The following is a 56,808-nucleotide window of genomic DNA, read 5'->3' as shown; positions in this document are numbered from 1 at the left end:
AGCAGAGCGACCGACTGGCTCGGCACGCCGAGAACGCGGTTCACGTTATGTTCGAAACGCGGCACGCGGCTGCTGCTTCCTTCGATGACGAGGCTCAGGCGCTTAAGGCCATCGATGGTCGTCAGCACTTCGTCCTCGCTCACGTTCATTACGGGCGAGCGGGCCGTCTTCTGATTGCATCCCGAGGTTAGGGAATTCAACGAAAGAGGATAAGTGTCCGGCACGGTATGCTGTTTCTCGACGAGCACGCCCAACACGCGTGCTTCGAGTGGGGTGAGTTCGCGCAAAGCGGGACGGGGTGCGGCTTCGGAGGGCGTGTTCATAGGCGTGAATGACTTGCGGTGAGACGCCTATGATACCGGCGCCGCCGCCGATTCCAGTCATCCACGCACCGTCATGCAGCATGAATTTCATCCGCCGGCTGTGCAACGCGTAGTGGCAATGCGCTGTTTTGGTGCGGACGACGCGAAACGTCAGCGCGAAACAGGCTTTAAACAAGGAGGCGAATCGCTTAGATCATTGGCATTGAAGTTGCTTTTTCTCTAATGGCACTGGGCTGCCCGCGCAATCGATGCTCCACACGAAAATGGTGTGACAGACGAAAGAGCATCGCGCTTCGAGGTCGCCTATCGGCGTATCCATGTTGTCGGATATGTCGCGTCTTTCGGGCTCTTCAAGCGTTTGCGAGTGCAACCAGGAATACGAGCGAAGGGGAATCGCCACCCCCGGCATGCACTTCATTTGGAAGACCGGCTATGACGCAAGCATTCTTCAACGAGATGTTCGAGCGCAACGATCTGGAGGCGCGCGGCGTGTCGGCGGTGGCATTTCGCGGCGTGGGCGTTCCACGCACGCACTACCGCGATTTCATGACCTGGCTTTCGGCGCAGAGCGAGCAGCAGATCGACATCAAGCGCGCGGAAGCGGACCTTAACTTCAGGCGCGTCGGCATCACTTTCGCGGTCTATGGAACGAGCGATCTGCCCGGCATCATTCCCGAGCGCACGATTCCCTTCGACGTCATTCCGCGCATTTTTCCGGCTGAAGAATGGCGCGCACTGGAGCGCGGGTTGCGGCAGCGCGTGAACGCGCTCAATCGCTTTATCCACGATATCTATCACAAGCAGGACATCATTCGCGCGGGCATCATTCCCGAGGCGCAGATACTCGGCAACGCGCAGTATCGGCCGGAGATGCGCGGCGTCGATGTCGCCCGCGATATCTATGCGCATATCGCGGGCATCGATATCGTGCGGGCGGGACAGGGCGAGTTCTATGTGCTGGAAGATAACCTGCGTGTTCCGTCGGGCGTTTCGTACATGCTCGAAAACCGCAAGATGATGATGCGGCTTTTTCCGGATCTCTTTGCGCGCAATCGCGTGGCGCCGGTGGCGCATTATCCGGACTTGCTGCTCGATACCTTGCGCGCGGCCGCGCCCGCGGCCGTCGAGAATCCGACCATCGTCGTCATGACACCGGGCATGTATAACTCCGCCTATTTCGAGCACGCGTTTCTCGCGCAGCAAATGGGCGTCGAACTCGTCGAAGGGCAGGATCTTTTCGTCGAGAACGATTATCTGTATATGCGCACGACGCAAGGGCCGCAACGCGTCGATGTGATTTATCGCCGTGTAGACGACGACTTTCTCGATCCGCTGGTGTTCCGCCCGGATTCCGCGCTCGGTGTGCCCGGATTGATCGCCGCTTATCGCGCGGGCAATGTCTCCTTGTGCAATGCGGTCGGCACCGGCATCGCGGACGATAAGTCGATCTATCCGTATGTGCCGGACATGGTGCGCTTCTATCTCGGCGAAGAGCCGATTCTCAACAACGTGCCGACGTGGATGTGCCGCAAGCCCGACGATCTCAAGTACGTGCTCGATCATTTGCCCGAACTCGTCGTGAAAGAGACACATGGCGCGGGCGGTTACGGCATGCTGGTCGGCCCGGCTTCTACCGCGGCACAAATTGCGGAGTTTCGCGCGGTGCTCGAAGCCCATCCGGAGAAATACATCGCGCAACCGACGCTCGCGCTGTCGACCTGTCCGACCTATGTCGAAGCGGGCATCGCGCCGCGTCACATCGACTTGCGTCCGTTCGTGTTGTCTGGCACTGAAGTGCGCATGGTGCCGGGCGGTCTGACGCGGGTGGCGCTGCGCGAAGGGTCGCTTGTCGTGAATTCGTCGCAAGGCGGCGGCACAAAGGATACGTGGGTATTGGAACGCTAGGGATCGCGAAGCCGAAGTCCTGAAGAAAGCGCTGCGTCACCAAAGACAACGACAAACAAACCGGGAACACCCATGCTGAGCCGTACCGCGGATCATCTCTTCTGGATGGCGCGCTATACCGAACGCGCCGAAAACACCGCCCGGATGCTCGATGCGAACTATCAGCTCTCGCTGTTGCCGCAATCCGATGAATATGCGGAGCTGGGCTGGCGCGCGATGCTGTCGATATCCGAATTGAGCGGCATCTATTCCGCCGCGCATCACGGCATGAAAAGCCGCGATGTGATCGACTTCATGGCGCGTGATTTGTCGAATCCGTCGTCTATCGTCAGTTGTTTGCGCGCCGCTCGCGAGAACGCGCGCGCCGTGCGCAGCTCGACCAATAGCGAGTTATGGGAATCGCTCAACACGACATGGCTCGACTGCCAACGCATGCTCGCCGACGGCATTCTCGAGCGAGAGCCCTATACGTTCTTCGAATGGGTGAAGTTTCGCTCGCATCTTTCGCGTGGCGTGCAGCTCGGCACGCTCGTCAAGGACGATGCGTTTTATTTCATGCGCCTCGGCACGTTCATCGAACGCGCGGACAATACAGCGCGCATTCTCGACGTCAAGTTCGAAATGATGGAGCAGCGCGCGGATACATCCGCACAACCGTTCGATTATCACCATTGGGTCGCGGTGCTTGGATCGGTGTCGGGCTTTGAGGTGTATCGGCGGGTTTATCGCGATGTCATTACGCCGGAACGCGTGGCGGGTCTGCTCATCCTTTATGGCGACTGGCCGCGTTCGCTCGCGGCGAGCATCGCCGAGGTGGAGCAGTTGATCGGGCAGGTGACGAAAGCACGCGACACGGAAGCGGCGCGGCTCGCGGCGCAATTGAGTTCGGAACTGAAGAACGGGCGCATCGTCGACATCCTGAGAGGCGGGCTGCACGCTTATCTCGTGGATTTCCTTGCGCGCGTGAACGATCTTGCGGGCCGCGTAAGCCGCGATTTTTTATTGCCGATTGCCCCGGAGCCGCCGATACAAACGCAATCGCAGTCTCAATCGCAAAGCAAAGGCTGAACGCGTGCTTTCAGCGCTTGGCGGCCGCCGCGACGACGCGATGCACGAAGCGAAGCTTGTCGACGACAGGCGGCGCAAGCGTGAACGGATAACCGTCCGGCATGCCGAGACTGCGATTCAAACTATTCAGAACGTAAGTGAGCGGAAACCAGCGTTTCATCAGGTTATCGAACGTGGTTTCTTCCACCGGCGTCTGGTCGGTAAGTGTCGGCTCATGCGGACTATCGGGCACGAGCACGAGGCCGCACGAAACGGCGGTGTCGAGTGTATCGACGATATGCAGGTAATGCGCCCAGGTCTCCGCCCAGTCTTCCCACGGATGCATCGTGGCATAGGCGCTGACGAAGTTGTCTTCCCATCGAGGGGGCGGGCCTTCCTGGTAATGGCGATCGAGCGCGGCGGCGTAATCGGCTTGTTCGTCGCCGAATGCGGTGCGAAATGGAGCGATGCGAGCGGTATCGGCGATCAGGCGATCGAAGAAATAGTGCCCGGATTCATGGCGAAAATGACCGAGCAACGTTCGATACGGCTCGTGCAGCGAAGAGCGTGTTTTCTCGCGATGAGCGTCGTCCGCTTCGGCGATGTTGAGCGTGATGATGCCGTTGTTATGACCCGTCATGACGCCGTGACCCTGTGCATCGGCTTCGAGAAACTGAAATTCGAGGCCGCGCTCGGGATCTTCCTGTCGCGACTTCACGGGCAGGCCCAGTTCCGCAAACGTGTACAGCAGCCGGCGCTTTGCAGCCTCGATGCGATACCAGTAGAGGCGGTTTTCCGGATTCGAGAGGTTGGGAATGGTGCTCGTCAACTGGCAAGAGCAGCAGAGCGCGTCGGATGTATTGACGTCGGGCGCGGGGACGACCCAGTTGCAGACGTTCTCGACCACGTAGTTATGGCACGGCCTGTAGAGAAGGTCTTTCGCGAGCGGATGCAGGCTGCGCCAGCGGCCATCTTCGGTGTCCTCGAAGGCGCTGACCTGATTGATGTCGGGCACGTAGCCGAGCCGCGCACCACAGTTTTCGCAATGCGTGTTTTCGAAGAACACGAGCTGGTTGCAGCGGTTGCAGTGAAAAGTCTTCATCGTGTGTGGTCGGCGGAAATGGAGTGGCGCGATGTTCCCGTGTGCGCGCTGTCGGCGATGCAGTCGCAAACATCGTGCCGTAAGCGAGCCGCCTTTTCCATGACAAACAGAAAACGCGTTGCAGCGCGTATTGCGTGCGCGGCGTCAATTGAGCAAAGGAGTCCGGTGTGTCCATCCGTGTCGCGTTGAACCATGTCACGCATTATCGTTATGACCGCCTCGTTGGTCTGTCGCCGCAAGTCGTCCGCTTGCGGCCGGCACCGCATTGCCGCACACCCATCGTGTCGTATTCGATGCGCGTCGAGCCCGAGGATCATTTCATCAACTGGCAGCAGGACGCGTTCGCGAACTATCAGGCACGGCTAGTTTTCCCCGAGAAAACGCGCGAATTCAAGGTGACGGTCGATCTTGTCGCTGAAATGGCCGTCTATAACCCGTTCGATTTTTTTCTCGAACCGGCCGCCGAAAAATTCCCATTCGCGTATGCGCCCGAGTTGCTGCACGATCTCGCGCCTTACATGGTCAAGCGCGAACTCACGCCGCGATTTGCCGCATTCGTCGAAAGTATCGATCGCTCGCCGAGTGCCACGATCGATTTTCTCGTCGCGCTCAATCAGAGGCTCTCACAAGAGATTCGCTATCTGATCCGTATGGAGCCGGGCGTGCAGACGCCGGAGGAAACGCTCGAAAGCGCGGCGGGCTCGTGCCGCGATTCGGGCTGGCTGCTCGTCGAGACGCTGCGTCATCTGGGACTCGCGGCGCGTTTCGTTTCGGGTTACCTGTTGCAGCTCGCACCGGATACGAAGTCGCTCGACGGCCCGAGCGGCACCGAAGTCGACTTTACCGATCTGCATGCCTGGTGCGAAGTGTTTCTGCCGGGCGCGGGCTGGATCGGATTCGACCCGACATCCGGCTTGCTCGCTGGCGAGGGACATATCCCCGTCGCCTGCACGCCGGAACCGGACAGCGCCGCGCCGGTTTCGGGTGCGGTGGACAAATCCGAGGTCGAATTCGCCCATACGATGTCGATCGAGCGCGTGCTCGAAACGCCGCGCGTGACGAAGCCCTACAGCGAAGAAGACTGGAGCGCGGTGCTGCGCATGGGCGAACGGGTGGACGCACAGTTAAGCGCATCGGATGTGAGGCTCACCATGGGCGGCGAGCCGACTTACGTCTCGGTTCGCGATCGCGACGAGCCGGAATGGAACACCGACGCGCTCGGTCCGACGAAGCGCGCCTACGCGGTTTCGTTGATGGACAAGCTGCGCGCACAGTACAGCGCGAGCGGCTTCCTTCACATCGGACAGGGCAAGTGGTATCCCGGCGAGCAATTGCCGCGCTGGGCGCTGTCGCTGTTCTGGCGCGCGGACGGCGAACCGTGCTGGCACGATCCGTCGCTCTTTGCGGACGAGCGTCAGACTGCGTCGTACACGGCGGATGATGCCGCGCGTTTCATTCGGCATCTCGCGGGCAAGCTGTCTTTGGATTCAAAATACATTCAACCCGCATACGAGGACACGTGGTATTACCTGTGGCGCGAACGCCGTTTGCCGGTGAACGTCGATCCGTTCGATTCGCGCCTCGACGATGAACTCGAACGCGCGCGCCTTCGCCGCGTGTTCGATGCGGGCCTCCCGTCGATCACGGGTTACGCGCTCCCGATCGCGCGCGAGGACGGTCCCGCGATGCAGCCGGGTCACTGGACGAGCGGTCCGTGGTTCTTCCGCGACGAGCGCATGTACCTGATCCCAGGCGATTCGCCGATGGGCTACCGCCTGCCGCTCGACTCGCTGCCGTGGGTGTCCGAAAACGATTATCCGTGGCAGCACGCGCACGACCCGTTCGCGCCGTCCATCCCGTTGCGCACGGCGACTGAATTACGCATGCAATATACGGATTTGGATAATGAATCACGCATGCAAAATGCCGGCGCGGTCGGAAATCGGTATGCCCCGGCGTCCGGCGACGGGCGCGAGCGTGAGCGCGTTCCTCAGCGGGGCGAGTCGGCGGGTTGGATCGCACGCACTGCGGTCTGCGTGGAAGCGCGCGACCCCTCGCGCGCCGCCGGGCCGAAAGCGGAAGCCGAAGCCCTCGAAAAGCTCGGCAACGGCAACAAGCTGATGCATGTCTTCATGCCGCCGCTTACCGCGCTCGACGACTATCTCGACCTCCTTGCGGCCATCGAAGCGACCGCCGCCGATCTGAAGATTCCCGTGATCGTCGAAGGCTATCCGCCGCCACGCGATGCGCGTCTGAAGATGCTGCAGGTGACGCCCGATCCCGGCGTGATCGAAGTGAACATTCATCCGGCCGCGAACTGGAACGATCTCGTCGAGCACACCGAGTTTCTCTACAACGCGGCGCACGAATCGTACTTAAGCCCGGAGAAATTCATGCTTGACGGCCGGCATACCGGCACGGGCGGCGGCAATCACTTCGTGCTCGGCGGCGCGACACCCGCCGACAGTCCTTTCCTGCGACGTCCGGATCTGCTCGCGAGCCTCATCGCGTATTGGCATAACCATCCGTCCCTGTCGATGCTGTTTTCAGGGCTCTTCATTGGTCCCACGAGTCAGGCTCCGCGCGTCGATGAAGCGCGCAACGATCAGGTCTATGAACTCGAGATCGCGTTCGCCGAGCTGCAACGTCAACTCGATCTGCTCGGCGGACGCGGCAATGCAACCGTGCCGCCGTGGCTCATCGACCGCATCTTGCGCAACATCCTCATCGATGTGACGGGTAACACGCACCGCGCGGAGTTTTGCATCGACAAGCTGTATTCGCCCGACGGGCCCACCGGCCGGCTCGGTCTGCTCGAACTGCGCGGCTTTGAAATGCCGCCGCATGCGCGCATGAGTCTTGTGCAGCAACTGCTGTTGCGCGCGCTCGTCGCGCGCTTCTGGGAGACGCCCTATACGGCCCGTCTCACGCGTTGGGGCACCGAACTGCATGACCGCTTCATGCTCGGCACTTTCGTGCAGATGGACTTCGACGACGTACTCACCGATCTGCGCGATGCGGGCTTCGCATTCGAGCGAAGCTGGTTCGCGCCGCACTTCGAGTTCCGGTTTCCGCTCGTCGGCGCATACGATACGAACGGCATCGCGCTCACGATTCGCAACGCGCTCGAACCGTGGCACGTGATGGGCGAGGAGGGCGCGATCGGCGGGACGGTGCGTTTTGTCGACTCGTCCGTCGAACGTCTCGAAGTGCGCGCGCTCGGGTTGAACGGTAATCGGCATATCGTGACCGTGAACGGCGAGACGCTGCCGCTGCAACCGACAGGACGCGTGAGCGAATACGTCGCGGGCGTGCGCTTTCGTGCGTGGGGTCAGGCTGCGTCGCTGCATCCGACCATCGACGTGCACGCGCCGCTCACATTCGACATCGTCGATACATGGACGGGACGCGCGATCGGCGGCTGTCAGTATCACGTCGCGCATCCGGGCGGGCGCAACTATCAGACGTTCCCGGTCAATGCGTATGAAGCGGAAAGCCGCAGGCGTGCGCGATTTTTCGCGACGGGTCACACGCCAGGCGCGATGCAAGTCGAAGCCCGTGAACGCAGCCTCGAATTTCCGTTCACGCTCGACCTGCGTTATCGTTGACTTGCAATCATCATTCGAATAAAGCACAGAGACGACATTGGCCTATCAATCGACCTTGCCCTTCGACATCGGCGCGGCACGCATCGATGCGCTCGCGCTGCTGCGCACGCTGCCCGCGCGCGAAGGGCATTGGGACGAACTGCGCGACGAAGCGGGACAGTTGCGCGAGCCGTGGCGGCAGTTCTTCGAGTTGCTCGACGAGCCCGGCATTGCGCGCCTCGACGATGGCGTGGCCGCCGTCGCGCAGCAAGTGCGCGACAACGACATCACGTATAACGTCTACGCCGATAACGGCAAGCCGCGCGCGTGGTCGCTCGATCTCTTGCCGCTCATCATCGACGAAGAGGAATGGGCGGTGATCGAACGCGGCGTTGCACAGCGCGCGCGTCTGATGGAAGCGATCGTCGCCGATGTGTACGGCCCGCAGACCTTGCTGCATCGGGGGCTGCTGCCGGGCGCGCTGGTGTTCGGGCATCCCGGCTATTTGCGAGCGGTGAAGGGCTTTATGCCGCCGTTAGGCCGTTTTCTGCAAATCGTTGCTGTCGATCTCGCGCGTGCGCCATCGGGCGCGTGGACGGTCGTCGCGCATCGCACCGAAGTGCCTTCGGGGCTCGGCTACGCGCTCGAAAACAGACTGATCGTCTCGAGCCTGTTCGCCGATCCATTTCGCGCGATGCGTGTGAGCCGTCTCGCCGCGACCTATTCGCAACTCATCGCGACGATCGCGCAAGCGGCGCGTGCCACGATGCGCGATGACGAAGACGGCCGCAGCGATGCATCGAACGATGCGCCGCATATCGCGTTACTGAGTCCGGGCCCGTTCAGCGAGACTTACTTCGAGCATGTGTTTCTCGCGCGTTATCTCGGCGTGACGCTCGTCGAAGGCAAGGACCTCACCGTGCGGCACGACAAGCTCTATCTGAAGACGCTGGCCGGACTCTCGCGCGTGCATGCGGTATTGCGGCGGCTCGACGATGCGTTCTGCGATCCCGTCGAGTTGCGCGCGGACTCGACCATCGGCGTGCCGGGCCTCTTGCAGGTGATGCGCGCGGGCAACGTGATGGTGTCGAACGTGCCGGGTGCGGGCTTCACGGAATCGCCTGCGCTCAATGCATTTCTGCCGGGCATTGCGGAAGCGTTACTCGATGAAACGCTCGAATTGCCGACCGTGCCGACATGGTGGTGCGGCGAGGAAGCAGCGCGTCGCGAAGTCTTCGAGCGCATCGACAGCGCGCTCATTGCGCCGACATGGCCCGGTCCGCAAGCCGATCACGCACCGGGCATCGATGCGGGCGTGCAGGAGCTAGCCGCATGGCGCGAGCGTATCGAACGTGCGCCAGATGTATTCACGGTGCAGGAGAATCTGCCTTTTTCCACAGCGCCGCGCTTTCATGATGGCGCGCTCGGCTCGCGTCCCTGCGTGTTGCGCGCGTATGCGATCGCCAACATCGACGGAACCTGGAGCGTGATGCCCGGCGGCTTCACTCGACTCGCGGCCGACAAGCGCGCGACCGTGTCGATGCAGTTCGGCGGCAGCAGCGTCGATACATGGGTGATGTCGAGTCAGCCAGGCGGCGCAGTCTCGCTGGGCCCTACGCCGATGAAGCCGGGCGAGTTGCGCAAGAATCGCATCGTGTCGAGCCGCGCTGCGGAGAACCTCTTCTGGGCAGGGCGTTACGGTGAGCGCGCGGAAAACAACGTGCGCTTATGCCGGCTTTTGCTCGGCATGCTCGATGGCAACGACGCGGAAGAACTCTTTCCGACGCTCGTGGAACTCGCATCGCAATGCGGACTGATTCCATCGGTCGATACGCTCGCACGCAGCACGCCGCAGGCGTTCGAACGCGTGCTGGTCGCCGGGCTGCCTGAATCGAGCCGAGCGACGAGCATCGGCAGCAATCTCGCGGATCAGGCGCGTGCATGCGGTGAGATACGCGACCGGCTTTCGACGGATCACTGGCGCACGATTCTCGCGTCGCGCAACGACTTTCGCGATGCACTCGCGCGTCTCGTGGAGAGCGATACCGCCGATGATGACACGGTGCGCATCGGCCGCGATTACGATCGACTGATGCTTGCGGGCGCGCTCGAACAGCTCGCGACGCAACTGTCCGCGATCAGCGGCGCGCAAGGCGATCGCATGACGCGCGACGAAGCGTGGCGGCTTTTGTTCATCGGACGGCACATCGAACGCGTCTCGACGATGGCCACGATCCTGCACGTGGTCGCCGAGCGCGGCACGCTTGCATCGCCGGCGGGTTTCGATCTGCTGTTGCAGCTCTTCGACAGCACGCTCACGTATCGTTCGCTGTATCCGGGAAGGCTCGAAGTGCCGGCGCTGATCGATCTGATCGTCGTCGATCAAACCAACCCGCGCGGACTCTATGGCGTGTATGCGCGGCTGCGCACGAAGCTCGATGAGATCGCGGCCGCTGCGGGCGGCGCGCGCTGGGCACACGCAACGCGTTTCGCGGATCTTCTCGTTCACGCGGATACATTGCCGGATCTCACCGCACTATGCGAAACGCGTGAGGACGGCCGTCATGATGCGTTGATGGCGTTATGCGACAAACTCGTTGCTTCGGTCGGCGCGGCATCGAACGAAGTCAGCGCGCGTTATTTCAGTCACGCGAATACGCTTGCGCAGGTGTCGACATGAGTCTGAGCCTGAACGACACCGTGCTCGCGGTCACGCATCGCACGACCTATCGTTATTCGACGCCCGTCGAGATCGCGCAGCATCTCGCGACAATTCGTCCGCTGCATTGCCCGTGGCAGCAAGTGATCTCGCATACGGAACGCATCGAACCGGTGCCGTCTTACGTGCATAGCCGCGTCGATGCATTCGGCAACGACGTGCTGTACTTTTCGCTCGATGCACCGCACGAACGTCTTTCGATGACGAGTGAAACCACGGTGCGACTCACCCCGCGCTGGAGCACACTCGATGCCGATGCCACACCGCCTTGGGAAGAGGTCGCGCGAAGGCTGCGCTATTGCGCGAGTGGCTCGTTCTATCCGGAAAGCGAGTTCTGTTATGCGTCGCCCAATATCTCGCTCGATCATGAATTGCGCGCCTATGCGCAAGCGAGCTTCGATAAGGGCACGCCGCTCGTTGCGGGCGCCATCGACCTGATGCATCGCATTCACGCGGACTTCGACTACAAGCCGTCCGCGACCGCGTTCGATACGCCCGCATTGCTTGCGTTCGAACTGCGTCATGGCGTGTGTCAGGACTTCTCGCAAGTGATGATCGGCTGCCTGCGCGCGCTCGGGCTGCCGGCGCGTTATGTGAGCGGCTATTTGCGCAACGATCCGCCGCCGGGTCATCCGCGATTGATCGGCGCGGATGCTTCGCATGCGTGGGTGTCCGTGCATTGTCCGCAAAGCGGATGGATCGATCTCGATCCGACCAACGATGTGCTCGCGGATCTCGATCACGTCACGCTTGCGACCGGGCGCGATTACAGCGACGTGTCGCTATTGCGCGGCATGATTCTCGGCGGCGGCGCGCATCATGTGGATGTGGCGGTGAATGTGCTGGCCTTGTGAGGCACGGCATGCATCGAGCCGAAGAATAGCGGCTCTCTCGAAGCGATAAAAGCACGCCTTCTCAGACTGCGCTAATGTCTAGGGTCTCGTCGCCATGCGCAAGCTACAGCGCGTGCCTTTCGCTTTGCAAGGAGATTCGCACGATGGAATACGTGAAACTGGGCTCTACCGGTCTCGATGTGTCGCGCCTCTGTCTGGGTTGCATGACTTACGGCGCGCCGGATCGCGGCACGCATCCCTGGACGCTCGACGAAGAAAAGAGCCGTCCTCTCATCAAGGAAGCACTGGAAGCAGGAATCAATTTCTTCGACACAGCCAATACCTATTCGGATGGCACGTCGGAAGAAATCGTCGGACGCGCGCTGCGTGATTTCACGAAACGCGACGACATCGTAATCGCAACGAAGGTCTTCAATCGCATGCGTCCCGGTCCGAATGGCGCGGGGCTGTCGCGCAAGGCAATCTTCAACGAGATCGACAATAGCCTGAAGCGGCTAGGCACCGATTATGTCGATCTCTATCAGATTCATCGATGGGACTACACGACGCCGATCGAAGAAACGCTCGAAGCGCTGCATGATGTGGTGAAGGCGGGCGATGTAGTCGAGCTCGACGACGAGCGCGCGCCGCTCGTCTTCACTGGTGACGCGCATCGCGCCGCGTTCCACCGCGATCAATGCACCGTAATAGCGATAGATGCGCGAGCGCACGCGCCAGCGATACAAGGCGGGCACGAGCCGCAGCGCAGGAAAGATCAGCACCGCGACGGGCAGCAACAGCAGAAGCGCGCGATCCGCGATATTCGCAATCCAGAACGGCAGCGTGCGATACAGGAAGCTCTTGCCCGAGCGGTAATAACGGCTCGCGTCTTCGCTGATCGGAAACTCATGCGCGACGGGCGTCGGGAATTGACCCGCATGCTGCAGCAAACCGGCCGTGCCATGCACTTCCTGCGCGGCCTCGATGAGCAGATCCGATAGCGCCGGATGCAGGCTCGTCCGCGCGACCAGTTCGACCGTCGGGCTGATCAGATGCACGGTCTCAGGCGGAATGCGCCGGCCGAGATCGAGCACGCCCGGCGGCAACTCGATTTCGTCGAGATACGGAAATAGACGTGTGTAGGCGCTTGCTTCCTTGAAGTCCATCGCCGAGATGCCGGGCACGCGCAAGAGGCGCAGCATCAGGCCGCGCGTCGCGGAGTCGCCAGAGAGAAAGACCGCATCGGCTTCATTGCTGACGAGCTGTGTCGCGGCTTGCAGGCCGTCGGTCGGCAAGAGCTGCGTGTCGCCGCCGGGATAGATGCCGTTCGCTTCGAGCAGCTTCAGCGACAGCATGCGCGTACCGCTCCCTTCGCGGCCTATTGCAATGCGCTTGCCTTCGAGTTGCGATAGCAGCGTGAGCCCTTTGCCTCGATAGAACACGACGAGCGGCACATAAGACACGCTTCCGAGCGACATCAGTTGCGATGCCTGTTCCTTAGTCGCAACGCCGCCTTGCACGAGCGCGAGATCGACGTGCTGCTTCGGATCGAGCAGGCGTTGGAGATTCTGCACGGAGCCGTCCGACGGCAACACCTTCAGCGTGATGCCGCTGCGCGCGAGCAGCTTCGCGTATTCCTGCGAGATGATATAGAACGAGCTGTCGGGCTGACCCGCGCTCATCGTGATGGTTTTGGGCGGCGCGGGATCGACGAGCCAATAGACGAGTGCGACGACGATCGCAATGACCAGCACGACGGGACCGGCCGTCCACGTAATGTCGTGCAGGACGCTCCGTCCATGATCGCGAGGCAGATGCGGACGCTTCATGCGATGCCTCGTCATGAGCGTGCGTGCTTGACTGCTTGCGTGCCGGGAAAGACATGGAGCATGTCGTGCCTGTGTCGGAAGCGGCGTTGCTTTGCAGTGTAACGCGGGACGTACGCAAAACGACAACGCCGGCGTGCTTGCCGCCGGCGTTCCGTTTTTTTTCGATGCCCGCTTATGCCCAGTGCGCGGGAATCCAGAACCGGCCGACCCAGTGGCCCGGGATATACACCGCGCGGTGCGGGACCACATACACCGTCTTCGCGGGCGGCGGGGGCGCTGCGACGTACACCGTCTTGACCGGAGCCGGGGCCGGCGCGACATACACCGCCTTGGCGGGCGGCGGCGGGGGCGGCGTGACCACGACCGTCGACGGAGGCGGAACCGGAACCGGAACGGGCGCCGGAGCGACGACCACGGTCGTCGAAGGCGGCGGGGGCGGCGGCACGACCACGGGCGCGGCGACGATCGTCGTTCCGGTGACGACGGGCGCCCCGGCGACTACCGTCGTGCTCGACGTCACGGTGCCGCCACCGACGACCGTCGTGCTGTGCGAGCCGTTCGTGACCGTCGCGCTGCCGGATGTCGTGACCACGCCCGGTGCGACGCTCGTCGCGCTGCCCGAATGCGTGACGGTGCCGCCGTTCGCGGTGTTGACCGTGCCCGAGCGGTTGCAGGTGTAGCCCGCGCAGTTCGTCGATGCCGAGTGCGTCGACGTGTTGCCGTTCGGACCCGTCACCGAACCCGTCGACGAGTATTGGCCCGGCGCCGTGCGCGTCACGGTATCGCTGCCGGTCGCCGTCTTGCCGTTCGGGCCGGTCGCGCTGCCGGTATGCGAGCAACTGCCGCCAGCGCAGCTCGTGTCGCCCGCATGTTGCACGGAGCGGCCGTTCGGGCCGTAGGCAGTGCCCGAGTTGGAGAACTGGCCGGGCGCGGTGCGCGTCACGGTGCCGGAGTTGGTGCCGACGCGGCCCCACGGATTTTCGACGGCGCCCGCATGCGAGCAGCTGCCGCCGCCGCAGGAGCCGACGTGCGCGCCCTGATATTCGCCGCGGCCCGTGTAGGCCGTGCCGCCGCGCGCCCAGCCGGCGAAGGCCGAGCTGCTCGCGAGGGTAAGGGCGGCGGCTGCCGCGACAACGAGCAACTGGCGCACGCGGCGTTTGCCTGAAGCCGCGCCGGAAGCGGACGCAACGCGGGCGTTTGAAGCGAAAGTCGATCTGTTTTTCACGGGATGTCCTTCTCGGTTCTGTAGGCCACGTTGCGTTTCGTGTGGCGACGGAAGTGACTATAGAGAAGCGGTCCTGCGAAGTCCCGCCGTAACTTATTTCACGCCATGTCATGCGCGGTGAGTTCACCCCGAGCCTTATGGAACGGGTCTCCGGCGGATGGCACGCATGATTTTTTCGTGAATGTGACAGCTCGAAAAAAAAACGGAATTCATTCAACTGATTTTTTTCTCTGGATTCCGCTGAACTTTTCATGCGAAAGTAATTCGTAAGAAACTCGCTGCACTGCAACGTAGATGCGGCCCTTTTTCGATGACTTGCGTCGGCATTTCAGGCGCGCCCGTTCTGGAGAGAAGTGCATGAATCGACCGAAACGAATGCTGCTGGAAAACATTGCGTGGGCACGTGAGACCGCGCATGCCGATGCGCATTTCTTTGCGCGTCTCGCAGAAGGACAAAGCCCGAAAGTGTTGTGGATCGGCTGCGCGGATAGCCGCGTGCCGGCCGAGACGGTGACGAACGCCAACCCCGGCGATCTCTTCGTTCATCGCAACATCGCGAACCTGTTCTCTCCGTCCGATGACAACACGATGAGCGTGCTGGAATACGCGGTGCGCGTGCTGAAAGTCGATCACGTGATCGTATGCGGCCACTACGGATGCGGCGGCGTGCGCGCTTCGCTCCTGCCGCAATCGAGCGATTTGCCGCACGTGAATCGCCGGATCGCGCCGCTCTGCGCATTGGGAGAGCGGCATCGGCACGAGCTCGATGCATTTCCCGAACTCGATGCGCGCGTGAATCGCCTCGCTGAACTGAGCGTACTCGAACAAGTGCGCCTCTTGCGACAACACAGCATCGTGTGCGATCGCGCCGAGCCGCCGCTCGTGCATGGCTGGATCTTCGGCCTGCATGACGGCCTCATCAACGTGCTCGCTTCCGGTTATGTCGAAGCGAGCGAAACGCAAGACACTGCGGGCGCGCAGGTCACGTCGCTTCGGGCCGCTTAAGCCCGCTCTTTTCCGTCGATCGCCTGCTCATGCGAGGTCGCTTTCGCGACGTTCGCAGGCCTCAACTCGTTCCAAAAAAATCATGAACTCAAGTAACCGTCTAGCCACCTTTCCGCGAGACATGTTCGCGGGCACAGTCGTGTTTCTGGTTGCGATGCCCTTGTGCCTCGGCATTGCCAATGCGTCCGGCGTCGAGCCGTTCGCGGGGCTGTTGTCCGGCATCATCGGCGGACTCGTCGTCGCGCTGTTGAGCGGCTCGCAACTGAGCGTGAGCGGCCCGGCCGCGGGGCTGATCGTGATCGTCGTCGATGGCATCGCGGGGCTCGGCAGCTTCTCCGCATTTCTGCTCGCGGTGCTGCTCTCAGGGGCGATCCAGTTCGGCTTCGGCATGCTGAAAGCGGGACGCTTCGCGGCCTATGTGCCGTCATCGGTGATCAAGGGCATGCTCGCCGCGATCGGCCTTCTGCTCGTCATCAAGCAGATTCCGCTCGCCGCAGGTTTCGCCAACCAAGGCGCATCCGCCGCGAGCGGCCCCGGCATGCTCGGCACGCCGTTCGGTCCAATATCGATGGCCGCGTGCCTGGTCGCCATCGTCTCGCTCGCGATGCTCGCAGGCTGGGAAACGCGCGCGATGCGCCGCTTCGCATTCGTGCGTGCGGTGCCCGCGCCGCTCGCGGTGGTCGCGTTCGGCATCGGCGTGACGCTGTTGCTCGATCTGTTTGCGCCCGGCTTTGCACCGCCCGCGCAACATCGCGTTGCGTTGCCGTCGCTCGAGTCGTTCGCCGCATTCACGAATGCGCTCGCATTGCCGAACTTCTCGCAGTTCGCGAATCCCGACGTGTGGCGGCTTGCGTTGACGCTCGCCATCGTCGCGAGTCTCGAAACATTGTTGAGCCTCGAGGCCGTCGAACAACTCGATCCGAAGAAGCGCGCCGCGCATCCCGATCGTGAATTGAAGGCGCAGGGCATCGGCAACATGATGGCCGGTGCGATCGGCGCGCTGCCGATCACGTCCGTGATCGTGCGCAGCTCCGCGAATGTGCATGCGGGCGCGCAGAGTCGCTGGTCGTCGTTCGTGCATGGCGTGCTGCTGCTGGTGAGCGTGTTCGCGCTCACGAGCGTGATCAACCTGATTCCGCTCGCCTGTCTCGCGGCGATCCTGATCTTCACGGGCCTCAAGCTCGCGAAGCCTTCGCTGTTCGCGGCCATCGCGAGACAGGGCATCGAACGTTTTGCGCCGTTCATCGTGACGATTGCCGGCGTGTTGCTGACAGACCTTTTGATGGGCATCGTGCTCGGCATCGCGTGCAGTCTCCTGCTTGCCATGCGCGCGAATCTCAAGCGCCCCATCACGATCGCTCAGCACGACGATCACTATCTGGTGTCGTTCCGCAAGGACGTTTCGTTTCTCGGCAAGGTCGCGTTGAAGCATCATCTGCGTGCGATACCTGACGGCGCGACCGTGATCTTCGACGCTTCGCGAGCGGACCATATCGATGCCGACGTACGCGAGGAAATCGACAAGTTCGTGGCCGCGGCCCCGTCTCGCGATATGCATGTCGAATGCAGGAAGATGCCTCCTCCTCACACGGAATCGGGCATGCCCGCGTTGCGCGTCAGATGGCTCGGCTTGAGCCGACGAGAGATGTCGTCCGAGTAAGCGGATCGTGAAAAGCCGGGCGCGCAGATCGGTGCCCGCTTTGAACCTGTGCGTGTGCGAAAAACCCGCTCGATTCGGAACGCTCCGCGATGATTTTTTCCGGAACGCCGTTCAGGAAACTATCGAAATCGAAAATCCGTCCCAGCCTTTGCTGCCGACCGTCTGAATCGCCGTCGACGAAACGTGCGTATCCGCTGCGAGCATGTCGAAGAACGTGCGCACACCGATCACGTCCAGATCGTCGCTATCGACTTCCGCGACGCGGCCCCCGCGAATCACGTTGTCCGCGACGATCACGGTGCCGGGCCGGCTCAGCCGCAGCACGAGGCGCAGGTAGTCGGGATAGCTTTTCTTGTCGGCGTCGAGAAAGATGAAATCGAAAGGCGGAATGCCGTCGCGCACGAAGGCCTTGAGGGTATCGACCGCGTCGCCGACGATCACCGACACCACGCTCGACAAGCCCGCGCGTTCGATATTCCTGCGCGCGACGTCCGCATGATGGTCCACGGCCTCGAGCGTGAGCAGCGTGCCATCGGCGGGCAGGGCGCGCGCGAGCCAGATCGTGCTATAGCCGCCGAGCGTGCCGAGTTCGAGAATGCGGCGCGCACCGCGCAGCTGCGCAAGCATCTGCAGCAGCTTGCCCTGGTTCGGTGCAACGTTGATCGCGGGCAAGCCCGCGTCCGTGCTGGACTTCAGCGCCGCTTCGAGCGTTTCATCCGGAACTTGCGTTCGATCGCACAGGTACTCGTCCATCGCAATCCATGGCTGTTCGTTCATTGCATCTCCTCGGCGGTTGCGGAAATAGCACTTACGACAAGATACAACACGAGTCCCGGTCGGCACAAAACGCGCGAGCGCGATAAATAATTTAGATGCCTCCGAAAACGATTCGCAATCAGCGTGACACACTTGCGCTCATACACTGTCCTGTTCTGCACCTCAGACGACAGTCTTGACGATCGCCGGCGAGTCGCGCCGCAACTCATGTCCGAGCTGATCGACGGTCAGCCGGATCGCATCGATCAATGCACGCGCGGCCGGCGATGGCGTGCCGCCCGCGCGCATCGTGAGTCCGATGTCACGTCGCGTGTTCTGCAGAGGAATGTCCATGACGACGAGCTGACCCGATGCGCATTCGTAGTGCAACTGTTGCGCGGATACGGCGGCGAGCATGTCCGTATCCATCAGAAGGCCGCGAATGACCGCGAGGTCGGCGGTTTCGACGGTCGGCATCGGCGGCTTCAGCTTCGAGCGCTTGAACTGCGTTTCGAACATTCCGCGCGCGGGTGCCTGACTGCGCGGAAGGATCCATTGCGCGTCGATCAGATCCTTGAGCGTCAATCCGCTTCGAGCCGCGAGCGGATGGCCACGGCGCGAAATCACGACGATATCCTCCGACATGAGACGCTCGTTGACGAGACCGCTCGACGCATCGTTCTGACGCAGCGCGCCGAGCACGAAGTCGATATCGCCCGCACGCAGTCCAGCGACGAGCGTTTCATACGCGCTCTCGTCGGTCACGATGCGCACGCCCGGATATTGCGCGGCCACCTTCGCTATCGCGCCTGGCAGGATCAGCGTGCGTCCGAGCGGCAGCGCGCCGACCGTGACATAGCCTTGAATCGTGCCGCGCAACGCGGCGAGATCATCGGGAATATGCCGGAGTTCGTTGAGCGCGCGCCGCACGTGCAAAACAAAGGTTTCGCCTTCGCTCGTGAGCAGCAGTCCGCGGGGGCTGCGATAGAACAACTGCATGCCGGCGCCCGTTTCCATGATGCGGATCGCGCTGCTTACCGCCGGCTGACTCAGCCCCAATGTTTGCGCCGCGCTCGGCATGTGACGATGACGCGCGAGCGCGGAGAACAATTGCAGCCGACGCGTGTTCAGCAGAAACGCAGGAAGCGTGCCGGCCGTCGCGGTGCGGCGGCGCGATTGACGGGTCGCGCACCATTGCGCCAGTTCTTCGAGTTCCGCGAAGATGCGCTGGCAGCGCAATAGCACGGCACGTCCGGCAGGCGTCGGCAACATGCCCGACGGACGACGCTCCAGCAAGGTCTCGCCCACGGCTGCTTCGAGTTCCTGCAGCGAGCGAGTGACCGCCGATTGCGCGCGAAACAGCGCGGCCGCGGCGCGCGTGGCGCTTCCAGTCTGCGCAACGAGCCGGAATGCGCGCAGATACGCGAGGTTGAGCAGTTCGCGATTGTCCATGTGAGGGAGTGCGTGGAGGCCATCAGTTTGATTTATCGCATCGTACAGGCTCTGGCGGCGCCCGCTCACTTTCCGCTAATTCTCAGCGCCGATCATCGCATCATGCATTGAACGCGGACGCCCGGACACGGGGCCGTCCTATGATCGGAGGGTTGCGCCATGTACCAGCATATTCTCGTCGCCGTGGGCCCGAGTTTCAGCGAGACCGCGTTGTCGACTGCCATTGAACGGGCGTGCGATAGCAAAGCGCGTCTGACGGTGCTTCATGTGATCGAATCGTCGCCGTGGTGGGCGGGCTGGCAGATGGAATGCCTTTGCGACACGCGCGCGCTCGTGCATCAGCTTGCGCTCGTGATTCGCCGCAATAGTGAAAAGATGCTTGCGCGCGCGGGTATCGATGCACACTGGCAAACGCGCACGCTGCCGCGCGATGGACGCAGCATCGGCCGCGTGATCGCGAATGAAGCCGATCGCATCGACGCCGATCTCGTCATACTCGGCGCGAAAAAGCGCGGCGTCTTCGGCTTCGGTGTGAGTCCCGTTCGCAATGCCGTGTGCCGGCATACGAATCGCGAAGTGTTGATCGCGACCGCGTGCGTTGCGCAATCTGCGGACGTGATGGCATTGCACGCTGCGACTAGCTGCGCGGTATCACGCCCCGCATCTGCGTCGCGCGCAGAAAATCGAAATCGACGCCTTTGTCCGCTTGCGTCACCGTGTCATAGAAGAGCTTGCGATAACCTCGATCCGCGCTGGGCACGGTGACCGGCGCGTCCTTTGCGCGCTCGGCGAGTTCTTCATCGCGGATGAGCAGGCTGATCTCGCGTTTCGATACGCTCAGTCGAATGCGGTCGCCGGTTCGAACATGCGCGAGCGGACCGCCGACCGCCGCTTCCGGCGTCACATGCAACACGATGGTGCCGAAGGCCGTGCCGCTCATGCGTCCATCGGAGATGCGTACGATATCCTTCACGCCCTTTACCGCCAGCTTGCGCGGAATCGGGATATAACCGGCTTCCGGCATGCCCGGCGCACCTTTCGGTCCGATGTTCTTCAGTACGAGAATATCGTCGGCGGTGACATCGAGATCATCGGAATCGATGCGCGCCGCGAGATCCGCGCCGTTCTCGAACACGACCGCGCGTCCTTCGTGCTCCATCAGCTTCGCATCAGCCGCCGATTGCTTGATGATTGCACCGCCCGGCGCGAGATTGCCTTCCAGCACCGCGATGCCGCCTTGCGGATAAATCGGTTTGTCGAAGGGGCGCACGACGTCCTGCTCGAACGCGGGACCTGCCGCCTCGATCTCTTCGCCGAGCGTGCGGCCTGTCACCGTCAGCGTATCCAGATTCAGGAGCGGCTTCAGTGCGCGCAACAGCGTATGCATGCCGCCGGCCTTGTGGAAGTCTTCCATGTAATGCGATCCGGATGGCTTCAGATCGACGAGCACCGGCGTTTCACGTCCGATGCGATCGAGCGCCTTCATATCGACGTCGTAACCCATACGGCCCGCAATCGCGGTGAGATGCACGATGCCGTTTGTCGAGCCGCCGATCGCGAGCAGCACACGCATCGCGTTTTCGAAGGCTTCCGCCGTGAGGATCTTGTCGATGGTGAGATCATCGCGGGCCATCCGCACGGCCTGCGTGCCGGTGATCTCCGCGATGCGCATGCGATCCGATGTCACCGCGGGCGGCGACGCGCCGCCCGGCACCGTCATGCCGAGCGCTTCGGCGATGCATGCCATCGTGCTCGCCGTGCCCATCACCGAACAGGTGCCTACGCTCGCGACGAGCTGATTGTTCACGGCCGCGATTTCCGCTTCGTCGATTTCCTCCGCGCGAAAGCGGCCCCAGTACCGCCTGCAATCCGTGCAGGCGCCGACGCGCTCGCCGCGATGCGCGCCCGTGAGCATCGAGCCCGTGATCAGTTGGATCGCGGGAATGCCCGCCGATGCCGCGCCCATCAATTGCGCGGGTACGGTCTTGTCGCATCCGCCGATCAGCACGACCGCGTCCATGGGTTGCGCGCGGATCATCTCTTCGGTGTCGATCGACATCAGATTGCGCAGATACATGCTCGTCGGTTGCGAGAACGATTCGGCGATGGATATCGTCGGAAAGTCCATCGGCAGGCCGCCCGCGAGCATCACGCCGCGCTTCACGGCTTCGATGAGTTGCGGCGCATTGCCGTGACAAGGGTTATATGCGCTGCCCGTATCGACGATGCCGATCACCGGGCGATCGAGCGCGCTGTCCGTATAGCCCGCACCTTTGATGAAGGCCTTGCGCAGAAAAAGCGAAAAGCCACTGTCTCCATAGCTCGTCAGCGATTTACGCAGGCCGCCCGATTGCGCGGGCTTTTTCTTGAATGTATCGGTCATGGGTGCATTACCGGTCGATGAGTTTTGAGCGCTCGAAGAAGCCAAGGATACTTCCTCTTGCGCTCGTGCGTCATCGACATCGACCCCGTGACCTGCACGATGAATCAACCGTCGATAGTCTCGTGAACACCTTGTTCGCCGCGTTTCCAGTAAGCCGACGCGCGAATGCGCTTCTTGTCGATGCCGCGTTCATCGCATAACAGCGTGCGCACCGCGCGCATGAGCGTGGCTTCGCCCGCGGCCCACACGTAGCCTTCGCCTTCGGGCACATAGGTCTCGCGCAGCGCGAGCAACAACGCGCCGCCGGGATGCTCGCTTTCGTTGCGATAACGCCATTGCGCGTAAAGATCGGCGCGTGTGTCGAATTCGATGCGCGCCGACGGATCGGCCACTTCGATGAGCGTCGCGACGCGCGTGCCCTCGGGCAACTCTTCCAGACGGCGCGCGATGGCGGGCAGCGCGGTTTCATCCCCGATCAGGAGATGCCAGTCGAACTGCGTCGGAATGACGAATGACCCGCGCGGTCCGCCGACGCCGAGATATTGCCCTGGCGCGGCTTGCGCGGCCCATGCCGTCGCGGGACCGGCTTCGTGCAGCGCGAATTCGATATCGAGCTCGCGCGCTTCACGATCGAAACGGCGCGGCGTGAAATCGCGCGCAACGGGACGCGGCTTCGATGGATCGAATTCGGGACCATTGGGGCCCGCTTGCGGCAGCGCGGGCATCGTCTCGCCGGGCGCGGGGAAAAACAGCTTGATGTGATCGTCGAACGATGCGCTGACGAAATCTTCGAGCGAGTCGCCGGTGAAGGTCACGCGCACGAATTGCGGATTGAGCGCCTGCACGCGCGTGACTTGCACCAGGCGAAATGTGAGCGCGTGACGCACACGCGTGACTTCGAGATCGGGCCGGTCTTGCAGGATGGAATCGGTCATCGTCTATGGCTCCTTCTTTACGCCTGCTTCGGCGCCGGGTTTTGTTCGATTTCGGCCGTCGCGCGCGCAAGGATCGCGGCGATGCGGCGCTGCTCGTCCTGCGATGCATCGGTGCGCAAGAGCAGCGCCTTCTTCAACGCACGGCGCGCGGCGATCAGTTCGGGCGCCCAGCCGCTGTCGGCGGCGTTATCGTCGGGTTCCTCGCCCATGTACGCGCGGCGCACGAGATCCATCTTGCGCGCGAAGTGCGTGAGCTTCGCGAGCATGATGTCCACGCGTTCGCGATTCGACGCGAGGTAGTCGCGGCCCGCATCGGAAAGTGCATAGCGCTTGCGATTGCCTTCCAGCTCGACGGTCGTATACCCGAGCTCTTCCAGATACGTGAGCGCCGGATAGACCATGCCGGGGCTCGGGGCGTAGAAGCCGTTGGAGCGGTCTTCCAGCGCCTTGATGAGTTCATAACCATGACGCGGCGCTTCGGCGAGCATCGCGAGCAGCAGCAGTTGCAGGTCGTCGGATGAGAATTTGCGGCCGCGCGGCATGCCGTCTTCGCCGCCGAATCCGCCCATTCCACCCATGCCGCCCATTCCACCGGGACCGCCGCCACCGTGGCGATGACGGCCGATCATGCCCCAGCGTTCGAGAGCGAATCGTTCGGCCCACTCGGGCGCCTCGAACGGAGAATCAAAACCGAAGGCGCGAAAGCCGGCTTCACGCGCGCGTTGAAAGCAACGGGATTTCATATGAGCACTCCAGATATGTCGTAAAACATATCTAAAGATATATATCGTAAGAGTGTCTGTCAAGGCGATTTTTGGCTCATGACGCGCGCGAAGGGGCCGGAGACGAGAAATCGCCGGCAACGAGCTAGACTGCGGGCTGGGCGGCACGGCCGCGACGAATTCGATAGCCCTGAAAAGATGCAAGGAAAGGAAAGAACCCTGATGTCGATTCCGGGGCGAGCAAGACCCGCTTCATTCGTCGATTCTGTCTGGCGCGTGATGCTTCGCATCGGATTCCAGTTCGCTCGCGTGTGGTGGCATATCCGGCGGCCCCACCATGAAGGCGCGCTCGTCGCGATCTACGTCGGGCCGATGCTGTTGCTGGTGAAGTCGTCGTATCGGCGCGAGTGGAACTTGCCCGGCGGCAGTATCGACCCCGGTGAGACGCCTTACGCAGCGGCGTTGCGCGAAATCGAAGAGGAGATCGGGCTCTCATCGCACTCCCTGATTCCCGCCGGCGGCGCTCGCGGTGTCTGGGACGGACGAAGCGACACCGTCCATTTCTTCGAACTGCACCTCGATTCCATGCCGGAGTTGCGGCTCGATAACCGCGAGATCGTCGACGCGCGGCTGGCATCGCCGGAAGAACTGCGCAGCATCGCCCTGACAGAAGCGGCCGCTGCCTATTGCCACCGTGCGTGAGGCGCTGCGTCACGAAACCCGCTCGTCACCCTGAAAACGTTTCGACGATAGGAACATCGCTGCCGGACAGCCGCGGACGTTTCAATCGCCGGCTTAGCTGAATTTTGTCTTTTGCATGCATAAAACCATGAGCCACTTTCGCCCCGTCAAGCTGGAGCACGCCAGCCGTCTCATCAACCACGGTCCGACCGTTCTCGTCACGAGCGCGCACGGCGGACGCCGTAACGTGATGGCCGCCGCCTGGTCCATGCCGGTGGAATTCACGCCGCCGCGCGTCGCCGTCGTGATCGACAAGCACACCTTCACGCGCGAACTCGCCGCCGCGAGCGGCACGTTCGGCATCGTCGTGCCGGGCGCGGCGATGATCGATCTCACGTACGCGGTCGGCACCACGAGCGGGCGCGAGATCGACAAGTTCGAGGCCTTCGGCATCGATGCCGTGCAAGGGCCGGTGCTCGGTCTGCCGCTCATCGAGACGAACTGCGCGGCGTGGCTCGAGTGCAGGCTCATCGACGAGAAGCACACGGAGGACGCCTACGACACCTGCTTCGCCGAGGTCGTCGCGGCGGCCGCCGATGCACGCGTGTTCGTCGACGGCCACTGGATCATCGACGAATCGAATCAGCCGCTGCACACGATTCACCATCTGGGCGCGGGCAGGTTCGTGCGCGCGTCATCGATGGAGCAGGCGAAACCGCTGGCACGCTGAACCATTTGGTGTGCTTCCTCTAGCCCGCCGCAGATGGGCTAAAGATTCCCCGTTTCCCCGTCGATAAACAGACGTCGACCGCCAAGGACCGAAAGTCCATTCGCGGCGGCGCTCATGAGCGCGCGATCCGTCATTCGAATTCGGACGCGGGCGATAGATGGGCGAGGACAGTTCTCATTAGGTCTCCATTCGTGCGGGATCGTGATGACGAACGCTCGCACCGTCAGGGGAAAGGGGTGCGGTAATGAAACAGCGTTTTTCGGTTGTGCGGTTTCTGGTTTATCTCGTCGGCTTCACGAGTCTCCTGCTGCTAAGGCTCGTCGTGTCGCCGGACGGGCAGGGCGGCATTGCCGCGTTTGTTGCATGCGTGGCGGCGATCGCGGCGGGCTACATGGTGTATTACGCATCGTCGGAAGGCTATTCGCGCAATCTGATGAGCGGCGTCCTGGTCTATCTGGCGCTCGCCGCCGTCGTGGCCGCGTGTCCGCCGTTCGTGCTCGTGTTGGCGTTCCTGTCGATCACCGGCCTCGTCAAACGGCGGCGCGCGCTGCTCGTTCAGGCGATGTCGAGCATCGCGCTCTTCGTTCTGATTTTTCCGATGCCGCTCGCGCACAGTATCGGCATGCCCGAACTGGCGGGCGCGCCCGCGGGCATCGCCTACATCGGACTCGCGCTCGGATGGTCCGCATGGGCATCGCGCAGCCCGTTGAAGCTCGGCCTCTTCAAGTTCGCGACGATGCTGCTCGCGGTGCCGCTGACCGCGTCGTTCGTCGCATTGGTCGGCGGCGGCATGTTCAGCCGCCCGGAGCGCCGCGTCCGCAACTCGATGACGCGTGCGCGCAAAGCCTTGACGCTCGCGTTGCCGGCGCCGGCGCCCGAAGTCGCGGTGCCGGTGCCGAGAGCAGTCGTCGCGGGAACGGCGGCCGAGATGCTCGCGGCGTTGCCCGAGTAACAAAGCTTGCCTGCTCGGCAGGAACGACATCGAATTATGGTATTAAGCACGTTGCATCCAAAATTCAAAATCGTTCCATGCATTCAAGTTCACAGGCGATGCTGCTGCTGCTCGGCATCGTCATCATTCTGATTACGCCCGGACCGACCAATACGCTGCTCGCGACCGCGGGTCTGCGCAGCGGCATCAGGCGCGCCGCGCCGCTCATGGCCGCCGAACTCGCCGGCTATTGCATCGCGATTTCCGTCTGGGGCTATCTCGTCACGCACGCGGCCGGTTTCCTCACCTGGCTGCCGACCTTCGTGCGCATCGCGTGCAGCGTCTATATCGCGTATCTCGCGATCACGATGTGGCGCACGGCCGTCGCCTTGCCGACGTCCGCGCAAAAAACGGTCGGCATGCGCGCGCTCTTCGTCACCACGTTGCTCAATCCCAAAGCGATGCTGTTCGCGAGCGCGATTTTTCCCTCCAGCGCCTTCGGCGATCCCGTCGCCTATCTCCAGACGATGTCGATCTTCGCCGCCGCGCTGATTCCGATCGGCTTTCTGTGGATCACCTTCGGCGCGGCGCTCGGCACCGGACGCCTCGCGTGGCTGAGTCCCGAGCGCGTGCAGCGCGGGGCATCGATCGTGCTGGCGACGTTCTCCATCGCGCTCGCATGGACGACGCTTCATTGAGCGATACAAGCGCTCAGCGAACGAAACAGGAGACTGAATGACCTCTGACCGGCGCAGCGATATCGACGATAAAGCCCCGCACGAGCCGCTCACCGCCTACTACGCCGACGAATCGAAACGGCGCGTATGGCTGCGCGGCATGTTCGACCGCACCGCATCCGATTACGACGCGATCGAGCGCGCGATGGCTCTCGGCTCCGGCACGTGGTATCGCAATCGCGCGCTGCGAGCCGCGGGACTCGCGCGCGGCATGCGTGTGCTCGATGTCGGCATGGGAACGGGGCTCGTCACGAAGGAAGCGGTCTCGATCACGGGCGACGCGTCGCTCGTCACGGGCGTCGATCCGAGTCCGGGCATGGTCGGCGAGGCGCATCTGCCGATCGGCGTCGAGACGCGCATCGGCACGGCGGAAGATCTGCCGTGCGACAGCGCTGCCTACGATTTTCTGAGCATGGGTTTCGCGCTGCGCCACGTGAGCGATCTCGCGAAGGCCTTCGACGAATACTTTCGCGTGCTCGCGCCCGGCGGACGGCTCTGTGTGCTCGAAATCACGCGGCCCGAGCACGGCGTGGGCGTCGCGGCGCTGAAGTTCTATATGCGCGGCGTGGTGCCGGTGATCGCGCGCATCGTCGGCAAGAAAGGGGAAAGCGTCGAGCTGATGCGCTACTACTGGGACACGATCGAGGCTTGCGTGCCGCCGCAGAAGGTGATCGCGGCGATCGAGCGCGCGGGCTTCGTCGACGTGCGCCGCGATGTCGAACTCGGCATCTTTTCCGCTTATTGCGCGACGAAACCGGCGGTCTGAGCGGCGTCGAGGATCACGGCGGCCCGGCCGCTCAGCAGCAACCGGCCGGCGCAGTGCACGGCGAAGCGGTAGAGCACCGTGTTGTCGTCGCCACCCATGCGTTCGGCTTCGATATCGAGCGGACCGTCGAGCGTATCGAGCCGGTCGATGTAGGTCTGCACGCCCCGCACGCTCGTCAGCATGCCCACACGCGGCTTCGCTTCGTTCGAGGCGACGAGCGCGCCATGCGCCGCCATCGCCTGCGCCGCGTATTCGATGCCGCACACCGGCGCGAGGCGGCCTTTCGAGCGCAATGGGTTATCGGGCGAAACATGGCTCGTCGCCGTGCAGCGGATGCGCGCAGCATCCCACGCGACGACGCCATCCAGCAGACACATCGAGCCGCTATGCGGAATGTGCGCGGCGATCCACGCGCGGTCGACCATCATGACGGCTCGACCACTACGGCGAGCCGCGTGCCGTCGAGATAATCCAGCACGACATTCGATGCAACGCCGCGCGCCAGCGCTTCGAGCACAGGCAGCGCGCGCGCCGCGGGGTTCGAGAGGCGCAGCGCTTCGAGATCGGCGTCGGCGAAAATGGAGGCGTGCGCATCGGAAAGACGCGCTTCGATGCACGCGAGCGAGCGCCCGCTCTTTTGCGGCGCCAACACCAGCGCGACGCCGAACGCATCGGCGATCGGGCGCACCTGGCGCAACGGCTCGGGATAATCCGTGTCGTAGGCGACGAGCAACGTCGCGACGCCATCGACGCTCACTTGCGCGAGACTCTCCAGCAAGCCCGCCGCGAAGCTGCCGTCGTAGGCGCACAGCACGTTCGATGCGGCCATCGCGCGCGTCGCGATGCTCCAGTAACCGGCGGGCGCGTTGTGGACGGAGTTGTGAAAACGCGTCGGCGAGAGTTGGGGTTCGTCGCTCGCGAGCGTTTCGCAGATCGCGTGGAAATTGCCGCCATCGCCGCCGGATGCCGCGAACACGGCGGCCAGCGTCGCGGGATCGCGGCCGCTGTGCGCGACCGCTTCGTGCGCCGCCGCGAGCGCCGCGCGCACGACGGGTCCGGTGCGGCGGCGTTCGGCGGAGGGCAGGCCGGCGGGCGCGGGCAACACGGTTTTCGCGGCTTCGCGCGCGGTGCGTTGCGCCAGCACGTCGGCACTGTGAGGCCAGTCCGCGAGCCCCGGCCCGATCACGCCGATACCTTCGATATATGCACGCAATGGAATCATGCCGATGCCGCTCCCTTGCGTCCGAACACGAGACTGCAATTCGTCCCGCCGAAGCCGAACGAGTTCGACAACACCGCGCGCAACGGCGCCGCGCGTGTCGTCAGCACATAGTCGAGGCCGAGTGCGGGGTCCGGCTCGCTCGTATGGGCGCCTGCGGGAATCATCTGGTGCCGCAACGCGAGCGCGGCGACCACCGCTTCGAGCGCGCCGGCCGCGCCGAGCGTGTGACCCGTCGCGCCTTTCGTCGAGCTGCACGGCACGCCGTCGAACAGGCTCGTGAGCGCGCGGCTTTCGGCAGCGTCGTTGCTGGGTGTCGCGGTGCCGTGCAGGTTCACATAGCCGATATCGCCCGCATCGAGACCGGCGCTCGCCAGTGCCTGTTCCATCGCGATGCGCGCGCCGAGTCCATCGGGATGCGGCGACGACATGTGATACGCATCGCTCGATTCGCCGATGCCGAGCAGACGGATCGCGTCGTCATCGGCGTGGCTGGCCGAGTCGCGTTCGAGCAGCGCGAACGCCGCCGCTTCGCCGATGGAAATGCCGTCGCGGTTCACATCGAACGGCCTGCACGGTCCCGGCGCGAGCAGTTCCAGCGAATTGAAGCCGTAGAGCGTCGTGAGGCAAAGCGTATCGACGCCGCCGACGACGGCTGCATCGATCAGGCGGGTTTCGAGCATGCGCCGCGCCGAGCCGAACACCTTCGCGCCCGATGAACACGCCGACGACACCGACGCCGCCGGCCCGCGCAGCCCGAAATACGCGCGCACGAAAGCAGCGAGCGAGTAGGGGTTGTGCGTGTTGGCGTAGTTGAAGTCGGCGGGCAGCGCGCCGGTTTGCGCGTCGCGGCGCTGATAGGCCAGCTCCGTTTCGAGAATCCCCGCCGTGCTCGTGCCCATGAACACGCCGACGCGTTCCGCGCCGTAACGTGCGATCGCTTCGCGGACGCGTTCGTCGAAGCCGTCCTGCGCCATCGCCATTTGGGCGAGGCGGTTGTTGCGGCAATCGAATGCGGCGAGCTCCGCGCGCACCGGGGCGTCCTCGATGCCCGCGACGCGGCCCGTGTACGTGCCGAGCGCGGCGCCTTCGAAGTCGCAAGGCGCGAGTCCGCTGCGTGCGTCGGAGAGTGCGGCGAACGTCGCGTCGAGACCGCGGCCCGCGCAACTCGTCGCGGTGAAATGCGTAAGCAGAAGAGGATTCACTACGGGCTCGTTTCCCTTGAAACCGGTGGCATTCGATGCGATGAATTGTAACAAACCGGGTCTTTCGGACGTGACGGGACTCAGCGCGCGGGCCGCGCAATCAGCAGACGATTGGCGCGGTGCGGGCCAGTGCCCATCGGAAGGATCGATACGTCGAAACGCAGCGCGTCGAGCAGGGCGAGCCATTGCGCTTCGCTGCGAACCGTCAGGGCATTCGCACGCGCCGAACGCGCGATCTGCATGCCGAAATCGACCGCGCGATCGAGACGCGCGCGCCAGCCCGCGGCGGCATCGCTGACGCGCAGCAGGAGCACGCCGTCAGCAGCGAGGCTCGCGCGGGCGCGGCGAAGGATCGACTCCTGCGCGTTTGCATCGACGTAATGGAGCACATCGCACGCGACGATGACATCGGCCTCGGGAAACGGCGCGACGCGAATGTCGTCGCACACGAAGCGCACGCGCGCCTCATGCGCCTTCAAAGCGATGCGCGCCCGGCCCACATCGCGCGGCGTCAGTTCGATGCCGTGAATCGAGCGCGGCGCGGGCGGCGCGGGCCAGCGCGCGGGCCACGCGTGTCCCGCATCATGCCGATGCCACGCATGCGCACCGACGAGCCACGCGGCGAGCAAGCCCTGGCCGCTGCCGAGATCGAGAATGCGCGCGCCATCCGGAATCAGACCGTGCGCGAGGATATGGGCGAAGAACGGATCGCGCCGCAGCTTCGCCGATGCGAAATGCCACGCGAAGCGGCCCGCCGCGCGGTAAGGAAGACTGGCGGTTTCGATGAGCGCGGTCGGCACCATGCGGGCGAAGGTTGAGCGGACGGGCCCGTGCAGTCTAGCCGACAATCGCCTCGCGCAAAGTCACGGTGGCCAGCCCGCGATCCGCCGCCGCGCGCAACACCGTGTCGAGCGCGGCGAGCACGACGGGCGCGCCTTCGCGATCCTTCGCGGCGTGGCCATCGTGGACGAGCAGAATGTCGCGGGCCGCGAATCCGTGCAGCAAACGTCGCGCGACGAGCGATGCATCGCCGGTGCGCGTGTCGAAGCCGCGCCGCGTCCAGCTCGCGAGATGCAGGCCGAGCGCGCACAGCACCGGCTCCAGAAACGGATTGCGCAGGCCCGCCGGCGCGCGAAAGAAGAGCGGCGCGACGCCCGCGATATCGCCGAGCGTCGTTTGCGCCGCGTCGATTTCGCGCCGCATCGCGCCCGGTCCCATCAACGAAAAATTATGCCGATGCCGCTGGCTATGATTCTCGACGGCATGCCCGCGCGCGACGATCGCCTCGACGATGCGCGGATATGCCCGCGCCCGCTCGCCGATGCAGAAGAACGTCGCCCGGGCGCGATGCGCATCGAGCAGATCGAGCACGCGCGGCGTAACATCGGGATCGGGACCGTCGTCGATCGTAATCGCGATGCGCGCGCCCGCCGCTTCCGGCAGCGTCGTCCAGTTGTGGCCGAGCAGCGCGCTTCGCGGCCAGAGCCCCGCCGCTGTCAGCGCGAGATGCGACGCGATCACGCCGCCCGCCGCCCACGGCCACGTCGCGGGCGCGGCGAGCAGCGACGCGAGCGCGCCGGCATGCACGGCCGCGGCGCCGCCGATCAAGGGCGTCGGGGTCCATCGGCGCGGTGTGCCGGGCGCGTTCATCGCGAAACGTCCGGGCGCGGCGCGAGAATCGCCGAGAACACGAGCGCCAGAATCGCGCCGGGGCCGACCGTCAGCCCGAACGTCTTGAGCATCGGCACGTTGGAGAGCGCGAGCAGCCCGAAGCCGAGCACGGTCGCGAGATTCGCGATCACGAGCGACACGAGCGTCTGCGGCGAAATCGCGTTGTCCGAAGCGTGCGCGCGATAGTTGAAGAAGAGCGCGTAGTTCGACCCGACCGCGACGATCAGCAGCATGCCGATCAGATGCAGGATCGTCAGCGACTTGCCCGCGACCGCCAGTCCCGCGATCACGACGATCACCGCTGCGACGAGCGGCGCCAGCGTGCGCGCGGCGCGCACCGGCGAGCGCAGCGCGAGCACGAGCAGCACGACGATCGCGGCGAATCCGCCGAGCGACAGGCGAATGTCCTCGTGCACGTAGTTCTGGTAGAGATGATCGGCTTCGGCTTTCATATCGACGAAAAGCGCATCCGGCACATGCGATGCCGCCACCGCCGCGCGAATCTTCTGCACCTGCACGTCCGATCCTTGCGACGCGCGCAGCGGCAGCATCGCGGTCCAGCGGCCGTCGCGTTCGGTGAGGAGCGAATCGACGGCGAGCGCCATCGACGTGCCTTGCAGATCGGCGCGGCGCAGAAGCGGCTCGGCGCGCGCGGCTTCGATATCGGCGATGAACGGCTCGAAAACCTCGGGCTTCACGCGGATCGTCTGATCGCGCAGGGCAATGGCGAGACGCGAACGCAAGGTGTCGGCGGCGGGCAGGCTCGCGATCCGCGCACGCTGCGCGGCATCGCTCGGCAGATAGCGCGCGGGGCTTTCGTAGCCGGCGATCACGTTTGCATCGACGAGCGGCTGCAATTGCCGCGCGACGGCTTCCGCGCGTTCGAGCGCCGTTTGCTCACTCGCCGCCGACACCACGACGAGATAGCGCACGTCCGGCGCGGCGACATCCGCGCGCAGGCGTTCGTCGAGATCCTGGCTGGCTTTCGGCACCGGACTGAGCGCGGACAATTCCTGGCTCCACAAGCCGTGCCGCTGCGTGAGCAGCGCGGCGACCGCCGCGAACAGCAGCACCGCGAGCGCGAGCCGCAAGCGCGACGCCTGCGCCGCGAATCGCGCGAGCAGAGTGCCGAGGCGCGAGACATCGCGGATGGCGAAGCCTTGCGGCAACAGATGCGGCAGCACGAAACGCGTGACGATGCCCGCCGTCGACAAACCGACGATCGAGTACAGCCCGAGCTGCACGAGGCCCGGAAAGCCGGAGAAGAGCATCGACGCGAAGCCGCAGATCGACGTGAGCACGCCGAGACGGATCGTCGGCCAGAAGCCCGCGACCCAGTCTTTCATCGATTCGCGTCTTTGCACGCCCGCCGATTGCACGAAGAGATAGATCGAATAGTCGACAGCCTCACCGATGAGCGTCGTGCCGAATCCGAGCGTGAGCCCGTGCACGGTGCCGAACGCGAGACTCACGGCGGCGACGCCTGCCGCCACGCCCGAGAGCACCGGCATCAGGCCGAGCAGCAGCGTCGGCACCGAGCGATACACCGCGAGCAGCAACACGACGATCAGCACGATGCTCGCCGCCGACAGCCAGCGCACGTCGCGCATGATCGTGTCCCGCGTTTCGACGGCGATGACGCCCGGCCCCGTCATCAGCAGCCGGTAAGCCGTCGCGCCCGGCGCCGCCTGCGCGAACGCGGCGCGGATCGCGGCCATCGCGCTCGCTTGCGCGTCGGTGTCGGAACCGGCGCTCGCGGTTTGCACGAGCAGCACGGCGCGCGTGCCGTCGCGCGACGCCCACACGCCATCCTGCATCGCGGGTTGCGCGCCGCTGTCGAGCTGACTGACGAGCGCGGTGACTTCGCCGGTCGGATCGTGCGGCAGCAAATCCTTCGTCATCATGCCCGCCGACGACGACAGCAGATCGAGACTATCGGCGAGCGCGTCTTTCAGCCCGGCCTCGCTGAAGCGTTCCGGCGTCACCGATGGACTCAACTGGTAGCGATGCTCGAACACGAAGCGTTCGTCGCGCGCCTGCCCGACCGGCTCGCCGTTGTTGATCGCGGAAAAGCGCTTGTCGTCGCGCAGCTTCGCGGCGATCTTGCGCGAGATGTCGGCGCGCGCGTGCGCATCGCCGCCCTCGATGCCGACGAGAATCAGCCGCGACACCAATCCGTCGCGCAATTGCTCGACGAGCACGCGCTGCTGTTCGCTCGGCGAGCGCGGCAGGAAAGCGGAAAGATCGGCGGAAAAATTCGCGCGCGCGATGAGCGCCGCGCACGCTGCAAGCAAACACAGCCAGACGATGACCGCGGGCTGACGCAAGGATCGCGATACCGCGCGCATGCCGCGTTCAGTGCGCCGACGCGTCTTGCAGGCGCATCAGCGAGCGGTCGCCGTCGGCCTGTCTGATCTCGACGCGCGCGAGCGCCGCGCCCGTGCCCGCGAGCGTGATCGAGCTGACTTTCTGCTGCATGCGCGAATCGATCGGCACGAGGGTCATCGTCCAGTCGTCGCCTGTGCCCGCAATCGACACCTTGTACGCGTTTTCCAGCGCGAAGCGGTTGCCCGCGAGCGTCGCGCGAATGCTTTCGATGAACGCGCCCAGTTCCGGATAATTGCGCAGCGGGATGGTGACCTTGCGGCCGTTGCGATCGACCGTGAGCATGTCGCCATCGACGACGAGATTCTCCGGCTTCGGGCTGACCGTGTGCTTTTCCAGATGATCGGGCGCGACGAAAACAAGCTCGCCCGACGATTCGAGCGGTTCCTGCGCGATCTTCAGATAACGCGTCTCGGTGAAGTGTGCGCGGCCCGACTTCTTCGCGCCGAGCGTGTTCATCAGGCGATCGAGCGTCCAGGGCGCGCCGGCGGCGACGCTGATCGTCGATGCAGCGGACAGCAAAGCGGCCGTCAGTACGGCGGCGAAAACTCGCATGCTCAGGAATCCCTCGTCGCTTCCCGCAGGCGCGCGGCGTTCGCTTGCGCGGGTTCCTGCGCGGCATTGGCCTGCCAGAAGTCGAAATAATTGAACCAGTTGTACGGCGCCGCGCGGCAATATTTTTCGAGCAGCGCGACATAGCGCGTGAGCGCGGCATCGACGGCGGCGGCGCGCTCGCTGCGCTCGATCTTCGAGAAATCGGCAAGCGTTTCGAAGTGGATGTCGTAGCGATTGCCGCCGAGATACAGGCCCGTCATGAACACGACCGGACGCCGCAGCACCGCCGCGATATGCAGCGGGCCGAGCGGAAACGCGGCGGGCGCGCCGAGAAAATCGTGTTCCCTGAGCGCGTCGCCGGCCTGGGGCAGCGTGCGGTCCGCGAGAATGCCGACCAGACTGCCCGCATCGAGACGCTCGCGCACTTTCAGCATCGCATCGACCTTGCCGAGGCCGATCACGTCGTGATGCGCGGCCGGATTTACGGCGGCCAGAATCGCGTTGATCTTGCGCGCGTTCTCCTCGTACATCGTGATCGCGATGCGGATATGCGGCTGCGCCCGGCCGATCGCGCGCACCACTTCGAAGCTGCCGAGATGCGCGCCCATCAGGAATGCGCCCTGTCCGCCCGCGAGCGCCGCTTCGACATCGTCGACGCCATGTGTGCGGATATCGAACAGATCGAAGCGTTCGTTGAGCAGATAGATGCGGTCATGAATCGTCGATGCAAACGAAAACACGTGCCGATAACCATCGCGCCAGCCCGCATGCCGTCCGAGCGCGCGATCGAGATAGGCACGCGACGCACGCCGCGCGCGCGGCGCGAACACGACGAAATACGCGGTGATGATCCGCAGCAGCACGCGCCCGATGCGCCGTCCGAAGCGCAGCGACACCCACGTCATGAAGCGCAGCAACGCGAGATTGCTGCGTTCCTGGCGGTCAGCCCAGTCGTCGCGGTTGCGTGGTTTGTTCACGATGCGTGCGTGTCCGTGGCGGTCGTCGTCGACGATGGGGCGGGCGCCGCGAGCGCGCCGCTCGCAACCGTGCGCTCGCCCGCGCGAATCGTGAAGCGGATTGCGCCGCTCGCCGCCGTTTCATAGGCGATATCGAGCGTCTCGCCCGGTTGCGCCGGGCTCAGGAATTTCGCCGATTCGATCCTGCGCGCATCGACATTTTTGCCGAGCGCGGAGCCGATTGCATCGAGCGCGTGATCGAGCAGCACGACGCCCGGCACGATCGGATGGCCGGGAAAATGGCCGGCGAGCGCGGGATGATCCGGCGGCACGGTGAACGTCAGCGCCGCGCGCCGCTCGCGCTCCCGTTCGATCAGTTGCGTCAGCACATCGCGCGGCAGCTTGCCCGTGGCGTTGCGCGGCAGCGAATCGACGAACAGCAGCGGACGCGGCATGAACGCGGCGTCGATGCGCTCGCGCAAGGCGCGCTGCACATCGGCCGCCGCGAGTCCCGGCGCGACGACGAGCGCCATCAGGCGGCGCACGGGTTCGCTGTCGGCGTCGGTTTCGTCGGGCATGTAGAACACGCCGTCGACCACGCCCGGCACCGCGTTCAACTGATGATTCAGATACGCGAGCGACGTGCGCTTGCCCGCGATGTTGATCAGATCCGCCTTGCGTCCGTGCAGCAGAAAATGCGTGCCGTCGATGAGTTCGAGCGCGTCGCCCATCGGCACCGGCACTTCGACATGGCCGCCCGATGCCCACATCGTCTGTTCGCCGGAATCGTCGGCGTGCGGCGTCAGCGCGATGTCGGGGAACAGTTCCCACGCGGCGCCGTGCGCGGTGCGGCGCGTCGCGATCTGGCCGGTTTCGGTGCTGCCGTAAATTTCCATGAGCGGCGCGGCGAGCCGCGCTTCGGCATCGAGCGCGAGCTTTTCCGAGAGCGGCGCCGTCGCCGACAGCACGAGCGATGCGCGCGGCAACGCTTCGTCGTTGGCGAAGAGCGCGCGCAGATGGATCGGCGAGCTGACGAGCACGCGCGGCTCGGGCACGGCGTCGAGTTCGGCGCGGATATCGACGGGATAGAACGGCTGGCGGTTGCTGAACGCGAGTCCGCCGATGAGCGCGAGCAGCACCGTCGATTCGAAGCCGTACATGTGCTGCGGCGGCACGGTGCCGATGAGCGTCGCGCGCGCGTTGCCAAGCAGGCCGAGCCGGTCGGCGGCGGCGCGCACGTTCTTCACCAGAAAGCCCCACGTCTTGCGATGCGGCACCGGCACGCCGGTCGAACCCGACGTGAACACGTAAGCGACGACACGCGCGCCGTCGATATGCGGAACCGTCGCTTCGCCGGACGCGCGCGTCGCCGCGCGTTGCGGATATCGAAAGCGCGGCAGATCGATCGCGCAATCGTCGCTGTCGTGCAGGCAGAACGCGTCGGGCGCGAACGAGGCGAGGGCGCGCACCATTTCCGGCGTGTGCGTCGACGGCAGCAGGCTCGTCTTGCCCGCGACGAGCGTCGCGCACAGGCTCACCGTGAAGCGGTAGCGGTCCGTGCACACGTTGAACACGTGCCCGCCTTCGGGCAGCGCATCGGCGAGCGCGTGAACGTCGGCGAGAAATTCGCGCACGGCGACGGGCGCACCGTCGCGCCAGGCGATCGTCTGATCCGGCGACGCGTGGAAAACCAGCGGAAAAGTCTGCATGTGCGATGAGTTCGACGACATCATTGCGCCCCGCTGCGACGCATCTGCATCGAATGCGTGTAGGCGCGAACCGCGTCCATGATGCTCGACGGCTCCATGCCCGGCAACGCGATGCGGCGGCACGCGTACTCGACGACGAACATCAGCCCGACGAGCGGCAGCGCGAGATAGTTGGCGAACGTGGACCACGTGACGATCGATGCGAACGCGAAGAGCATCGTCGATACGCACGCGGTCGCGATGAAAAACAGCGTCCACGCCACGGTGACGCGCCGCGTATAGCGCACGACGCGCGCTTCGAGCCTGCCGTGGACCAGCGTCGCGAACTGGGTGCAGAGCGGCTCGCGGCCGTCGGCGAGCGTGCGGCCGAACATCCACGCGAGCGCGAGATTGAAACTCGCGTGCTCCATCCACAGTCCCCAGCCGAAATGCGCGGTGAGCGGCGCGCGCGCGAGCCACAGCACGACGCAGCCGAGCGCCCAGAGCGGCAGCAGCCACGCACGCGCGTTCGAGCGCACGGCCGCGTTCAGCGCGACGAGCAGAACCGGCGCGAGCACGAGCGCGAGGCCGAGACCGTGCGCGCCCGGCGTGGACGCGGCATGGTGCGCGGCGAACTGATACGCGACGATCGCGGCCACGACGGCCGCCGTGCGCAGGAAGCGGGCGGTGTTCATCGGCGCGCTCCGGTATCGGGCGACGGCGAATAAAAAGACGCGGGTCGAAGGAAAAAAGTACGCAACATGGGATGCGGCTGCGGCGCTCTCGGATGAACGCTCGGTTGTTGAACAAAAACTCGGCAGTCGCCCGCCTGACGATTATTTTCCCGTGCGGGTGCGGGGTCGGTCTGTAACCGATTGTTCGATGCTCTTACATTCGTCAGACGCGCGGATTTTACCCCACCGATGCAAGAATCCCGCCTGGCGGCGAAATCCCTGATTTTTCTCAAAATTACCGGGTGCGGCGGACAGAACGGCCGGTTACCTTTCCTACTAGGCGTCCCAAGGGGCATCGACTAGAATTTCGCCACTGCAATTATCTCGATAACAGGCAGCCGACGACGTGCGAAGGACGCGGGGCGCACGTTTTCCGAGCCGCCTTTGGCGCGCGTCCCTGCGCTGGCCTGTACACACGATGAATGAACTGGAAAGAGAGCTCGCCGAGCTGATCGTCACCGAACTGAATCTCGAGGACGTCGACGCCAAGGCCGTCTCGGCCGATACGCGCTTGTATGAAGAAGGTTTCGGGCTCGATTCCATCGACATCCTGGAGATCGGGCTCCTCATCTCGAAAAAATACGGCTTCGAGCTGCGCTCGGACAATCCCGACAACCAGAAAATCTTCGCGAACCTCGGCGCGCTCGCGGCACACGTCGCCGCGCATCGGACGCGATAAGCCGATGCGCGCGCTCGTGACAGGCGGCAGCGGCGCGATCGGGCAGGCCATCGGCCGGTCGCTGGCCGCGGCGGGCCACGAAGTGTGGATTCACGCGAACGGCGGCGTCGAGCGTGCTGAAAGCTGCGTGCAAGCCATCCGCGCGGCGGGCGGCGCGGCGCATGTCATCTCATTCGACGTGACCGACCCCGCCGCCACCGATGCCGCGCTCGCACGCATTCTCGAAGACGGCCCGGTGCAGATTCTCGTGAACAACGCGGGCATTCACGACGACGCGCCGATGGCCGGCATGACGCGCGCGCAATGGAAACGCGTGCTCGACGTGACGCTCGACGGCTTTTTCAACGTCACGCAGCCGCTGCTGATGCCGATGATCCGCACGCGATGGGGACGCATCATCAATATGTCGTCGCTGTCGGGGATGATGGGCAATCGCGGGCAGGTGAACTACGCCGCCGCGAAGGCCGGGCTGATCGGCGCGACGCGCGCGCTCGCGCAGGAACTCGCGTCGCGCGGCATCACGGTGAATGCGGTGGCGCCGGGCGTCATCGATTCGCCGATGCTCGGCAGCGCGTTTCCGCCCGAGCGCATCAAACAACTCGTGCCGGCGCAGCGCGCGGGCACGGCGGAAGAAGTCGCGGGCATGGTCGCGTATCTGGTGTCGGATGCGGCCGCTTATGTCACGGGACAGGTTTTGTCGATCAACGGCGGAATCGCCTGAACGACCGGCCGGAGGGCCCTGAATGAGTGAAACGACGCAAACCTGGGACGTCGTCGTGATCGGCGGCGGACCGGCCGGTTCGACCGCGGCGACCCTGCTCGCGGATCGCGGCTATCGCGTGCGCGTGCTGGAGAAGGCGCGGCATCCGCGTTTTCATATCGGCGAATCGCTGTTGCCGGCCAACCTGCGGCTCTTCGAAAAGCTCGGCATCGCCGATGAAGTGCGCGCGATCGGCATGGTCAAGCTCGCGGCCGAATTTGTTTCGCCGCAGCACGGCAATCGCATGCAGCGTTTCCTGTTCGCCGATGCGTGGGACAAATCGATGCCGAGCGCGTATCAGGTGCGCCGCTCCGAGCTCGATGACATCCTTCTGCGCAACGCCGCGAAGCACGGCGCGCTGTTGAGCGAAGGCTGCCGCGCGCGCGATGTCGTCTTCGCGCCGGACGGCTCCAGCGCGACGATCAACGCCGAGCACGACGATGGCCGCATCGAGGAAGTGCGGGCGCGTTTCGTCGTCGATGCATCGGGACGCGACACGCTGCTCGCGAATCACTTCAAGACGAAGCGCCGCAACGAGCGTCATAACTCGTCGGCGCTGTACGGGCATTTCAGCAACGCGCGCCGCAACGAAGGCGAGAACGAAGGCAACATCACCGTGTTCTGGTTCGAGCACGGCTGGTTCTGGTTCATCCCGCTCGCGGACGGCGCGACGAGCGTCGGCGCGGTCGTGTGGCCCGCGTATCTGAAGCAGCGTCCGAAGGGCACGCCGGTCGACACGTTCTTTCGCGACACCATCGCGATGTGCGCGCCGCTCGCCGCGCGTCTGAAAGATGCCGAACTGATCAGCGAAGTCCACGCGACGGGCAACTACTCGTACACCGGCGACATGACGCACGGACGCAACTTCCTGCTGCTCGGCGATGCGTTCGCGTTCATCGATCCGGTGTTCTCCTCCGGCGTGATGCTCGCGATGCAAAGCGCATTCGCGGGCGCGGACGCGATCGATGCCGCGCTGACGAATCCCGCGAACGCGCAGGCCGCGCTCGCGAAGTTCGATCGCGACGTGCGTCACGGTCCGCGCGAGTTCTCGTGGTTCATCTACCGCATGACCTCGCCGACGATGCGCAATCTCTTCATGGGCCCGAGGAATCCGTTGCGCATGAAGGAAGCACTGCTGTCGCTGCTCGCGGGCGACATCTTCGGCGCGACGCCGATCTGGCGTTCGCTGCGCGCGTTCAAGGGCATCTATTACATCTCCGCCGCGCTCGACTGGCGCAACTCGCTGCGCGCGTATCGGCAGCGCCGCCGCAATCTGCGCGAGGCACAACGCGCGGAGCCATCGGTCAATTGATGATGCTGCCCGATCAGGTCGCGAGCGATGAGTGACGCGCATCGAAAGCTCGGCGGCGCGGGCGAGAAAATATCGCTTGCGGGCGCGCTCGAATCCGCGTGGCAATGCGCGGCGTTCTATTTCGCGCTCGTCGTGCTGGCGCTCGTGTGTCTCGCGTGGTTTCCGTTCGCGTGGATGCTGCGGCGCGTGTTGAGCGTCGATGCGGGGCGGCGCGTCGGACGCACCGTCGTGCAGCGCGTGTGGCATGGCTACTTCGCGCTGCTGCGCACGCTCGGCGCTTGCCGCTTCGATCTCTCCGGACTCGACGCGCTCGCGGGCCAACCGGCGATGATCCTCGCGCCGAACCATCCGTGCCTGCTCGATGCGCTGCTGATCGCGTCGCGCGTGCCCGGCACATGCTGCGTCATGAAGGGCGATGTCGCCGGCAACGTGTTCCTCGGGCCGGGCGCGTTGCTCGCGGGCTATATCGTCAATGACACGTCCGTCGGGCTGATTCGCGCCGCCGTCGCCGAACTGCATCGCGGCAGTCCGCTCCTGCTCTTTCCCGAAGGCACGCGCACCGACAACACGTCGGTGAATCCGCTGAAGGGCGGCATCGCGCTGATCGCGGCGCGTGCGCAGGTGCCCGTGCAGACGCTCATCATCGAGACGGATTCGGGCTTTCTCGGCAAGGGCTGGCAAATCTTCAGGAAGCCCGCGCTGCCCATCACCTACCGCGTGACGCTCGGCCGCCGCTTCGCGCCGCCGGGGCGCGATCACGCCGCGTTGCAGGCGTTTATCGGCGAATTGCAGCGCTTCTATGCGGGCGAGCTCGCTACGCATCGTCCGTGCGACTGAAAGCGCCGGCATCGGCAGACGTTAAAATTCGTCGCAACTCATTCCGCTTTTTATTTCTCTTCAATGCCTTCGACACGCGCATCGTCCACGCATCTCGTCCTTATTCCGAGCTACAACCCCGGCGAGAAGGTCGATGAAACGGTGCGCAGTGCGCGCGAGCAGTGGAATCCGGTCTGGGTGGTCGTCGACGGCAGCACGGACGGCAGCGCCGAACGCCTTCAAAAAATGGCCGAAGCCGATGCCGGACTGCGCGTGATCGTGCTGCCGGAGAATCGCGGCAAGGGCGCGGCGATTCTTGCGGGCATCGACGAAGCCGCGAAGCTCGGCTTCACGCACGCCCTCACGATGGATTCGGACGGTCAGCATCCCGTGGCGCTGATCCGCACGTTCATGGAAACGTCGATGAACGCGCCCGACGCGATGATCCTCGGCCGCCCGAAGTTCGATGCGAGCGCGCCGCAATTGCGCGTGCAGGGACGGCGCATCTCGAATGGCTGGGCGAATCTCGAAACGCTGTGGATGGGCATCGGCGATTCGCTGTACGGCTTTCGCGTCTATCCGATCGCGCCGCTCGCCGCGCTGATGCATTCGCAGACGTTCATGCGCCGCTTCGACTTCGATCCCGAAGCGGTGGTGCGCCTGTGCTGGCGCGGCGTGCGTCCGGTCAACCTCGACGCGCCCGTCCGGTATTTCACGCCGGAAGAGGGCGGCGTCTCGCATTTTCACTATGGCCGCGACAATGCGTTGCTGACGTGGATGCACGCGCGGCTTTTTCTGGGCTTCGTGCTGCGCCTGCCGTTGCTCGCGTGGCGCCGGCTCAGCGCGCGTCGCTGACCGTCTTGTTCATCGCCGTGCCGGCGATCAGCGTGTTCGAGAGCACGATGTCGTGCACGTTGTACGCGTAGATCGGTCCGGGTGTCGTCGCCGTGGCGGGACCGGCCGCGACCGGCGTGCCGAAATCGCAATCCGTGATCGTGACCCCGGTGATCGCCGGAATCGCGGGCGTCGGCGCGGGGCCGTTGTAGTCGAACGCGACCGGGCCTTGCGCGACGATCGCCTGAAAACACGATCCGTTGACGCCGTTCAGCGACACGTTGCTCGCCTTCAGGTTCGAGATGTTCACGTTCTGCACGAGCGCGGGCCGCGTGCGGATCGCGTCCTTCGACGGCTGATAGTCGCAATCGAACGTGATGATGCCGCCCTGCGACGCCGACGGATTCGCCGCCGTCGCCGTCACCACGCCGAGCGGCACCGTCGAATTGATCGGGCTGCCCGCGAGCATGCTGCTGCCGTAGCCGGACGGCGTGAGGCTCACCCCGTTGGGCAGCGTCACGTTGTCGACGTAGAAATCCTTCACGAAGCCGCCGCGATTCATGTTCGTCTTGATGCGGATCGCGATATTCAGCGAATTCGTCGCCCAGAACTTGTTGAGCATCTGCAGATTGCGCGCATAGATCTTCTGCACGCCGCCGCCCATTTCGCTGCCGAGCGTGATGCCGCCGTGGCCGCTGTTCATCGTGCAGTTCTGGATGACGTGGTTCTGCGCCGGGCCGTACTGCGTGTCGAGGTCCTTGCCTGACTTGATCGCGATGCAGTCGTCGCCGGTGTTGAACGTGACGTTCTCGCAGAGGACGGTGTCGCAGCCGTCGGGATCGAAGCCGTCGTTGTTCGGGCCGATGCTGTCCACTGTCACGCCGCGCATCACGACGTTCTGGCAATCGGTCGGATGATGCTGCCAGAACGGCGTGTTGTTCGTCCGATAGCTTTCCATCAGCACATTCGTGCAGCCGATGAATTCCACCATGCAAGGCCGCAGATAGTGGCCGATGCCGAAGATGCGCTTCTCGATTGCGACGCCCGCCTCCGACAGCGCGGGCAGATAGTTCTGGTCCTGCTGCCAGGGCGTGGCGGGATTGGTGAGTTCGGCGTAAAGCGCCTCGGAGATGCCGGGTACGGCGGTTTTCAGATCGACGTTGTTCGCGTTGCTCGATGCCTGCGACGGCGTCGACGAATTTACGCAGCCGTAGACGCCGTTATTGCCTTTCCAGGTCCACCAGCATGTCGCCGTGTTGCCGCTGCCGGCGAAGGGCGTCATCGCCTGACCGTTGAGCACGGACGTGTCGCCTTCGCCCGTCACCGCGATGTTTTTCTGGTTGCGCGCATAGACCGGCGGGCCGTAGTTGAGGCAGTCGTTCGCCTGCCAGCGGCTGTAGTAGAGCTTGCCGTTCGCGCCGCAATCAACCGGGCCGTCCTTCGCGTAGTCGGCGGGATTCGGGCTGAAGTAGATCGTGCAGTTCGCGCTCAGATGGAAGTCGACGTTCGACAGCAGCACGATCGGCCCCGCGCAATACCACGTTCCCGACGGCACGACGACATGTCCGCCGCCCGCCGCGTTGCATGCCGCGATGGCGGCCAGAAACGCGGGGCGCGAGTCGAAGGAGCCGGGCGCGTTGGTCTGGTCCGCGCCGGTGCTCAGGGGCGATTTGGTCGGATCGGTGTACGGATTCGCCGCCGCGACGACCGCGCACGTTTTCGCGCCGTAATCGGTGACGAGGAACTGGCGGCTCGGGAACATCGACGTCGAGACGCTTTGCAGCGCGTTCACGATCTGTGTCGCCGAACCGGACGGGCCCCAGATCGGGTCTTGCGCGGTGGGCGGGGTCGTCGAACCGGAGCCGGAGTCGTCGTGACCGCCGCAGCCCGCGAGCACGCCGAATGTGCTCATCGCGCCGAGCAGCGGGGCGCTCGCCGAAAGGCCCGCGAACTTCACGAAGGCACGGCGCGAGCGGTTTTGAGGGAGCTTCATCGGTTGTCTCCTGATCCGGTTTGTCCGGTTGTATGGGGGGAAGCGGGCTTTGAGAAACGATGTCGTATGACATGCGATACATTTGGAAAACGTTATCCTACGCATTCGGATGCCGTCAACCCGGTGCAAACGTGTAGGCCGGTAATATAGGACGTCGTATGTGATCGGGTCCGGAAAAAACTGCCTCAGGCCGTTCTCTTGAGCACGAGCCGCGCTTCCAGCCCGCCGCCTTCCCGATGATGCAGCGTCAGCGACGCGTCCATCGCGAGCGTGAGTTGACGAGCAATGGCGAGGCCCAGCCCCGTGCCGCCCGTCTGCCGGTTGCGCGATTCTTCCAGCCGCACGAACGGCTCGAATACCGCGTCCAGCGATTCCGCCGGAATGCCCGCGCCGCGATCGAGCACGGAGATGACAGCGCGGCCGTCGTCGCGCGTGGCGACTTCGATTTCCGCCGCGCCTGCATACTTGATCGCGTTGTCGATCAGATTGCCCACCACGCGCTTCAATGCCTGCGGCGGGGCCATCAGCGCGCCGCCGATGCTGCCCGACAGCGTTACCGGTTGCCCGGCATCGAGATAATCGTCGACCATGCTTCCGATGAGCGCATCCGGATCGATGCGGCGCGGCGCTTCGTTCGTGCCGTGCAGCGTGCGCGCGTACGTCACGCCTTCCTTCACGAGCGATTCCATCTCCTTCAGATCCTGCTGCAGCTTCGCGCCGGTCGATTCGTCGTCCATCACGTCGACACGCAGCCGCATGCGCGTGATCGGCGTCTGCAAGTCGTGCGTGATCGCCGCGAGAATCTGCATGCGCTGCGCCATGTACATCGAGACGCGGTCCTGCATCGCGTTGAACGCCTTCGCGGCGCGCGCGACTTCCTCCGGCCCGGATTCGGGCAGACGTTCTGCCTTGAGATCGGGGCCGAGCGTGTCGGCGGCGCTGGCGAGGCGCTTGAGCGGACCGGTCGCGAGGCGCACCGCGAGCCAGCAGCACGCGCCGAGCACGACCAGTTGCAGCACCAGAACCAGCGGCAGCCAGCCGGAGAGCGGCATGCCGACCACCGGACGCATGTCGATGGTGAGCGGCGAGCCATCCGACAATTTCAGATGCACCTGAAAGCGTTCCTTGCCGCCGGGCACGGCATTGACCGTCAATGGATAACGCTTGCCGATGCCTTCGCCGATGGAATGCGCAAAGCGCTCCGACAACGCGGCATCGAGCGGCGCGCCGGTTGCATCGCCCGGCCCGAGAATGAACGTGTAGCTGCGCCGCGCGAGCCGCGGCAGCCACTGCGCGCGTTCGTCCGGCGGCAGATGATCGAGCAGCGCGACCGAACTCGCCACTTCGCGCTCGACGTAACCCATCATCATGTGGGTCATCGAATCGTCGCGCTCGTGCATCGTCAGAAGGAACGAAAACGTCTGCGCGAGCGCCAGCCCGACGACGAGGATCAGCGCAAGCCGCGCGAACAGCGTGCGCGGCCAGTGCAGCAATGACGTTGATGAAACCGTGCTCATGAGGAAGACTCGACGGGTTTGACTTCGGCGGAGAAGACATAGCCTTCGCTGCGCAACGTCTTGATGTAGCGCGGCTCGCGGGCCGTGTCGCGCAGGCGCTGACGCAGCCGCGATACCAGCAGGTCGATGGAGCGGTCGAACGCATCGGCCTGGCGGCCTTGCGTGAGGTTCAGCAACTGATCGCGCGTGAGCACGCGCTGGGCATTGTCGAGAAACACGCGCAGCAGCCGGTATTCCGCGCCCGAGAGCGCGACCATCGTGCCCTCGGCGTCGAGCAGATGACGCGCGGTCGTGTCGAGACGCCAGTCGCCGAATCCCAGCATTTGCGAGGATTCCGTGACTTCCATCCCCGGCGGCAACATGCGCGTGCGGCGCAAAACCGAACGAATGCGCGCGAGCAATTCGCGCACGGCGAAGGGCTTGGGCAGATAATCGTCGGCGCCCATTTCGAGGCCGAGAATGCGGTCGGCTTCCTCGTTGCGCGCGGTGAGCATCAGCACGGGCACGTCGCGATATTTGCCCGCGCGCAGTTCGCGGCACAGCACGAGGCCGTCCTCGCCGGGCAGCATCAGATCGAGCACGATCAGATCGGGCGCGCCATGCTGCTCCAGCACGGCGCGCATCTGCCGGCCGTTCGCCGCGAGCGACACGCGCATGCCGTTCTTTTCCAGATACGTGGCGAGCAGTTCGCGGATGCCGCGATCGTCGTCGACGATCAAAACGTGATCAGTGGTTTCCATCGATGGATCGTTGTCGTTGACGCTTGAGTTGCACCCGGTTCGGGTTGACCAGCAGACACTGAACCGGCTGGGCCATTTCCGTCGCGATCCCGCCGACGAGAAAGGCGAGAACCGCCAGCATGCGTTTCATTCGAAGCTCCCGCTGATGACGCGATGACTGCGTTATAGCGCGCTTCGGCGGATGTTTTGTATCGCAGTGTATCTCGCATGTCGCGCGATACATAACATTGCGCAGCGCGCGTTTTTCCGACACAAGCGGGATACGCGCGCGCAGTCCAATGCGGTCATGCCGATGCAAACGCCGGCCAGCCGGGGCGATATGCCGATATCGCGCCGCCCCGATTTTCACCGCATTCAAAGGACTTCGTCATGCTCTCCGCCATTAAAAAGGCTGCCGCGTGCGCCGGGATCGCCGCATGCGCGGCCATCGCGTCGGCGCCCGCCAGCGCTCAAATCAACGACAACGTCGCGCCGGAATTCGCCGGCATCCACCACTGGCACAACAGCGAACCGCTCGCGCTCGCGCAGTTGCGCGGCAAGGTCGTGCTCGTCGATTTCTGGACCTTCGCGTGCGGCAACTGCATCAACACGCTGCCCGCCGTGAAGTCGTGGAACCAGAAGTACAAGGACAAAGGGCTCGTCGTGGTCGGCGTGCATACGCCCGAGTTTCCGTTCGAACAGGACACGAACAACGTGAAGCGCGCCATCGAACGATTCGGCATCACGTATCCCGTCGCGCAGGACAACCGTTACGCGACCTGGGCCGCTTACGGCAATCAGTACTGGCCGGCCTTCTATCTGATCGACAAGCACGGACGCGTCGCCTACACGCACTTCGGCGAGGGCGAGTACGCGCAGACCGAGGCCGCGATCCAGAAGCTGCTGGCCGAGCGTTGAGCGGGCTTCTGTATCGCAATGTATCTGCAACGCACGCGATACAAAACATTGCATGACGCCCGCATCGCGGACACAAGCCAGATACGTGCGGGACTTCAAATACACACATCGACGGCTCGCGAGTGAAACGAAAAAACGATCACCTGCGAAAGCCGACGTGCCGTAACTCATTCAACCGAAAGATTCACCTGCCTCAAGGAGAAACACCATGAAATCCACGATCGTTGCTTTTGCTCTCGTCGCCGGCACCATGACCGGTGTAGCTCATGCAGCCGTGAAGAACGTCCCGCTGAACGTGCAGACCGAACAGGCCGCCGCGAATCACGCGTATGCCGGCAAGACGCGCGCCGAAGTGAAGCGCGAGCTTGTTCAGGCGCAGCGCGATGGCGAGATCGCCGCGTTGCGCAGCCTGTATCAAGGCAGCTAATCCATTACCCCATTCACGCAAACAGAGGCCCCATCATGATCAAGCACTTCGTCACCGCCGCAGTCATCGCCGTCAGTGCCGTCGCCGCCGGTTCCGCATTCGCCAGCAGCGGCTACGGCCCCGCGCCGCACTACGACCCGCTCGCGGGCGCGCCCGCATCGCAGCGCGGCGTGAGCGCGCAGACCATCGCCACTGAAAGCATCGCCATGCCGATGCAGGCATACGGCGGCACGCACGACACCGTGTCGCAATCGGGCGCGCGCGGCGTGGCCACGAACGACGTCGCCCGGCTTTTCGCGCATCACTGAACCCGTCCACTTTCGAAACCACACGAGGCATTCATCATGACCCAGATCGACACCGTCCTGTACACCGGCAAAACCCGCGTCGTCGGAGGCCGCGAAGGCCACGCGAAAAGCACCGATGGCCGTCTCGACGTGAAACTCTCGCCGCCCGGATCGACGGGCGCGGGCACCAATCCCGAGCAGATGCTCGCGGCCGGCTGGTCCGCGTGTTTCATCGGCGCGATGGGCAAGGCCGCCGCGAAGCTGAAGACGCGTCTGCCCGCCGACACCGCCGTCGATGCGGAAGTGGACCTCGGCATGAACGGCGATGCGTATCTGCTGCGCGCACGCCTGAACGTGACTCTGCCGGGCATCGAGCGCGCGGTCGCCGAAGAGATCGCGCAGATGGCGCATCAGACCTGCCCGTACTCGAAGGCGCTGAAGAGCAATATCGACGTGACGATCACGGTCGTCTGACGCGTTCATCCGCGCGATTCGCTCCGGTAGACTTGGCGCTTCATCGATCAACCGAAGCACCGAGCCGACATGGACCGAATCGACGCGATGAAAGTCTTCATCGCCACGCTCGACGAAGGCAGTCTGGCGGGCGCGGGGCGGCGTCTTGGCCGCTCGCCTGCCGCCGTGAGCCGGGCGATCGCCTTTCTCGAGGCGCATACGGGCACGGCGCTGCTTCATCGCACGACGCGGACCATCAAGCTGTCCGAAGCCGGCGAACGTTACGCCGTCGCGTGCCGCCGCATCCTCACCGATCTCGAAGAAGCCGATTTGCTGATCGCGCACGAACGCGCCGCGCCGCGCGGGCTCTTGACGATCACCGCGCCCGTCGCCGCGGGCGAAGATCTGCTGCGTCCGCTGCTCGACGATTTCATCGCGCGCTTTCCCGCCGTGTCCGTGCGTCTGCAACTGCTCGACCGGCCCGTGAGCCTGATCGATGAAGGCATCGATGTCGCGTTGCGTATCGCGCATCTGCCGGACTCGACGCTCGTCGCGATTCCTGTCGGCGAAGTGCGGCGCGTCGTGGCTGCGTCGCCGGGTTATCTCGCGAAGCATCCGCGCATCGAAAAGCCCGTCGATCTCGCGCAGCATCAGATCATTTCGATGACGCACTTCGGCCTCGATTCGTGGAGCTTCCCCACTTCAGGCGGCTTGACGATTCCGCAAGTCGTGCAGTTCACGCCGCGTTTCATCGTCAACACGGTGCGCGCGGCGGTTGCATCCGTCGTCGATGGGCACGGCCTCACACGGCTCTTTTCCTATCACGTCGCGAAGGAAGTGAAGGACAAGACGCTGCAAATCGTGCTGTCCGACAGCGAGCACGCGCCGTTGCCGGTGCATCTGCTGACGCCGCACGGAAGGCTTTCGGTGCCGAAAGTGCGCGCGTTCGTCGATTTCGCCACGCCGCGTCTGCGGCGTCAGTTCAGGCAATTGCAGCTCGATTCGATCGCATAGCGGAAGATTGTCTTCCGATTGGCGTCGATTCTCTCTCGATCCGATCGAATATAGACTGGCCTTCATCGAGGGCGCGCACGCCGCGTCCCACGCAATGACGGAGGCCGTATGCGTTACGCAGTTTTGAACCCATCGGAACGCGCGCCGTTCCAGGTCTGGCGCGGCGTGCTCGCGGGCGCGAGCGCGAGTCTCGTCGGCATTGGACTCGCGCGTTTTGCTTACACGCCGCTCCTGCCGGCGATCATCGGCGCGCACTGGTTTCCCGCGTCGACGGCCGCTTATCTCGGCGCGGCCAATCTCGGCGGTTATCTCGCGGGCGCGCTGGCCGCCGGTTTGTTCGCGCGGCATGCGCGCGCCGCGACCGTCCTGCGCGCGATGATGGTCATCGCGACCATCGCCTTCATCGCGTGCGCGTTTCCCGTGTCGTTTCTGTGGTTCTTCGTGTGGCGGTTTCTGTCGGGGATTTCCGGCGGCGCGCTGATGGTGCTCGCCGCGCCGACGATCATCGCGCATGTCGCGCCGTCGCGTCGCGGCTTTGCGAGCGGAGCGATTTTCACGGGCATCGGGCTGGGCATCGCGGCGTCGGGGACGATCGTGCCGCTGCTATTGCGGCAAGGCTTGACGCAGACGTGGCTGGGCCTCGCGGTGGTCTCGTTGCTGCTGACCATCGTCGCGTGGAACGGATGGCCGTCGCAAGATGCGCCCGCGCCCGCCGCGCAGCAAGCGAGCGTCAAGGCGCCGCCGCCGCCCGCATTGCGCGCGCTGTTCGTCGAATACGCGTTGAATGCGGTCGGTCTCGTGCCGCACATGATCTTTCTCGTCGATTTCGTCGCGCGCGGTCTCGGCAAAGGTGTCGATGCGGGCGCCGAATTCTGGGTGCTGTACGGGCTCGGTGCGATCGCCGGGCCGCTGCTTGCCGGTCATCTCGCGGACCGCGCCGGTTTCGGGCCGGCGCTGCGGGTCGCGTATCTGCTTCAGTTGATTGCGGTCGCGTTGCCCGCGGTGTCGTCGAGTTCGAGCTTGCTGATGGTGTCGAGCGTGCTGGTCGGCGCATTCACGCCGGGCATCGTGCCGCTCGTACTGGGACGCGTGAACGAATTGCTCGCGCATCATCCGGCCGCGCAGAAGGGCGCGTGGCGCACCGCGACGACGGGCTTCGCCGTCCTTCAGGCGCTCGCGGCGTATGGTCTGTCTTTCCTGTTTTCGAGCAGTGGCGGCGATTACCGCCTGCTGTTCGTGATCGGTGCGGCGGCGCTCGCGGTTGCGCTCGCCGTCGATCTGTTCGCTGCGTTGAGGTCGAAATGAGTCAGGTGCTTCAAACGCCGATCCAGCCGGGCTATGCCGAACGCAACGGCCAGTACTGGCGACGCAATCTCGCCGTCTGCGTGTTCGGTTCGTTCACGACGCTCGTGAGTCTCAGCATGCTGCTGCCGTTTCTGCCGCTGTACGTGCGGCAACTCGGCGTGAGCTCGCAGGCGGCGGTGATCGAATGGTCGGGCGTCGCGTTCAGCGCGACGTTTCTCGGCACCGCCGTCACCGCGCCGCTCTGGGGCCGTCTCGCCGATCGCTACGGCCGCAAGCCGATGCTCGTGCGCGCGGCGGTCGGCATGGCTATCGTGATGTCGCTGATCGGCGTCGCGCATTCGGTGCATCAACTGGTCGCGCTGCGTCTCTTTGCGGGGCTGATCGGCGGCTACGCGTCGGCGTCGACGGTGATGATCGGCACGCAGGCGCCGCGCGAGCGGGCAGGGTGGGCGCTCGGCATCCTGTCGACGGGCGCGCTCGCGGGCAATCTCGCCGGGCCGCTCATCGGCGGCATGCTGCCGGGATTGATCGGCATTCGCGGGACGTTTTTCGCGGGCGCGGGCATGATCGCGGTGGCCGCGTTGCTCACGATCGTCCTCGTGAAGGAAGACTTCCATCCCGCCGATGCGACCAGGCACACGGCGCATTCGGCTTCGGCGCCGGCGCATCGCACGAATTACGTCGTCGTGGCCGCGCTGCTCGCCACCGCGATGATGGTGCTGCTCGCGAACATGTCGATCGAGCCGATCATCACCGTATATATCGGCGGTCTGGGCGTGACGGCAGATCACGTGGCGCGCATCGCGGGCGTCGTGATGGCGTGCTCCGCGCTCGGCAGCATGCTGACGGCCGCGCGGCTCGGCGCGCTCGCGGATCGCATCGGAAGCTGGAACGTGATCGTCGGATGTCTCGTGCTGACGGGTATCGCGATGATCCCGCAGGCGTTCGTGCATCAATGGTGGCAGCTCGCCGCGCTGCGCGTGCTGATGGGCATGACGCTCGCCGGTCTGCTGCCGTCGATCTCGAAGCTCGCGCGCGGCGCTGTCGATGAAAACCGCAGCGGACAATTGCTCGGCTATCTGCAATCGGCGCAATTCAGCGGGCAGGTCGCCGGGCCGCTGATCGGCGGACAGATCGGCGTGTGGTTCGGGCTGCACTCCGTATTCTTCGCGACGGGAAGCCTCTTGATCACGTGCGCGGGGCTCGCGCATTGGGCGCGCACACGATGACGTGTACTGCGCGGTTTAAGTTTCACTTAAGACTTGCAACTTACGGTAACGCACTCGTTCCCTGACGTTCGCCTGTCGCTGCCCCATGCCGCCAATTTTTTCGATGACGCGTAGCTGAACGCGTCATGCTCAAACTCCATCTTTTTTTCATCGTCTTTCTTTTCGCGGGTCTCGTGCCGCTCATCGCGCACGCGAAGCGCGCCGCCCACAAACCCGCTTCGAAGCCTCCTGTTCTGGCGCGCGCGGCGATCGTCGTCGATCTGACGAGCGGCCGCACGCTCTACGCGAAGCACGCGGATCAACGCATGCCGATTGCATCGCTAACCAAGCTGCTCACCGCGATGGTCGTGCTCGACTCGAAGCGCTCGCTGCTCAAGCCCGCGCGCATCACCGATGCCGATGTCGACCGGCTCAAGTATTCGCGCTCGCGCCTGCCCGTCGGCTCGCTGCTGTTGCGCAGGACGATGCTGCATATCGCGTTGATGTCGTCGGAGAATCGCGCCGCGTTCGCGTTGAGCCGCGACTATCCCGGCGGACGCGCGGGCTTCGTGCGCGCGATGAATCACACGGCGAAGCGCCTGCACATGAATCGCAGCCATCTCGTCGATCCGACCGGGCTTTCGCCGCGCAATGTATCGACGGCGCGCGATCTCACGAAGCTCGCGCGCGCGGCGTATCGCTATCCGACGATCCGCGAATACGCGACCTCGCAACATCAGCTCGTGCTCGGCGGCGCGGGGCCGCTCGTGTATCGCAATACGGACCCGCTCGTGTACAACGCGGCGTGGCGCGTCGGCCTGCAGAAGACGGGATTCACGAACGAGGCGGGGCATTGCCTGATCGTGATCGCGCCGGTGCACGGGCGGCCGACGCTTTTCGTCATCCTCGCTGCGCCGAATGCGCACGCGCACTTTCAGGACGCGGTGAATTTGCGCAGCTGGCTATTGAAGCGCGCGGCGCACCATCGTTAGACGGTCGCGAGCGATTCCGGGGCTATCGGCCGGTCGTCGATCGGAAAATGCAGCAGCGCCGCAACGAGCCCGGCGACGGCAGTGGCGCCCCAGATCAGCGAGTAGGAGCCGGTCGTGTCGAACACGTAACCGCCGAGCCACGCGCCGAGAAACGATCCGAGCTGGTGACTGAGAAACACGACGCCGAAGAGCGTGCCCAGATGCCGCGTGCCGAACACCTTCGCGATCAGGCCGTTGGTGAGCGGCACCGTGCCGAGCCAGGTCAGCCCCATGACGGCGGCGAAGATGACGACGGAGACGCTCGTCGTCGGCAACAGCACGAAGAGGGCGATGGCGCCGCCGCGAATCAGATAGAGCCACGCGAGCACATGATGCTGCCGCCAGCGTCCGCCGAGCCAGCCGCATCCCCAGCTGCCGATCATGTTGAAGAGGCCGATGAGCGCGAGCGCCGTCGCGCCGAGCCCGACCGGCATGTGGCACAGCATCAGATAGCCCGGCAGATGCGTGGCGATGAACGCGAGCTGGAAACCGCACGTGAAGAAGCCGAGCGTCAGCAGCCGATAGCCGCGATGTCGCGATGCATAAGCGAGCGTTTCGCGCAACGCCGTTGCCGGTGCCGGTGCCGGCGCTGATGACGTCGCTGCGGCGCTCCGGCGGCTCGCGCGATCGAGCGCGATACCGAGCGGCGCGGCGAGCAGCAGCACGAAGGCGAGGGCATAGAGCGATGCCGCCACGCCCCCATGCACGCGCACGGTCTGCGCGAACGGCACCATCAGCACTTGCCCGAGCGAACCGCCCGCGCTGGCGAGGCCCATCGCGAGGCTGCGCGTTTGCGGCGACGCGACGCGCCCGACCGTCGCGAGCACGACGCCGAAACTCGTGCAACTGATGCCGATGCCGACGAGCAATCCCAGTCCGAGCACGAGCATCCAGCCGGCGGTCGCGGCGGCGGCGAGCGCGAGTCCGGCGGCGAACGTGGCCGCACCGAACACGACGACGGGCGCCGCGCCGTAACGATCCGCGGCCGCGCCCGCGAACGGCTGCGCGAAGCCCCAGACGAGGTTGTGCAGCGCGATCGCGAAGGCGATCAACGTGACGGGCAAGCCGCGATCGAAGGAAAACGGCCCGATGAAAAGCCCGAAGGTCTGGCGCACGCCCATCGCGGCGCTCAGGATCAGCGCGGCCGCGCCGATGAGCAGCCACGCCGTTGCGCGCTTCGTGCCCGTTCCGTTGTCGATGCTCGATAAAGACGACATGGCGCGTTCCTCCTTGCGGTCATCGTCGCAGGCGAACGTCCGTGCTGACAAACGAAAAGTTTTCGCGAACAGATGAGCGCAGTTCAACCGTGATCGACGAAACCGGCCGCCTGATCGAGCAGCCAGTTGCGGAACGCCACGAGATCCGCGCGGCTGCCCGCTTGCGGCGCTTCGCAGAGCCAGTACGCGGTCTGCGTCTCGACGCTCGTCGCCGAGGCCTCGACGAGCGTGCCCGCCGCCAGTTCGCGATCGACGAGCGGACGCCTGCCGATGACGACGCCGAGCCCGGCCGCGGCGGCATCGAAGCCGAGTTGGACGGTATCGAAGCGCAGGCCGCCGTGCAGATCGAGCCCGTCGATGCACGCGCCGTCCATCCACGCCTGCCAGTCCTGGCTGGCGGTATCGACGTGAATGAGCGCGGCGCGTGTGAGATCGGGAATGCCGTCGGCGCCGCTCAGCATCGCGCGATACGCCGGGCTGCACACCGGCACGAGCCGCTCGCCGAAGAGACGTTGCCACGATGCGCCATCGACCGGGCCGCGCGAGCGGCGCAGGCCGAAATCGAAGCCATCGACGGGAAAGCCCGCCTGGCGGCGCGAAGTGTCCACGCTGACGTCGATGTTCGGCCAGCGCGCGCGGAAATCCGCGAGGCGCGGAACGAGCCAGCGCGCGGCGAGCGTCGGCGCGCAGGTGACGGAGATCGTGCGGCGCTTGCGCTTGTCGGGCAGCGATTGCGTACCGATGGCGATGAGCGCAAACGCTTCGGCGATGTACGGCAGATAGTGTTCGCCCGCGGCGGAGAGCGACAGCCCGCGCGGCTCGCGCACGAAAAGCTCGACGCCGAGCATGTCCTCCAGCGCGCCGATGCCGTGGCTCACCGCGCCCGGCGTCACGTTGAGTTCGGCGGCCGCGAGCTTGAAACTGCGATGCCGTGCGGCGGCTTCGAAGAGACGCAGGGCGTTGAGCGGCGGAAGGCGCTGGGGCATGTTCGCGAGCGGAATCGACGATGGATGCGCCTATCTTGCCATCGCCCGATGAAAACGCGGTCAGCGAGATGCCCGCCGCCGCGCCTTCCACCAGCCGATGATGCGCCGCGCGATGAGCGCGAACGGCGGATTGATGAACAGCACGGCCGCGCCGAGCGCGATGCAGCCGCAGACGAGAAACGTGCCGCGATAGCCGAGCGCGGCCACGAGCACGCCCGACAGCACGCCGGAGAGAATCGAGCCGACGCGCGACGCGTTAAAGAAGAGCGCCGTCGCCGATCCGGGGCTTTGCGGCATCAGATCCTGCATGTAGGTCATGCCGAGGCACGACGTCACCGACACGACGAACGCGTTGAAGGCCTGCATCGGAATCAGAAAGTGGACGTTGGGCGACGCCGCGACCGCGATGAAGTAAATCAGATGCACGACGGCGCACGACGCGAGCCAGCGCTGCTTGTCGAGGCGCGACGCACGTGCGCCGAGCGCGAGCATCATCGGGATTTCGAGGAGTGCGCCGAGCCCGAGCATGATCGACACGTCGATGCGCGTGCCATGCATGCCGTGCACGACAAAGAGCGGCAGCACGATCATGGTCGCGCTCGCGGCGAGCCCGATGAGCGTCATCGCGACGGTGGCGCGCCAAATTTCCGCGCGCGAGTGCAACGCGCCGGCGTGCGGCGGGACGAGCTCTTCGGTGTCGGGCGCGGTGACTTCGAGCAGCGAGGTCGGATCGCCCGCGTAGTGCGCGGGCGCGCTGTGCGGGTCGCCCTTGGGGGAATCGTGCATGCGCCAGACGATCGCGCCGCACGCGATGAAGCAGGCCGCCGCGAACAGGAACAAACCGTAGAAGCCGGCGCCGGCGAGCACGAGCGCGCCAACGGAGGGCCCGAAGACCCATGCCATCGAGAGGACGGTTCGCAGGGTGGCGAGCGCGAGAGAGCGTTCGGCTTCGTCATCGACGGGCAGCGCGGCGCGCGCGAAGGAAAACACAAGCGACATGGCCGAGCCGCCCGCGCCGAGGAACACGATGCCGATCGCGACCAGCGCGGTGTAATTGCGTACCAGGCACAGCAGCAGAAAACCGAGCGACGACGCGATGAGCGCCGCGAGCAGCAATCCGCGATGATGGCCGTGCCGGTCCGACCATTTGCCGGCGAACGCGCTGGCCACGACGCCGCTTGCCGCGATGACGGTCATGAACACGCCGAGCTTGAGCGGGCTCATGTCCGCCTGTTCGACGCTAAAGAGCGACAGATACGGCGCGGTGAACGACATCGCCACGCCGAGCATGAGGGTCGCGCCGGAAAGCGGCAGGAAGAACGGGATGCGGGTGAGACTGAGGAGGCGTGTGTTCATCGGGACGTGGGTCGGCGCGTGCGGTAGAGCCGTGAAGCGGGTGCAAGGCGTGCTTCGCGCGTTGTGGGGCGTGCGGGCAGTTTGCCATCGTCGGACGATGATACGTGTGGCAATTAGTTAACTTGATTGGACATAATGTAAATTATCGAAGTTTAGTCTGTCAGGGCTTTTTAGTAATGTCCGGTTTGGGCTCATTAGAAATGTCCGGTTTGCTCCTGAAGCGCACGCTGATGGC

51 protein-coding genes and 2 pseudogenes (1 of these 53 only partly in view) are annotated in these 56,808 nt (G+C 64.5%); 27 read left to right on the top strand and 26 right to left on the bottom strand.

What is annotated here, in order from left to right; genetic code table 11:
* A protein-coding gene (locus tag AWB76_RS33730) for a YceH family protein (RefSeq protein ID WP_061164435.1) crosses the window boundary here: on the bottom strand, positions 1–323 show its 5' end (the start). The gene continues 385 nt to the left of window position 1, outside the view; 323 of the gene's 708 nt are visible here — the first part of the coding sequence; it begins with the start codon at positions 321–323; its stop codon lies beyond the left edge, outside the window.
* Positions 324–755: 432 nt separating this feature from the next.
* Between AWB76_RS33730 and AWB76_RS33725 the strand changes: the two genes are divergently transcribed.
* On the top strand, positions 756–2,228 hold the full coding sequence (locus tag AWB76_RS33725; protein ID WP_061164434.1) for a circularly permuted type 2 ATP-grasp protein: 1,473 nt from the start codon (positions 756–758) through the stop codon (positions 2,226–2,228).
* Between the two features lie 72 nt (positions 2,229–2,300).
* Positions 2,301–3,296, top strand: a complete 996-nt coding sequence (locus AWB76_RS33720; protein WP_061164433.1) for an alpha-E domain-containing protein — start codon at positions 2,301–2,303, stop codon at positions 3,294–3,296.
* Positions 3,297–3,306: 10 nt separating this feature from the next.
* On the opposite strand, the gene AWB76_RS33715 is transcribed toward AWB76_RS33720, so the two are convergent.
* Complete coding sequence (locus tag AWB76_RS33715; protein WP_061164432.1) at positions 3,307–4,377, bottom strand: zinc-binding metallopeptidase family protein; 1,071 nt, start codon at positions 4,375–4,377, stop codon at positions 3,307–3,309.
* A gap of 167 nt (positions 4,378–4,544) precedes the next feature.
* Here AWB76_RS33715 and AWB76_RS33710 point away from each other — a divergent pair, with 167 nt between their 5' ends.
* From AWB76_RS33710 to AWB76_RS39685, 4 genes and pseudogenes are all read left to right on the top strand, one after another.
* Positions 4,545–7,985, top strand: coding sequence for a transglutaminase family protein (locus AWB76_RS33710; protein ID WP_061164431.1), 3,441 nt, complete (start codon positions 4,545–4,547; stop codon positions 7,983–7,985).
* Between the two features lie 37 nt (positions 7,986–8,022).
* A complete protein-coding gene (locus AWB76_RS33705) occupies positions 8,023–10,644 on the top strand; it encodes a circularly permuted type 2 ATP-grasp protein (protein WP_061164430.1) in 2,622 nt (873 codons plus the stop codon).
* A complete protein-coding gene (locus AWB76_RS33700; protein ID WP_061164429.1) occupies positions 10,641–11,537 on the top strand; it encodes a transglutaminase family protein in 897 nt (298 codons plus the stop codon). Before AWB76_RS33705 ends, AWB76_RS33700 begins: the two co-directional genes overlap by 4 nt.
* A gap of 143 nt (positions 11,538–11,680) precedes the next feature.
* A pseudogene (locus AWB76_RS39685) lies at positions 11,681–12,133 on the top strand (aldo/keto reductase); the annotation flags it as partial.
* Here the strand turns inward: AWB76_RS39685 and AWB76_RS33695 are convergent.
* Together AWB76_RS33695 and AWB76_RS33690 are read right to left on the bottom strand one after the other, a co-directional pair.
* The gene (locus AWB76_RS33695; RefSeq protein ID WP_244173558.1) at positions 12,032–13,345 is read right to left on the bottom strand and encodes a TAXI family TRAP transporter solute-binding subunit; all 1,314 of its coding nucleotides are present in this window, start codon (positions 13,343–13,345) and stop codon (positions 12,032–12,034) included. The pseudogene AWB76_RS39685 and the gene AWB76_RS33695 overlap by 102 nt on opposite strands.
* A 172-nt stretch (positions 13,346–13,517) precedes the next feature.
* Positions 13,518–14,570 carry a hypothetical protein gene (locus AWB76_RS33690; RefSeq protein ID WP_061164428.1) on the bottom strand — a complete coding sequence of 351 codons (1,053 nt, stop codon included), beginning with the start codon at positions 14,568–14,570 and terminating at the stop codon, positions 13,518–13,520.
* Between the two features lie 357 nt (positions 14,571–14,927).
* On the opposite strand from AWB76_RS33690, the gene AWB76_RS33685 reads away from it, so the two are divergent.
* Together AWB76_RS33685 and AWB76_RS33680 are read left to right on the top strand one after the other, a co-directional pair.
* Complete coding sequence (locus AWB76_RS33685) at positions 14,928–15,575, top strand: carbonic anhydrase (RefSeq protein WP_061164427.1); 648 nt, start codon at positions 14,928–14,930, stop codon at positions 15,573–15,575.
* A gap of 82 nt (positions 15,576–15,657) precedes the next feature.
* Positions 15,658–17,235: a SulP family inorganic anion transporter gene (locus AWB76_RS33680; RefSeq protein WP_061164426.1), complete on the top strand. Its 1,578-nt coding sequence runs from the start codon at positions 15,658–15,660 to the stop codon at positions 17,233–17,235.
* 111 nt (positions 17,236–17,346) lie between these two features.
* On the opposite strand, the gene AWB76_RS33675 is transcribed toward AWB76_RS33680, so the two are convergent.
* Both AWB76_RS33675 and AWB76_RS33670 read right to left on the bottom strand, forming a co-directional pair.
* Positions 17,347–18,012 (bottom strand): O-methyltransferase, encoded by a 666-nt coding sequence (locus AWB76_RS33675; protein ID WP_061164425.1) that lies wholly within the window; start codon positions 18,010–18,012, stop codon positions 17,347–17,349.
* Between the two features lie 162 nt (positions 18,013–18,174).
* The gene (locus AWB76_RS33670) at positions 18,175–19,443 is read right to left on the bottom strand and encodes a LysR family transcriptional regulator (protein WP_061164424.1); all 1,269 of its coding nucleotides are present in this window, start codon (positions 19,441–19,443) and stop codon (positions 18,175–18,177) included.
* A 159-nt stretch (positions 19,444–19,602) separates the two neighbouring features.
* On the opposite strand from AWB76_RS33670, the pseudogene AWB76_RS39680 reads away from it, so the two are divergent.
* Positions 19,603–20,016, top strand: a pseudogene (locus tag AWB76_RS39680) (universal stress protein); the annotation flags it as partial.
* Between the two features lie 64 nt (positions 20,017–20,080).
* Here AWB76_RS39680 and AWB76_RS33660 read toward each other — a convergent pair.
* The 3 genes from AWB76_RS33660 to AWB76_RS33650 form a co-directional block, all read right to left on the bottom strand.
* Entirely contained in the window at positions 20,081–21,826 is a 1,746-nt protein-coding gene (locus tag AWB76_RS33660; protein ID WP_061164422.1) for an IlvD/Edd family dehydratase, read from the bottom strand.
* Between the two features lie 104 nt (positions 21,827–21,930).
* On the bottom strand, positions 21,931–22,761 hold the full coding sequence (locus AWB76_RS33655; protein WP_061164421.1) for a siderophore-interacting protein: 831 nt from the start codon (positions 22,759–22,761) through the stop codon (positions 21,931–21,933).
* Positions 22,762–22,778: 17 nt separating this feature from the next.
* On the bottom strand, positions 22,779–23,504 hold the full coding sequence (locus tag AWB76_RS33650; RefSeq protein WP_061164420.1) for a PadR family transcriptional regulator: 726 nt from the start codon (positions 23,502–23,504) through the stop codon (positions 22,779–22,781).
* Positions 23,505–23,705: 201 nt separating this feature from the next.
* Here AWB76_RS33650 and AWB76_RS33645 point away from each other — a divergent pair, with 201 nt between their 5' ends.
* From AWB76_RS33645 to AWB76_RS33625, 5 genes are all read left to right on the top strand, one after another.
* Positions 23,706–24,185 carry an NUDIX domain-containing protein gene (locus AWB76_RS33645; RefSeq protein ID WP_061164442.1) on the top strand — a complete coding sequence of 160 codons (480 nt, stop codon included), beginning with the start codon at positions 23,706–23,708 and terminating at the stop codon, positions 24,183–24,185.
* A 127-nt stretch (positions 24,186–24,312) separates the two neighbouring features.
* Positions 24,313–24,894 carry a flavin reductase family protein gene (locus AWB76_RS33640; RefSeq protein WP_061164441.1) on the top strand — a complete coding sequence of 194 codons (582 nt, stop codon included), beginning with the start codon at positions 24,313–24,315 and terminating at the stop codon, positions 24,892–24,894.
* Between the two features lie 244 nt (positions 24,895–25,138).
* Positions 25,139–25,846 carry a hypothetical protein gene (locus AWB76_RS33635; protein WP_244173556.1) on the top strand — a complete coding sequence of 236 codons (708 nt, stop codon included), beginning with the start codon at positions 25,139–25,141 and terminating at the stop codon, positions 25,844–25,846.
* Between the two features lie 77 nt (positions 25,847–25,923).
* Positions 25,924–26,523 carry a LysE family translocator gene (locus AWB76_RS33630; RefSeq protein WP_061164419.1) on the top strand — a complete coding sequence of 200 codons (600 nt, stop codon included), beginning with the start codon at positions 25,924–25,926 and terminating at the stop codon, positions 26,521–26,523.
* Between the two features lie 37 nt (positions 26,524–26,560).
* The gene (locus AWB76_RS33625) at positions 26,561–27,328 is read left to right on the top strand and encodes a class I SAM-dependent methyltransferase (RefSeq protein ID WP_061164418.1); all 768 of its coding nucleotides are present in this window, start codon (positions 26,561–26,563) and stop codon (positions 27,326–27,328) included.
* On the opposite strand, the gene AWB76_RS33620 is transcribed toward AWB76_RS33625, so the two are convergent.
* The 10 genes from AWB76_RS33620 to AWB76_RS33575 all read right to left on the bottom strand — a co-directional run bounded on the left by AWB76_RS33620 (position 27,301) and on the right by AWB76_RS33575 (position 37,702).
* Complete coding sequence (locus AWB76_RS33620) at positions 27,301–27,753, bottom strand: hotdog family protein (RefSeq protein ID WP_061164439.1); 453 nt, start codon at positions 27,751–27,753, stop codon at positions 27,301–27,303. The genes AWB76_RS33625 and AWB76_RS33620 overlap by 28 nt on opposite strands.
* A complete protein-coding gene (locus AWB76_RS33615) occupies positions 27,753–28,550 on the bottom strand; it encodes a beta-ketoacyl synthase chain length factor (RefSeq protein ID WP_208606646.1) in 798 nt (265 codons plus the stop codon). The genes AWB76_RS33620 and AWB76_RS33615 overlap by 1 nt, the downstream gene beginning before the upstream one ends.
* A complete protein-coding gene (locus tag AWB76_RS33610) occupies positions 28,547–29,752 on the bottom strand; it encodes a beta-ketoacyl-[acyl-carrier-protein] synthase family protein (protein WP_061164417.1) in 1,206 nt (401 codons plus the stop codon). The genes AWB76_RS33615 and AWB76_RS33610 overlap by 4 nt, the downstream gene beginning before the upstream one ends.
* An 80-nt stretch (positions 29,753–29,832) precedes the next feature.
* Positions 29,833–30,555, bottom strand: a complete 723-nt coding sequence (locus AWB76_RS33605) for a class I SAM-dependent methyltransferase (RefSeq protein WP_061164416.1) — start codon at positions 30,553–30,555, stop codon at positions 29,833–29,835.
* A 34-nt stretch (positions 30,556–30,589) separates the two neighbouring features.
* Positions 30,590–31,402 (bottom strand): polysaccharide deacetylase family protein, encoded by an 813-nt coding sequence (locus AWB76_RS33600; RefSeq protein WP_061164415.1) that lies wholly within the window; start codon positions 31,400–31,402, stop codon positions 30,590–30,592.
* Complete coding sequence (locus AWB76_RS33595) at positions 31,399–33,771, bottom strand: MMPL family transporter (protein ID WP_061164414.1); 2,373 nt, start codon at positions 33,769–33,771, stop codon at positions 31,399–31,401. Before AWB76_RS33595 ends, AWB76_RS33600 begins: the two co-directional genes overlap by 4 nt.
* Before the next feature lie 7 nt (positions 33,772–33,778).
* Positions 33,779–34,363, bottom strand: a complete 585-nt coding sequence (locus tag AWB76_RS33590) for a LolA family protein (protein WP_061164413.1) — start codon at positions 34,361–34,363, stop codon at positions 33,779–33,781.
* 2 nt (positions 34,364–34,365) lie between these two features.
* Positions 34,366–35,268 carry a lysophospholipid acyltransferase family protein gene (locus AWB76_RS33585; protein ID WP_061164438.1) on the bottom strand — a complete coding sequence of 301 codons (903 nt, stop codon included), beginning with the start codon at positions 35,266–35,268 and terminating at the stop codon, positions 34,366–34,368.
* A gap of 68 nt (positions 35,269–35,336) precedes the next feature.
* Entirely contained in the window at positions 35,337–37,028 is a 1,692-nt protein-coding gene (locus tag AWB76_RS33580) for an ApeI family dehydratase (protein ID WP_061164437.1), read from the bottom strand.
* Positions 37,029–37,048: 20 nt separating this feature from the next.
* A complete protein-coding gene (locus AWB76_RS33575; RefSeq protein ID WP_061164412.1) occupies positions 37,049–37,702 on the bottom strand; it encodes a COG4648 family protein in 654 nt (217 codons plus the stop codon).
* A 457-nt stretch (positions 37,703–38,159) separates the two neighbouring features.
* Between AWB76_RS33575 and AWB76_RS33570 the strand changes: the two genes are divergently transcribed.
* The 5 genes from AWB76_RS33570 (at position 38,160) to AWB76_RS33550 (ending at position 42,163) form a co-directional block, all read left to right on the top strand.
* Complete coding sequence (locus AWB76_RS33570; RefSeq protein ID WP_061164411.1) at positions 38,160–38,420, top strand: phosphopantetheine-binding protein; 261 nt, start codon at positions 38,160–38,162, stop codon at positions 38,418–38,420.
* A gap of 4 nt (positions 38,421–38,424) precedes the next feature.
* Entirely contained in the window at positions 38,425–39,141 is a 717-nt protein-coding gene (fabG, locus tag AWB76_RS33565) for a 3-oxoacyl-ACP reductase FabG (protein ID WP_061164410.1), read from the top strand.
* Between the two features lie 22 nt (positions 39,142–39,163).
* Positions 39,164–40,492 (top strand): NAD(P)/FAD-dependent oxidoreductase, encoded by a 1,329-nt coding sequence (locus AWB76_RS33560; protein ID WP_061164409.1) that lies wholly within the window; start codon positions 39,164–39,166, stop codon positions 40,490–40,492.
* 27 nt (positions 40,493–40,519) lie between these two features.
* Positions 40,520–41,329: a lysophospholipid acyltransferase family protein gene (locus tag AWB76_RS33555; RefSeq protein ID WP_061164408.1), complete on the top strand. Its 810-nt coding sequence runs from the start codon at positions 40,520–40,522 to the stop codon at positions 41,327–41,329.
* 63 nt (positions 41,330–41,392) lie between these two features.
* Positions 41,393–42,163: a glycosyltransferase family 2 protein gene (locus tag AWB76_RS33550; RefSeq protein ID WP_061164407.1), complete on the top strand. Its 771-nt coding sequence runs from the start codon at positions 41,393–41,395 to the stop codon at positions 42,161–42,163.
* On the opposite strand, the gene AWB76_RS33545 is transcribed toward AWB76_RS33550, so the two are convergent.
* From AWB76_RS33545 to AWB76_RS41760, 4 genes are all read right to left on the bottom strand, one after another.
* Positions 42,147–44,135: a glycoside hydrolase family 28 protein gene (locus AWB76_RS33545; protein WP_061164406.1), complete on the bottom strand. Its 1,989-nt coding sequence runs from the start codon at positions 44,133–44,135 to the stop codon at positions 42,147–42,149. The genes AWB76_RS33550 and AWB76_RS33545 overlap by 17 nt on opposite strands.
* Before the next feature lie 185 nt (positions 44,136–44,320).
* Complete coding sequence (locus tag AWB76_RS33540; RefSeq protein ID WP_061164405.1) at positions 44,321–45,652, bottom strand: sensor histidine kinase; 1,332 nt, start codon at positions 45,650–45,652, stop codon at positions 44,321–44,323.
* The gene (locus tag AWB76_RS33535) at positions 45,649–46,392 is read right to left on the bottom strand and encodes a response regulator (RefSeq protein ID WP_061164404.1); all 744 of its coding nucleotides are present in this window, start codon (positions 46,390–46,392) and stop codon (positions 45,649–45,651) included. Before AWB76_RS33535 ends, AWB76_RS33540 begins: the two co-directional genes overlap by 4 nt.
* Positions 46,379–46,522, bottom strand: a complete 144-nt coding sequence (locus AWB76_RS41760; protein WP_167357799.1) for a hypothetical protein — start codon at positions 46,520–46,522, stop codon at positions 46,379–46,381. The genes AWB76_RS33535 and AWB76_RS41760 overlap by 14 nt, the downstream gene beginning before the upstream one ends.
* A 239-nt stretch (positions 46,523–46,761) precedes the next feature.
* Between AWB76_RS41760 and AWB76_RS33530 the strand changes: the two genes are divergently transcribed.
* The 8 genes from AWB76_RS33530 (at position 46,762) to AWB76_RS33495 (ending at position 52,975) form a co-directional block, all read left to right on the top strand.
* Complete coding sequence (locus tag AWB76_RS33530; RefSeq protein ID WP_061164403.1) at positions 46,762–47,289, top strand: thioredoxin family protein; 528 nt, start codon at positions 46,762–46,764, stop codon at positions 47,287–47,289.
* Between the two features lie 208 nt (positions 47,290–47,497).
* On the top strand, positions 47,498–47,716 hold the full coding sequence (locus AWB76_RS33525) for a DUF4148 domain-containing protein (RefSeq protein ID WP_061164402.1): 219 nt from the start codon (positions 47,498–47,500) through the stop codon (positions 47,714–47,716).
* A 35-nt stretch (positions 47,717–47,751) separates the two neighbouring features.
* Positions 47,752–48,024, top strand: coding sequence for a hypothetical protein (locus AWB76_RS33520; RefSeq protein WP_061164401.1), 273 nt, complete (start codon positions 47,752–47,754; stop codon positions 48,022–48,024).
* Between the two features lie 36 nt (positions 48,025–48,060).
* A complete protein-coding gene (locus tag AWB76_RS33515) occupies positions 48,061–48,477 on the top strand; it encodes an organic hydroperoxide resistance protein (protein ID WP_208606644.1) in 417 nt (138 codons plus the stop codon).
* 69 nt (positions 48,478–48,546) lie between these two features.
* Positions 48,547–49,470 (top strand): LysR family transcriptional regulator, encoded by a 924-nt coding sequence (locus tag AWB76_RS33510; protein WP_061164399.1) that lies wholly within the window; start codon positions 48,547–48,549, stop codon positions 49,468–49,470.
* A gap of 108 nt (positions 49,471–49,578) precedes the next feature.
* The gene (locus AWB76_RS33505) at positions 49,579–50,775 is read left to right on the top strand and encodes a YbfB/YjiJ family MFS transporter (protein WP_061164398.1); all 1,197 of its coding nucleotides are present in this window, start codon (positions 49,579–49,581) and stop codon (positions 50,773–50,775) included.
* Positions 50,772–52,004, top strand: a complete 1,233-nt coding sequence (locus AWB76_RS33500; RefSeq protein ID WP_061164397.1) for an MFS transporter — start codon at positions 50,772–50,774, stop codon at positions 52,002–52,004. Before AWB76_RS33505 ends, AWB76_RS33500 begins: the two co-directional genes overlap by 4 nt.
* 125 nt (positions 52,005–52,129) lie before the next feature.
* A complete protein-coding gene (locus tag AWB76_RS33495; RefSeq protein ID WP_061164396.1) occupies positions 52,130–52,975 on the top strand; it encodes a serine hydrolase in 846 nt (281 codons plus the stop codon).
* Here AWB76_RS33495 and AWB76_RS33490 read toward each other — a convergent pair.
* The 3 genes from AWB76_RS33490 to AWB76_RS33480 all read right to left on the bottom strand — a co-directional run bounded on the left by AWB76_RS33490 (position 52,972) and on the right by AWB76_RS33480 (position 56,573).
* Positions 52,972–54,231, bottom strand: a complete 1,260-nt coding sequence (locus AWB76_RS33490) for an MFS transporter (RefSeq protein WP_061164436.1) — start codon at positions 54,229–54,231, stop codon at positions 52,972–52,974. The two genes, AWB76_RS33495 and AWB76_RS33490, sit on opposite strands and share 4 nt — an antisense overlap.
* 83 nt (positions 54,232–54,314) lie before the next feature.
* Positions 54,315–55,217: a LysR substrate-binding domain-containing protein gene (locus tag AWB76_RS33485; protein ID WP_061164395.1), complete on the bottom strand. Its 903-nt coding sequence runs from the start codon at positions 55,215–55,217 to the stop codon at positions 54,315–54,317.
* A gap of 60 nt (positions 55,218–55,277) precedes the next feature.
* Positions 55,278–56,573 (bottom strand): sugar efflux transporter, encoded by a 1,296-nt coding sequence (locus AWB76_RS33480; protein WP_061164394.1) that lies wholly within the window; start codon positions 56,571–56,573, stop codon positions 55,278–55,280.
* Between the last annotated feature and the right edge of the window lie 235 nt (positions 56,574–56,808).

The organism is Caballeronia temeraria (genome assembly GCF_001544795.2).
In the GTDB taxonomy this organism is placed as follows: Bacteria; Pseudomonadota; Gammaproteobacteria; order Burkholderiales; family Burkholderiaceae; genus Caballeronia; species Caballeronia temeraria.
This window is presented reverse-complemented; position numbering and strand designations above follow the sequence as displayed.

Excerpts from the sequence above, each read along its gene's own strand:
- AWB76_RS33725 (WP_061164434.1), top strand. The coding sequence starts at position 756 with ATGACGCAAGCATTCTTCAACGAGATGTTCGAGCGCAACGATCTGGAG.
- AWB76_RS33720 (WP_061164433.1), top strand. The coding sequence starts at position 2,301 with ATGCTGAGCCGTACCGCGGATCATCTCTTCTGGATGGCGCGCTATACC.
- AWB76_RS33715 (WP_061164432.1), bottom strand. The coding sequence starts at position 4,377 with ATGAAGACTTTTCACTGCAACCGCTGCAACCAGCTCGTGTTCTTCGAA.
- AWB76_RS33700 (WP_061164429.1), top strand. The coding sequence starts at position 10,641 with ATGAGTCTGAGCCTGAACGACACCGTGCTCGCGGTCACGCATCGCACG.
- AWB76_RS33695 (WP_244173558.1), bottom strand. The coding sequence starts at position 13,345 with ATGAAGCGTCCGCATCTGCCTCGCGATCATGGACGGAGCGTCCTGCAC.
- AWB76_RS33685 (WP_061164427.1), top strand. The coding sequence starts at position 14,928 with ATGAATCGACCGAAACGAATGCTGCTGGAAAACATTGCGTGGGCACGT.
- AWB76_RS33680 (WP_061164426.1), top strand. The coding sequence starts at position 15,658 with ATGAACTCAAGTAACCGTCTAGCCACCTTTCCGCGAGACATGTTCGCG.
- AWB76_RS33675 (WP_061164425.1), bottom strand. The coding sequence starts at position 18,012 with ATGAACGAACAGCCATGGATTGCGATGGACGAGTACCTGTGCGATCGA.
- AWB76_RS33670 (WP_061164424.1), bottom strand. The coding sequence starts at position 19,443 with ATGGACAATCGCGAACTGCTCAACCTCGCGTATCTGCGCGCATTCCGG.
- AWB76_RS33660 (WP_061164422.1), bottom strand. The coding sequence starts at position 21,826 with ATGACCGATACATTCAAGAAAAAGCCCGCGCAATCGGGCGGCCTGCGT.
- AWB76_RS33655 (WP_061164421.1), bottom strand. The coding sequence starts at position 22,761 with ATGACCGATTCCATCCTGCAAGACCGGCCCGATCTCGAAGTCACGCGT.
- AWB76_RS33650 (WP_061164420.1), bottom strand. The coding sequence starts at position 23,504 with ATGAAATCCCGTTGCTTTCAACGCGCGCGTGAAGCCGGCTTTCGCGCC.
- AWB76_RS33645 (WP_061164442.1), top strand. The coding sequence starts at position 23,706 with ATGTCGATTCCGGGGCGAGCAAGACCCGCTTCATTCGTCGATTCTGTC.
- AWB76_RS33640 (WP_061164441.1), top strand. The coding sequence starts at position 24,313 with ATGAGCCACTTTCGCCCCGTCAAGCTGGAGCACGCCAGCCGTCTCATC.
- AWB76_RS33635 (WP_244173556.1), top strand. The coding sequence starts at position 25,139 with ATGAAACAGCGTTTTTCGGTTGTGCGGTTTCTGGTTTATCTCGTCGGC.
- AWB76_RS33630 (WP_061164419.1), top strand. The coding sequence starts at position 25,924 with ATGCATTCAAGTTCACAGGCGATGCTGCTGCTGCTCGGCATCGTCATC.
- AWB76_RS33625 (WP_061164418.1), top strand. The coding sequence starts at position 26,561 with ATGACCTCTGACCGGCGCAGCGATATCGACGATAAAGCCCCGCACGAG.
- AWB76_RS33620 (WP_061164439.1), bottom strand. The coding sequence starts at position 27,753 with ATGGTCGACCGCGCGTGGATCGCCGCGCACATTCCGCATAGCGGCTCG.
- AWB76_RS33615 (WP_208606646.1), bottom strand. The coding sequence starts at position 28,550 with ATGATTCCATTGCGTGCATATATCGAAGGTATCGGCGTGATCGGGCCG.
- AWB76_RS33605 (WP_061164416.1), bottom strand. The coding sequence starts at position 30,555 with ATGGTGCCGACCGCGCTCATCGAAACCGCCAGTCTTCCTTACCGCGCG.
- AWB76_RS33600 (WP_061164415.1), bottom strand. The coding sequence starts at position 31,402 with ATGAACGCGCCCGGCACACCGCGCCGATGGACCCCGACGCCCTTGATC.
- AWB76_RS33595 (WP_061164414.1), bottom strand. The coding sequence starts at position 33,771 with ATGCGCGCGGTATCGCGATCCTTGCGTCAGCCCGCGGTCATCGTCTGG.
- AWB76_RS33590 (WP_061164413.1), bottom strand. The coding sequence starts at position 34,363 with ATGCGAGTTTTCGCCGCCGTACTGACGGCCGCTTTGCTGTCCGCTGCA.
- AWB76_RS33585 (WP_061164438.1), bottom strand. The coding sequence starts at position 35,268 with ATGACGTGGGTGTCGCTGCGCTTCGGACGGCGCATCGGGCGCGTGCTG.
- AWB76_RS33580 (WP_061164437.1), bottom strand. The coding sequence starts at position 37,028 with ATGCAGACTTTTCCGCTGGTTTTCCACGCGTCGCCGGATCAGACGATC.
- AWB76_RS33575 (WP_061164412.1), bottom strand. The coding sequence starts at position 37,702 with ATGAACACCGCCCGCTTCCTGCGCACGGCGGCCGTCGTGGCCGCGATC.
- AWB76_RS33570 (WP_061164411.1), top strand. The coding sequence starts at position 38,160 with ATGAATGAACTGGAAAGAGAGCTCGCCGAGCTGATCGTCACCGAACTG.
- fabG (WP_061164410.1), top strand. The coding sequence starts at position 38,425 with ATGCGCGCGCTCGTGACAGGCGGCAGCGGCGCGATCGGGCAGGCCATC.
- AWB76_RS33560 (WP_061164409.1), top strand. The coding sequence starts at position 39,164 with ATGAGTGAAACGACGCAAACCTGGGACGTCGTCGTGATCGGCGGCGGA.
- AWB76_RS33555 (WP_061164408.1), top strand. The coding sequence starts at position 40,520 with ATGAGTGACGCGCATCGAAAGCTCGGCGGCGCGGGCGAGAAAATATCG.
- AWB76_RS33550 (WP_061164407.1), top strand. The coding sequence starts at position 41,393 with ATGCCTTCGACACGCGCATCGTCCACGCATCTCGTCCTTATTCCGAGC.
- AWB76_RS33545 (WP_061164406.1), bottom strand. The coding sequence starts at position 44,135 with ATGAAGCTCCCTCAAAACCGCTCGCGCCGTGCCTTCGTGAAGTTCGCG.
- AWB76_RS33540 (WP_061164405.1), bottom strand. The coding sequence starts at position 45,652 with ATGAGCACGGTTTCATCAACGTCATTGCTGCACTGGCCGCGCACGCTG.
- AWB76_RS33535 (WP_061164404.1), bottom strand. The coding sequence starts at position 46,392 with ATGGAAACCACTGATCACGTTTTGATCGTCGACGACGATCGCGGCATC.
- AWB76_RS41760 (WP_167357799.1), bottom strand. The coding sequence starts at position 46,522 with ATGAAACGCATGCTGGCGGTTCTCGCCTTTCTCGTCGGCGGGATCGCG.
- AWB76_RS33530 (WP_061164403.1), top strand. The coding sequence starts at position 46,762 with ATGCTCTCCGCCATTAAAAAGGCTGCCGCGTGCGCCGGGATCGCCGCA.
- AWB76_RS33525 (WP_061164402.1), top strand. The coding sequence starts at position 47,498 with ATGAAATCCACGATCGTTGCTTTTGCTCTCGTCGCCGGCACCATGACC.
- AWB76_RS33520 (WP_061164401.1), top strand. The coding sequence starts at position 47,752 with ATGATCAAGCACTTCGTCACCGCCGCAGTCATCGCCGTCAGTGCCGTC.
- AWB76_RS33515 (WP_208606644.1), top strand. The coding sequence starts at position 48,061 with ATGACCCAGATCGACACCGTCCTGTACACCGGCAAAACCCGCGTCGTC.
- AWB76_RS33510 (WP_061164399.1), top strand. The coding sequence starts at position 48,547 with ATGGACCGAATCGACGCGATGAAAGTCTTCATCGCCACGCTCGACGAA.
- AWB76_RS33505 (WP_061164398.1), top strand. The coding sequence starts at position 49,579 with ATGCGTTACGCAGTTTTGAACCCATCGGAACGCGCGCCGTTCCAGGTC.
- AWB76_RS33500 (WP_061164397.1), top strand. The coding sequence starts at position 50,772 with ATGAGTCAGGTGCTTCAAACGCCGATCCAGCCGGGCTATGCCGAACGC.
- AWB76_RS33495 (WP_061164396.1), top strand. The coding sequence starts at position 52,130 with ATGCTCAAACTCCATCTTTTTTTCATCGTCTTTCTTTTCGCGGGTCTC.
- AWB76_RS33490 (WP_061164436.1), bottom strand. The coding sequence starts at position 54,231 with ATGTCGTCTTTATCGAGCATCGACAACGGAACGGGCACGAAGCGCGCA.
- AWB76_RS33485 (WP_061164395.1), bottom strand. The coding sequence starts at position 55,217 with ATGCCCCAGCGCCTTCCGCCGCTCAACGCCCTGCGTCTCTTCGAAGCC.
- AWB76_RS33480 (WP_061164394.1), bottom strand. The coding sequence starts at position 56,573 with ATGAACACACGCCTCCTCAGTCTCACCCGCATCCCGTTCTTCCTGCCG.